General features: G+C 61.8%; 43 protein-coding genes (2 of these 43 running past the window's edge). 18 read left to right on the top strand and 25 right to left on the bottom strand.

From position 1 onward, the window contains the following. Together ACLH0H_RS27205 and ACLH0H_RS27200 are read left to right on the top strand one after the other, a co-directional pair. Positions 1-1,797: the 3' portion of a hypothetical protein gene (locus ACLH0H_RS27205; protein ID WP_411380431.1), read on the top strand. The gene continues 222 nt to the left of window position 1, outside the view; the window shows 1,797 of its 2,019 coding nt (coding positions 223-2,019); its start codon lies beyond the left edge, outside the window; its stop codon occupies positions 1,795-1,797. Between the two features lie 206 nt (positions 1,798-2,003). Then, positions 2,004-4,277 carry an autotransporter outer membrane beta-barrel domain-containing protein gene (locus ACLH0H_RS27200; RefSeq protein WP_411380430.1) on the top strand — a complete coding sequence of 758 codons (2,274 nt, stop codon included), beginning with the start codon at positions 2,004-2,006 and terminating at the stop codon, positions 4,275-4,277. A gap of 54 nt (positions 4,278-4,331) precedes the next feature. Here the strand turns inward: ACLH0H_RS27200 and ACLH0H_RS27195 are convergent, their stop codons facing one another. The 5 genes from ACLH0H_RS27195 to ACLH0H_RS27175 all read right to left on the bottom strand — a co-directional run bounded on the left by ACLH0H_RS27195 (position 4,332) and on the right by ACLH0H_RS27175 (position 11,173). Beyond that, positions 4,332-4,919, bottom strand: coding sequence for a LysE family translocator (locus tag ACLH0H_RS27195; protein ID WP_411380429.1), 588 nt, complete (start codon positions 4,917-4,919; stop codon positions 4,332-4,334). Positions 4,920-4,973: 54 nt separating this feature from the next. Further along, entirely contained in the window at positions 4,974-5,813 is an 840-nt protein-coding gene (locus ACLH0H_RS27190; RefSeq protein ID WP_169375768.1) for an AraC family transcriptional regulator, read from the bottom strand. Between the two features lie 73 nt (positions 5,814-5,886). Then, positions 5,887-6,528 carry a DUF1345 domain-containing protein gene (locus ACLH0H_RS27185; RefSeq protein WP_411380428.1) on the bottom strand — a complete coding sequence of 214 codons (642 nt, stop codon included), beginning with the start codon at positions 6,526-6,528 and terminating at the stop codon, positions 5,887-5,889. Between the two features lie 394 nt (positions 6,529-6,922). Continuing rightward, complete coding sequence (locus ACLH0H_RS27180; protein WP_411380427.1) at positions 6,923-10,024, bottom strand: multidrug efflux RND transporter permease subunit; 3,102 nt, start codon at positions 10,022-10,024, stop codon at positions 6,923-6,925. Between the two features lie 6 nt (positions 10,025-10,030). Beyond that, positions 10,031-11,173, bottom strand: coding sequence for an efflux RND transporter periplasmic adaptor subunit (locus ACLH0H_RS27175; protein ID WP_411380426.1), 1,143 nt, complete (start codon positions 11,171-11,173; stop codon positions 10,031-10,033). Between the two features lie 286 nt (positions 11,174-11,459). Between ACLH0H_RS27175 and ACLH0H_RS27170 the strand changes: the two genes are divergently transcribed. Together ACLH0H_RS27170 and ACLH0H_RS27165 are read left to right on the top strand one after the other, a co-directional pair. Beyond that, a complete protein-coding gene (locus tag ACLH0H_RS27170; protein ID WP_411380425.1) occupies positions 11,460-12,161 on the top strand; it encodes a response regulator in 702 nt (233 codons plus the stop codon). A gap of 3 nt (positions 12,162-12,164) precedes the next feature. After that, entirely contained in the window at positions 12,165-13,466 is a 1,302-nt protein-coding gene (locus tag ACLH0H_RS27165; RefSeq protein WP_411380424.1) for an ATP-binding protein, read from the top strand. On the opposite strand, the gene ACLH0H_RS27160 is transcribed toward ACLH0H_RS27165, so the two are convergent. From ACLH0H_RS27160 to ACLH0H_RS27150, 3 genes are all read right to left on the bottom strand, one after another. Next, the gene (locus ACLH0H_RS27160; RefSeq protein ID WP_411380423.1) at positions 13,467-14,135 is read right to left on the bottom strand and encodes an anti-sigma factor domain-containing protein; all 669 of its coding nucleotides are present in this window, start codon (positions 14,133-14,135) and stop codon (positions 13,467-13,469) included. It abuts the gene before it with no gap. Further along, complete coding sequence (locus ACLH0H_RS27155) at positions 14,132-14,647, bottom strand: sigma-70 family RNA polymerase sigma factor (RefSeq protein WP_411380422.1); 516 nt, start codon at positions 14,645-14,647, stop codon at positions 14,132-14,134. The genes ACLH0H_RS27160 and ACLH0H_RS27155 overlap by 4 nt, the downstream gene beginning before the upstream one ends. A gap of 63 nt (positions 14,648-14,710) precedes the next feature. After that, on the bottom strand, positions 14,711-15,232 hold the full coding sequence (locus ACLH0H_RS27150; protein ID WP_411380421.1) for a DUF3455 domain-containing protein: 522 nt from the start codon (positions 15,230-15,232) through the stop codon (positions 14,711-14,713). Between the two features lie 138 nt (positions 15,233-15,370). Here ACLH0H_RS27150 and ACLH0H_RS27145 point away from each other — a divergent pair, with 138 nt between their 5' ends. Then, positions 15,371-16,141, top strand: coding sequence for a class I SAM-dependent methyltransferase (locus tag ACLH0H_RS27145; protein ID WP_411380420.1), 771 nt, complete (start codon positions 15,371-15,373; stop codon positions 16,139-16,141). 92 nt (positions 16,142-16,233) lie between these two features. Then, entirely contained in the window at positions 16,234-17,019 is a 786-nt protein-coding gene (locus tag ACLH0H_RS27140) for a sulfite exporter TauE/SafE family protein (protein ID WP_411380419.1), read from the top strand. Positions 17,020-17,396: 377 nt separating this feature from the next. Here the strand turns inward: ACLH0H_RS27140 and ACLH0H_RS27135 are convergent, their stop codons facing one another. Continuing rightward, positions 17,397-18,635: an acyl-CoA dehydrogenase family protein gene (locus tag ACLH0H_RS27135; protein WP_411380418.1), complete on the bottom strand. Its 1,239-nt coding sequence runs from the start codon at positions 18,633-18,635 to the stop codon at positions 17,397-17,399. A gap of 254 nt (positions 18,636-18,889) precedes the next feature. On the opposite strand from ACLH0H_RS27135, the gene sfnG reads away from it, so the two are divergent. Together sfnG and ACLH0H_RS27125 are read left to right on the top strand one after the other, a co-directional pair. Then, entirely contained in the window at positions 18,890-19,975 is a 1,086-nt protein-coding gene (gene sfnG, locus ACLH0H_RS27130; protein ID WP_076952393.1) for a dimethylsulfone monooxygenase SfnG, read from the top strand. A 197-nt stretch (positions 19,976-20,172) separates the two neighbouring features. Further along, entirely contained in the window at positions 20,173-24,540 is a 4,368-nt protein-coding gene (locus ACLH0H_RS27125) for an SET domain-containing protein-lysine N-methyltransferase (RefSeq protein WP_411380417.1), read from the top strand. A gap of 48 nt (positions 24,541-24,588) precedes the next feature. Here ACLH0H_RS27125 and map read toward each other — a convergent pair whose 3' ends face one another. Beyond that, positions 24,589-25,344, bottom strand: a complete 756-nt coding sequence (gene map, locus ACLH0H_RS27120; RefSeq protein WP_411380416.1) for a type I methionyl aminopeptidase — start codon at positions 25,342-25,344, stop codon at positions 24,589-24,591. Then, positions 25,344-25,544 (bottom strand): ParD-like family protein, encoded by a 201-nt coding sequence (locus ACLH0H_RS27115; protein WP_003190946.1) that lies wholly within the window; start codon positions 25,542-25,544, stop codon positions 25,344-25,346. Before ACLH0H_RS27115 ends, map begins: the two co-directional genes overlap by 1 nt. Positions 25,545-25,955: 411 nt before the next feature. On the opposite strand from ACLH0H_RS27115, the gene ACLH0H_RS27110 reads away from it, so the two are divergent. Beyond that, positions 25,956-26,225 carry a DUF1652 domain-containing protein gene (locus ACLH0H_RS27110; protein WP_076952390.1) on the top strand — a complete coding sequence of 90 codons (270 nt, stop codon included), beginning with the start codon at positions 25,956-25,958 and terminating at the stop codon, positions 26,223-26,225. On the opposite strand, the gene ACLH0H_RS27105 is transcribed toward ACLH0H_RS27110, so the two are convergent. The 11 genes from ACLH0H_RS27105 to ACLH0H_RS27055 form a co-directional block, all read right to left on the bottom strand. Continuing rightward, complete coding sequence (locus tag ACLH0H_RS27105) at positions 26,222-26,620, bottom strand: hypothetical protein (RefSeq protein WP_411380415.1); 399 nt, start codon at positions 26,618-26,620, stop codon at positions 26,222-26,224. The genes ACLH0H_RS27110 and ACLH0H_RS27105 overlap by 4 nt on opposite strands. Before the next feature lie 80 nt (positions 26,621-26,700). Further along, positions 26,701-26,958 (bottom strand): DUF2790 domain-containing protein, encoded by a 258-nt coding sequence (locus ACLH0H_RS27100; RefSeq protein WP_411380414.1) that lies wholly within the window; start codon positions 26,956-26,958, stop codon positions 26,701-26,703. A 162-nt stretch (positions 26,959-27,120) separates the two neighbouring features. Then, the gene (locus ACLH0H_RS27095; protein ID WP_411380413.1) at positions 27,121-28,056 is read right to left on the bottom strand and encodes a carbohydrate kinase family protein; all 936 of its coding nucleotides are present in this window, start codon (positions 28,054-28,056) and stop codon (positions 27,121-27,123) included. A 12-nt stretch (positions 28,057-28,068) separates the two neighbouring features. Further along, positions 28,069-29,550, bottom strand: a complete 1,482-nt coding sequence (gene xylB / locus ACLH0H_RS27090; protein ID WP_411380412.1) for a xylulokinase — start codon at positions 29,548-29,550, stop codon at positions 28,069-28,071. A gap of 138 nt (positions 29,551-29,688) precedes the next feature. Next, complete coding sequence (locus tag ACLH0H_RS27085; protein WP_411380411.1) at positions 29,689-31,170, bottom strand: mannitol dehydrogenase family protein; 1,482 nt, start codon at positions 31,168-31,170, stop codon at positions 29,689-29,691. A gap of 18 nt (positions 31,171-31,188) precedes the next feature. Then, positions 31,189-32,292, bottom strand: a complete 1,104-nt coding sequence (locus tag ACLH0H_RS27080) for an ABC transporter ATP-binding protein (protein WP_411380410.1) — start codon at positions 32,290-32,292, stop codon at positions 31,189-31,191. A gap of 37 nt (positions 32,293-32,329) precedes the next feature. After that, positions 32,330-33,160 (bottom strand): carbohydrate ABC transporter permease, encoded by an 831-nt coding sequence (locus ACLH0H_RS27075; protein WP_010210759.1) that lies wholly within the window; start codon positions 33,158-33,160, stop codon positions 32,330-32,332. A gap of 10 nt (positions 33,161-33,170) precedes the next feature. Then, positions 33,171-34,061: a carbohydrate ABC transporter permease gene (locus ACLH0H_RS27070; RefSeq protein WP_411380409.1), complete on the bottom strand. Its 891-nt coding sequence runs from the start codon at positions 34,059-34,061 to the stop codon at positions 33,171-33,173. A gap of 155 nt (positions 34,062-34,216) precedes the next feature. Further along, positions 34,217-35,500, bottom strand: coding sequence for an ABC transporter substrate-binding protein (locus ACLH0H_RS27065; protein WP_411382471.1), 1,284 nt, complete (start codon positions 35,498-35,500; stop codon positions 34,217-34,219). A 350-nt stretch (positions 35,501-35,850) separates the two neighbouring features. Next, positions 35,851-36,756, bottom strand: a complete 906-nt coding sequence (locus ACLH0H_RS27060; protein ID WP_411380408.1) for a helix-turn-helix domain-containing protein — start codon at positions 36,754-36,756, stop codon at positions 35,851-35,853. A gap of 72 nt (positions 36,757-36,828) precedes the next feature. Then, positions 36,829-38,118, bottom strand: a complete 1,290-nt coding sequence (locus tag ACLH0H_RS27055) for a glycosyltransferase (protein WP_411380407.1) — start codon at positions 38,116-38,118, stop codon at positions 36,829-36,831. A gap of 157 nt (positions 38,119-38,275) precedes the next feature. Here ACLH0H_RS27055 and tpx point away from each other — a divergent pair, with 157 nt between their 5' ends. The 5 genes from tpx (at position 38,276) to ACLH0H_RS27030 (ending at position 47,974) form a co-directional block, all read left to right on the top strand. Further along, entirely contained in the window at positions 38,276-38,776 is a 501-nt protein-coding gene (gene tpx, locus ACLH0H_RS27050) for a thiol peroxidase (RefSeq protein WP_411380406.1), read from the top strand. 231 nt (positions 38,777-39,007) lie between these two features. After that, on the top strand, positions 39,008-40,306 hold the full coding sequence (locus ACLH0H_RS27045) for an MdtA/MuxA family multidrug efflux RND transporter periplasmic adaptor subunit (RefSeq protein ID WP_411380405.1): 1,299 nt from the start codon (positions 39,008-39,010) through the stop codon (positions 40,304-40,306). Next, a complete protein-coding gene (locus ACLH0H_RS27040; protein ID WP_411380404.1) occupies positions 40,303-43,404 on the top strand; it encodes an MdtB/MuxB family multidrug efflux RND transporter permease subunit in 3,102 nt (1,033 codons plus the stop codon). The genes ACLH0H_RS27045 and ACLH0H_RS27040 overlap by 4 nt, the downstream gene beginning before the upstream one ends. Next, complete coding sequence (locus tag ACLH0H_RS27035; RefSeq protein WP_411380403.1) at positions 43,401-46,508, top strand: efflux RND transporter permease subunit; 3,108 nt, start codon at positions 43,401-43,403, stop codon at positions 46,506-46,508. The genes ACLH0H_RS27040 and ACLH0H_RS27035 overlap by 4 nt, the downstream gene beginning before the upstream one ends. Next, positions 46,505-47,974: an efflux transporter outer membrane subunit gene (locus ACLH0H_RS27030; protein ID WP_411380402.1), complete on the top strand. Its 1,470-nt coding sequence runs from the start codon at positions 46,505-46,507 to the stop codon at positions 47,972-47,974. Before ACLH0H_RS27035 ends, ACLH0H_RS27030 begins: the two co-directional genes overlap by 4 nt. A 234-nt stretch (positions 47,975-48,208) precedes the next feature. Here the strand turns inward: ACLH0H_RS27030 and mapR are convergent, their stop codons facing one another. Together mapR and ACLH0H_RS27020 are read right to left on the bottom strand one after the other, a co-directional pair. Continuing rightward, positions 48,209-49,618, bottom strand: coding sequence for a GntR family transcriptional regulator MpaR (gene mapR, locus ACLH0H_RS27025; RefSeq protein WP_411380401.1), 1,410 nt, complete (start codon positions 49,616-49,618; stop codon positions 48,209-48,211). A 115-nt stretch (positions 49,619-49,733) separates the two neighbouring features. Further along, positions 49,734-49,973, bottom strand: a complete 240-nt coding sequence (locus ACLH0H_RS27020) for a DUF3203 family protein (RefSeq protein WP_411380400.1) — start codon at positions 49,971-49,973, stop codon at positions 49,734-49,736. Between the two features lie 120 nt (positions 49,974-50,093). Here ACLH0H_RS27020 and ACLH0H_RS27015 point away from each other — a divergent pair, with 120 nt between their 5' ends. Further along, positions 50,094-50,585, top strand: coding sequence for an MgtC/SapB family protein (locus ACLH0H_RS27015; RefSeq protein WP_076952372.1), 492 nt, complete (start codon positions 50,094-50,096; stop codon positions 50,583-50,585). Here ACLH0H_RS27015 and ACLH0H_RS27010 read toward each other — a convergent pair. Further along, positions 50,563-50,739 (bottom strand): hypothetical protein, encoded by a 177-nt coding sequence (locus ACLH0H_RS27010; RefSeq protein ID WP_186691357.1) that lies wholly within the window; start codon positions 50,737-50,739, stop codon positions 50,563-50,565. The two genes, ACLH0H_RS27015 and ACLH0H_RS27010, sit on opposite strands and share 23 nt — an antisense overlap. Positions 50,740-50,942: 203 nt before the next feature. Between ACLH0H_RS27010 and ACLH0H_RS27005 the strand changes: the two genes are divergently transcribed. The 3 genes from ACLH0H_RS27005 to glgB form a co-directional block, all read left to right on the top strand. Then, positions 50,943-52,931, top strand: a complete 1,989-nt coding sequence (locus ACLH0H_RS27005) for an alpha-1,4-glucan--maltose-1-phosphate maltosyltransferase (RefSeq protein ID WP_411380399.1) — start codon at positions 50,943-50,945, stop codon at positions 52,929-52,931. A gap of 151 nt (positions 52,932-53,082) precedes the next feature. Then, positions 53,083-56,430: a maltose alpha-D-glucosyltransferase gene (gene treS / locus ACLH0H_RS27000; RefSeq protein WP_411380398.1), complete on the top strand. Its 3,348-nt coding sequence runs from the start codon at positions 53,083-53,085 to the stop codon at positions 56,428-56,430. After that, positions 56,427-57,671: the 5' portion of a 1,4-alpha-glucan branching protein GlgB gene (gene glgB, locus ACLH0H_RS26995; RefSeq protein WP_411380397.1), read on the top strand. Its footprint extends 993 nt past the window's final position; 1,245 of the gene's 2,238 nt are visible here — the first part of the coding sequence; it begins with the start codon at positions 56,427-56,429; the stop codon falls past the right edge of the window. The genes treS and glgB overlap by 4 nt, the downstream gene beginning before the upstream one ends.

The following is a 57,671-nucleotide window of genomic DNA, read 5'->3' as shown; positions in this document are numbered from 1 at the left end:
TATCTCGACGACCCTGGTAACTTCGAAGGCGGACATTTTTTCAGTGAGCCCGTTTTTTTTCCGGTCGGTGCCATTCCGGCGACGCACCCTGTCCGAATCCCGCGAAGGCTCCTGACGGCGGGGCACCACGGGGTCTCTTACAAGATCACGTCGGGAGGCCCCGGAGGTAATGAATCCGGCTCCACAGTGGCGGATTTGGACATTGACCGTGATGCCCCTTTCGACAGCGTCCCTTACGTGCCGCCAGCGTTGACGCTGCCGCCGGGTTGGCCGGGTCGCCTCACGGAAACTTTCCTGGCTAGCTTCGATGCTGAGGGGGGCGTTCCGTTTGGAATACCTGATTACGTAGCAGAAGGGGCTGACCCAGGCGACCGCTGGCGCTTGTTCAAGGCCGGATCCAACGTGCCTATCGCGGAAGGCCCGGTGTTCCCTGATGAGGTCGTGCGGTATTCCCGCGCCTTGGCCGAGGAGGCTGATGGTCCGATACAGCTCGCGTACCGCCTTGTGGACGTCGCCGGAAGCGTCAGTGATCTGTCATTCGAATTACCTTTCTCTGTAGCGCTTGAGCCTCCTCCAACGCTGGCCGCCGCAGGCGTCAAGGATGCCGTGACCCCGGCCGGCGCGGGGGACCGGCTGCTTGATTATGAAGAGGCGGGTAGATCGAACGGTGCGTTTGTGATTATTCCCGGCTACGTCGCGGATCGCTCAACGGATCAATTTTTGGTGCGCCTGAGCACCACTCATGGCACACGCGATATTGGGCCGTATCCTCTGGGTGGATCGCCGTTCCCTTATAATTTTTATATTCCGTATGCGGTTCTCAAGGCGCTGTACGCGACCAGCATCGGCCGTATAAATCTGGGTGTGATTTACTCGGTGATCCGTCACGGTGTGCCTCATGTGGTGCCCACCGCCACGAACACCGACTATGATTTAAGCAAGGGCGGGCCGGACTATCCTGAGGAACCCGACCCGGTCAACAGCAATCTGCCGCGCCCTGTGCTCACCGGGGCCGGCTCGGGCAAGGTCAATGAACTTGATGAAGACGATGATGGGTTGAATGCTGACGTAGCGGTGACATTGTGGAGTGGCGCGCCGCCGCCTTCGTCCAGAGATTTCACAATCCACCTGTTCTACATGGGCGAGCTGGTGGACAGCAAGCCTGTGGTGGCCGCGACTGCCCTGCCCGGGGACATAATCGCCATGAAGGTCCCCTGGCTCTATATTAAACGCCACGCCAACAACCTTATTCCGTTGCACTATGAAATCGAAATTGCCGGTACAGCAAACCGCAGCAGATCACCGACCCAGGACATCAACGTCACTGCCAATGTCATTTCCTTCCTGAAACCCAGCGTCGTGGGCGCATTGCCCGAGGTGCCTGGAACATCGCCGCTGCCGGGAGAGATTCGCTGTGGTGCGGTGCCGGCACCGCAAAGGGTTGTACGTGTCTCGGTCCCACCCAATACCTTGTTGGCGCAGGGCATGACCATCACGGTGAACTGGAACGCCCGCAGCAATGATGATGGTACTGGCCCTCTCCCGGCGGCCTCGGGAACATTTCCCTATGGACCCATTTCGTCCACAGAGGCGTTACTCGGGTTTACGGTGCCCGTGGGACCTTTCCACACCTACGTTTCTCCGATCAATGCGGCCGACAACGCAAGAGGTTCGGTGATTATCTCCTATACGGTGCCGAATATCGGCACTTTACCCGTGCCCTCGGCCGAAGCCCTCTTCTTGGTACGTGTCGTCGCGGCAGGCCCGGTCTATTGCGATGGCGTGCCATGGCCTTGATAGCAGCCCTTGAGGTCGTTTGAGACGAGGAGCCAGAGGCTCCTCTTTTTTTTGACCGATTTTCCCGTTCACTCTCACGTCCAGATAAATCCTACATACCCGTACGCCTCCCATCCCTAATCTGCGGCCCGTCGAGGCTTGGTCCCATCTCGTTGGGTGCCGGTCAATTCGTTCCTCTGGGAAGTTTATTTACGGGTATGTACACAATGAGTATCAACGCACGTTTCAAAAAACATCCATTGGCGCTTGCACTGCAGGTACCTGCCGTCAGTTTTTTTATGCTGGCTGCCGCCGTGGTGGAAGCTCGCTCCGAGCTGCACCCTGGCATGGAACGCACCATTGAACAGGACCATCGCGTCGATGATTGGGTGATTGGAGAGAATGCCCATCTGACCTCCAATGGCGCCACATTGAAACAATCCCGGGTGACCGCGGGCAAGATGACACTGAACGCCGGGACCACGGCTCAGGATATTCATGCATCCAATGGCTCCCAAATTTCCCTGACCGGTACCACCGTCGTGGCAAGGAGTTCGGCCGCATCCGCCATCAACCTGCAGGGCAGTCAAGCGACTATCCATGGCAGTAGCATCACCCATGCCAGCGGAATCGGTCTTTCCGCCGCGCGTAACTTCCTCACGGACGAGGGCTCCACCGTTAACGTCTTCAACAGTGTGATCAATGGCGCTACCCGTGGCGCGTTCGCCACCGCGTTCAGCGAGTTGAACTTTACCGGTTCCGAGGTCATCGGTACGGGCGATACCAGCGAAGGCATCCTGCTGTGGGGCGCCACTGCGAATGCCACCGACAGCCATATCAGCGGCGGTGAAAGCGGCGTACGGCTGAGCTATGAAAGTGCAGACCTCAACACCAGCACGCTGGTTCTGGACCATACCAGTGTTGAAGGACGCAACGGCGCGGCGCTGTTGGTTGAGGGCGATGCGTATGGCAGCACCGTGGCCGATATCCAGGTACGCAATGGCTCGACCCTGACCGGCGGCAACGGCAATATCCTGGAAGTCACCGGCGGCTCGACCGCCAACATGAACGTCGACCACAGTGATTTGATCGGCGATGTCGTCGTCGAGGAGGGCAGCACCGCCAAACTGCAACTCAACAACGGCGCCTCGCTGACCGGTCAGTTGAAAAACGTGGCCGAGTTGAGCGTCAACGATGCTTCCCGTTGGGTCCTGGTGGGCGACAGCAATGTCACGGCCTTGAAAATGGGCGGCGGCGCCGTGCATTTCGGTGGTGCGGATGAGTTCTACCAGTTGGACGTGAAGAGCCTGGAAGGCAACGGTACGTTCGTCATGCACACCGACTTCTCGACCCACGAGACCGACTTCCTCAATGTGGAAGGTCGCGCCGAAGGCAACCACAGCCTGTTGCTGGCTGCCACCGGCTCGGAACTGGCCAGCGGCGCACCGATCAAGGTCGTGCATACCGAAGGCGGCGATGCGCACTTTTCCCTGGTAGGCGACACCGTTGACATCGGTGCCTATGCCTATGGTTTGCAGAAGGACGGCACCGACTGGCTGCTCGACCCGACGCGCCGTGGCACCAGTACCGGCGCCCACTCGATACTGGCGTTGTTCAACAGCGCGCCGACTGTGCTGTACGGCGAGATGAGCATCCTGCGCACGCGCATGGGTGAACTGCGCTTCAGTGAAGGTGCGAGCAACGGCTTGTGGATGCGCAGCTACGGCAACAAGTTCGACGTGGCCGCCAACAAGAACGGCGCAGGTTACGCGCAAACCCAGAAGGGCTTCACTATCGGTGCCGATGCACCCTTGTCCGGTGGCGACGGCCAGTGGCTGGCAGGCGTGATGGCCGGTCACAGCACCTCGGACCTGAGCCTGACGCGTGGCAGCAGCGGTGAGGTCAAGAGTTACTACCTGGGCGGTTATGCCACTTGGCTGGACGCCGAAAGCGGTCTGTACTTCGACGGCGTGGTCAAGCTCAACCGCTTGCATACTGAAAACGACGTCACTATGAGCGACGGCAAGAAAGCCAAGGGTAACTACGCGCAAAATGCCGTGGGCGCATCGGCGGAGTTCGGTCGCCATATCAAGCTGGACAATGATTTCTTCGTCGAACCGTATGGGCAGTTGTCGGCAACCATTACCCAGGCGCAAAGCTACGAGTTGTCCAATGGCCTGCAGGCCAAGGGTGATCGTTCCAGCTCCGTGGTAGGCAAGCTCGGCGTGACCGTTGGCAAGAACATCCAGTTGGAAAGCGGCGGTGTATTGCAACCTTACTTGCGTACTGCAGTGGCCCATGAGTTCGACCAGAGCAACAAGGTGTTCGTCAACGACCAGAGCTTCAACAATGACCTGTCGGGCTCGCGCATCGAGCTGGCGGCCGGTGTCGCGATGTCGGTATCGGAGAACGTCAAGTTGCACGCCGACTTTGAAACCAGCCAGGGCAAGAAGATCGATCAGCCGTGGGGTGTCAACTTCGGCGTACGTTACGACTTCTAAGGCACTTGCTCACTTGAACAGGGGGGACGCTTCGGCGTCCCCCTTTTTTTGCGTTCAGATCAGTACGCCCAACCAGGTCGAGCCCAGCAGGAGCAGCGCCATGCACCGGTTGAAACGTTGCATGGCGCTGGGTGAACGCAGAAACCGGCTCGACCCTGCGCCCAGCACAGCCCAGGCGCCGAGACACGGCAGAGAGATCAGGAAAAACACCAGGGACAGGCTCAGCACCTCGCTCTGGCGGTCTGCTCCGTTATCCGCAAACACGCTGACCACTGCGAGCGCCATCATCCAGGTTTTGGGGTTCACCAGTTGCAGGCCGGCGCCGCCGATCAAGCCCAGCCGTTTTTGTGTCGATTGCGCAGGCAGGACTTGGGCCGGCGCGCGGAAAATCTGCCACGCCAGGTAACTCAACCAAGCCACGCCGGCCCATTGCATCGCGACCTCAACCTTGGGCAACTGCGCCAGTGACTGGCCGACACCCGAACCCACCGCAAGCACAATCCCTGCTGCACCCAAGCATGCCCCGAGGATGATCGGCAGCGCGGCTTTGAAGCCATACCGTGCGCTGTTGCTCAGCACCAGAATATTGGTGGGCCCGGGGGTGATGGAGGCGACAAAGGCAAACACGATGAACGGCAACATGACAGGTGACTCCGAAGATCCAAACGATGGCGTCGATCTTCACAAGCCTGGGTGTCACCTGTCTGGAAGATTTGAGCAGCGCTTGCGGTAGGCGGCGGGCGTGAGGCCGTAGGCGCGTACGAACCAGCGGCCCAGGTGGCTCTGGTCGGCAAAGCCCAGGGCAATCGCCACATCCGCAGGTTGTTCACCTTTGGCTAGCAAGTACCGGGCGCGGGCCAGGCGCAGTTGCACCAGGTAGGCGTGGGGCGGCAGGCCGAACGCGCTCTTGAAGGCGCGACTCAGGCGGAAGCGGTCGACCCCGCAGGCCAGGGCCAGTTCGTCCATGCCGACATCGGCGTGCAGGTGGGCATGCAGGTATTCCCGGGCCTTGTGCGCCACTCGCGGCAATCGCGGGTCTTCGTGGTAGCGGGTGCGCCAGTAGAGGTGGCCGGTGAGGCGCTCCAGCAATTGGTCCACGGCGCGTTGCCGCACGATGCGCAGTTCCCCGCTGTGCAAGGTCTGGAAAGCCTGGCTGGTGGCCAGGGCCAGGCGCGGATCGCGGGTCAAGGTGCTGGCAAAACTCAACTGGCTACCCTGCGGTGCTTCTTCGAACACTGCGCTCACTTCGCGCGCCAACCAGTGCGGGTCGAGGTAGAGCATGTGATAGGTGAAGCCGTCTGCGGTGGGTGCATCGCCGTCGTGCAACTCGCCGGGCTCCACCAGGAACACCTGGCCGGGCACGCTGTTATGGCGGGTGCGGCGGCAGTTGAATTGCTGCACGCCTTGCTCGGTGACGCCGATCAGGTAGCTGTCGTGCCAGTGCGGGTCATAGGCGTGGCCCTCGAAATGCGCGCGCAGGGTCTCGATGCCGGTGTCGGCGTCCTGGGACAGGTCGATCCAGTTGTGCGCAGCCATAAAGCACCGAGGCGAAATTCGTGAGGCTATTGGCGCCCAGCCATCGAAGGGCGTCTAGAAGGTTTGTGCAGCCTCAGCCGAACAGCCCGGCGGCGATGTTGATCGAGAACCCGAGGATCGCCGTATTGAACAGAAAGCCGATCAGCGACTGCCCCAGTACCACCTTGCGCATGCCCCGGGTGGCGACGCCCACATCGGACGTCTGCACCGCCACGCCGATGGTGAAAGAAAAGTACAGAAAGTCCCAGTAGTTGGGGGTCAACAACCCTTCGGCAAAGCGAAGGGCCGGTTCCTTGCCGTCCCAGGTGTAATACAGGCGCGCGTAATGCACGCTGAAAATCACCCCGATCAGCAGCCATGAACCGATCACCGTCAGCCCGGTGAAACCGTAGTGCAGCAGGCGCTCGGAGGTGGCCAGGTCCTTGCTGCCGACCAGTTCGAAGGTAATGGTCGCCAGGCTGGCGATGGCGGCGATGCAAACCGTGAACAGCACCAGCCCGGCGTTTTCATCCTCGATTTCGGCGATGCGCTTCACGTCGTCGGCCTTGGCGCGGCGGGTCAGCCACAGCATCAGCACGAGGTAGGTCCAGACCCCGGCGTTCCAGCCGATGAGGATTTTGCTGACCAGCGTATCGGCCGGCGCCAGGATGCCCACGGCGATGCCGAGCATGGCGGCGGATGAGAGGCGAGGGTGGGTGCGGGCGAGGAAGGGCATAGATGCTCACGGCTGGCAGGGGTAAGCAGACTGTACCTGATCGTCAGCACAACAAATAACCCCTGTGGGAGCTGGCTTGCCTGTGAGGCGCATAGGCATCTACACAACGTTCAAAAGCTGGCCAGTTCCCTTGTGGCGAGCGGGCTTGCCCCGCGTTGGGCTGCGAAGCAGACCCAAACCAGCCTCTACGGGGTATCTGATACACCGCGTTCTGCTTACTGGGGCTGCTTCGCAGCCCAACGCGGGGCAAGCCCGCTCGCCACAACAGCCCACTCACTGGAGGGCAGCGTCGAACCAAAGTTGTGTAGACCTATGCTGCGATGCGGGCACCTCGGTACATCAGTCAGGCCGAGTTGATCCAATCGCAGGCAAGCCGGCTCCCACAGGGAACGGTTCAGGCTGGGCTAGCGCGGTTTTTTCCTACCAGCTTCATCACCACCACAAAGAACACCGGCACAAACACCACCGCCAATGTCGCGGTGATCATCCCGCCAATCACCCCGGTACCAATCGCCTGCTGGCTCGCCGAACTGGCGCCGGTGGCAATCGCCAGCGGCACCACGCCGAGGATGAACGCCAGCGAAGTCATGATTATCGGCCGCAAGCGCAACCGCGCGGCTTTCAAGGTCGCAGTGATCAGGTCTTCACCCTGGTCATACAGGTCCTTGGCGAACTCGATGATCAGGATCGCGTTTTTCGCCGACAGGCCGATGATGGTGATCAAGCCGACCTTGAAGAACACATCGTTCGGCATGCCGCGCAAGCTCACCGCCAGCACCGCACCGAGCACACCCAGGGGCACCACCAGCAATACCGACGTCGGGATCGACCAGCTTTCATACAGTGCCGCCAGGCACAGGAACACGATCAGCAGCGACAGGCCCAACAGGATCGGCGCCTGGGAGCCCGACAAACGCTCCTGCAACGATAAACCGGTCCATTCCTGGCCCAGGCCCGCCGGCAGTTGGTTGACCAGGCGCTGGATTTCATCCATCGCTTCACCGGTGCTGTGGCCCGGCGCCGCTTCGCCGGAAATCGCAATGGCCGGGTAGCCGTTGTAGCGCGTCAACTGCGTCGGGCCCTGGGTCCATCGGGCTTCGACGAACGACGAGAGCGGCACCATCTTGCCTTCCTTGTTGCGCACGTTGATCTTCATCAAATCCGCAACCTGGCTGCGCTGGTCGCCTTCGGCCTGTACCACCACCCGCTGCATGCGGCCCTGGTTGGGGAAGTCGTTGATGTAGGCCGATCCGATGGCCGAGGACAATACATTGCCCACATCCGCAAAGGACACGCCCAGTGCGTTGGCCTGCTTGCGGTCGACTTCCAGTTGCACCTGCGGTGCTTCGGCCAGGGCGCTTTCGCGCACATTGGCCAGCACCGGGCTTTTGCCGGCGGCGGCCAGCAACTCGGTACGCGCGGCCATCAACGCGGCATGCCCCACGCCGCCGCGGTCCTGCAGGCGGAACTCGAAGCCACTGGAGGTGCCCAGGCCATCCACCGGCGGTGGCAGGACCGCGTAGGCAATCGCGTCCTTGAGCCCGCTGAAGGCCATGTTGGCGCGCTCGGCAATCGAGGCGGCGGAGTCGTCGCTGCCGCGCTTGGACCAATCCTTGAGCGTGGTAAACGCCAGCGCCGCGTTCTGCCCGGAGCCTGAGAAACTGAAGCCCATGATCATGGTGGTATCGCCCACACCCGGCTCGCCGGCGTTGTGCGCCTCGATCTGCTCGGCCACCTGCACGGTGCGATTCTTGCTCGCGCCCGGTGGCAACTGGATGTCGGTGATGGTGTAGCCCTGGTCTTCCACCGGCAGGAACGAGGAGGGCAGGCGGGTGAACATCCACCCCAGGCCCACCAGCAACACCAGGTAGATCAGCAGGTAGCGGCCGCTGCGCTTGAGCGCGTAGGCCACCCAGCCTTCATAACGCTCGGTGAAGCTGTCAAAGCGTTTGTTGAACCCGCCGAAGAAACCGCCCTTGGCGTGGTGCTCATCCTGGGCGATCGGCTTGAGCAGGGTGGCGCACAGGGCCGGGGTCAAGGTCAGGGCCAGGAACGCCGAGAACAGGATTGAGGTGGCCATCGACAGCGAGAACTGCTGGTAGATCACCCCCACCGAACCTTTCATGAAGGCCATCGGCAAGAACACCGCCACCAGCACCAGGGTGATGCCGATAATGGCGCCGGTGATCTGGCCCATGGCCTTTTTCGTCGCCTCTTTGGGCGACAGGCCCTCGGTGGCCATGATGCGCTCGACGTTTTCCACCACCACAATCGCATCGTCTACCAGGATGCCGATGGCTAGCACCATGCCGAACATGGTCAACACGTTGATCGAAAAGCCCAGCAGCAACATGGTGGCAAAGGTGCCCATCAGCGCAATCGGCACCACCAGTGTCGGGATCAGCGTATAGCGCACGTTCTGCAGGAACAGGAACATCACCGCGAACACCAGCACCATGGCTTCGAGCAGGGTGTAGACCACTTTGGTGATCGAGACCTTGACGAACGGTGAGGTGTCGTAGGGGATCTTGTATTCCACATTGGCTGGGAAGTAGCGCGACAGCTCATGCATCTTCGCCCGCACTTGGGTTGCGGTATTCAGCGCGTTTGCACCGGGCGCCAATTGCACGCTGACCGCCGTTGAAGGCTTGCCGTTCAGGCGCGTGGAGAATTGGTACTCCTGGCTGCCGACTTCCACCCGCGCCACATCGGCGATGCGCACGGTGGAGCCGTCCGGGTTGGCCTTGAGCACGATGTCGGCGAACTCCGCAGGGGTCGACAACTGGCCCTTGACCAGGATCGCGGCGGTGATTTCCTGGGTCTTGGTGCCCGGCAAGTCACCGATGCTGCCGGGCGCAACCTGGGCGTTCTGCGCGGCGATTGCGGCATTCACGTCGGCCGGCGTCAGGTTGAAGCCAATCAGCTTCTGCGGGTCGATCCAGATGCGCATCGCGCGTTCGGCGCCATACAGTTGCGCCTTGCCCACGCCGTCCAGGCGTTTGAGTTCGTTCATCACGTTGCGCGCGAGGTAATCGCTGAGCGCCGTATCATCGAGCTTGCCGTCGTTGGAGGTCAGGGTGACCAGCAATAGGAAGCCCGCAGAGACTTTCTGCACCTGCAAGCCTTGCTGGGTGACCGCCTGCGGCAGGCGTGGCTCTACCGCTTTGAGGCGGTTCTGCACATCGACCTGGGCCATTTCCGGGTTAGTGCCCGGCTGGAAGGTCGCGGTGATGGTGGCCGAGCCCAGGCTGCTCTGGGATTCGAAATACAGCAGGTGATCGGTGCCGTTGAGTTCCTGCTCGATCAGGCTGACCACGCTCTGGTCCAGGGTCTGGGCCGAGGCGCCAGGGTACACCGCATAGATTTCGACTTTCGGTGGCGCGACATCAGGGTACTGCGCCACCGGCAACTGCGGGATGGCCAGCGCGCCCGCCAGCAGGATAAACAGGGCCACCACCCAGGCGAAAATCGGGCGGTCAATAAAGAACTGCGGCATGACGGGCTATTCCTTTACCAGCGGGCTGGCGTCCACTTCAACTTTTTCACCGGGGCGCGCGTGTTGCAGGCCTTCGACAATGATGCGGTCACCGGGCTTGAGGCCGTGGCTGACGATCCAGCGATCATTGATCACGGCGCCCAGCTCCACCGGCTGCTGGCTCACGGTCTGCTCGGCGTCCAGCAGCAGCACCATCGGGATGCCGGCGCTGTCACGGGTGATGGCGCGTTGCGGCACGCTGATGCCTTGCTTGTCGACCGCCTGTTCCACGCGCACCCGCACAAAACTGCCGGGCAGCAGGTCGAGGTCCGGGTTAGGGAACTCGCTGCGCAGGATAACTTGCCCGGTGCCGGGGTCGACGCTGATCTCGGCGAACAGCAATTTGCCCGGCAACGGGTAGAGGCTGCCGTCGTCCTCGATCAGCGTGGCCTTGGCCTGGTCCTGGCCGACCTGTTTCAAGCTGCCGGCGCGGAAGGCGCGGCGCAGGTCATTCAGCTCACGGGTCGACTGGGTCAGGTCGGCGTGGATCGGGTCCAGTTGCTGGATGATCGCCAATGGCGTGGCTTCGTTCTGGCCGACCAGCGCGCCCTCGGTGACCAGCGCGCGGCCGATGCGCCCGGAAATCGGCGCGGTCACGGTGGCATAGCCCAGGTTCAGCCTGGCCCGCTCGACGGCGGCCTTGTTGGCGGCCACTTCGGCGTTGGTCTGGCGCACGGCGGCGCGGGCGTTGTCGTAGTCCTGGCCGCTGATGGCGTTGCCTTCCACCAACTGGCTGTAACGCTGCTCTTGCAGGCGTGCCTGGAAGGCATTGGCCTCGGCCTTGCTCAGGTTGGCCTGGGCACTGTCGAGGTCGGCCTTGAACGGGGCCGGATCGATACGAAACAGCACATCGCCCTGTTTCACGTCATGGCCTTCCTTGAACACTCGTTGCATCACCACGCCCGCCACCCGTGCGCGCACCTCGGCGATCCGTGGCGCGGCAATGCGCCCGCTCAGTTCACTGGTGATGGCCAGGGGTTTGGCTTCAAGGGTTTCGATGCGCACTTTGGCCAGCGGCGGCTGTGACGCCGGCGCCGCGGAGTCGCCACACGCGCCCAGGGCAAGGGTGAGGGCCAACAGGCAAAACGGCGCAAACGGATTCTTCGACATGCTCTTATCCCAATATTGACTGGCGCATCCTAAGGGCACCTGCGCCGTGGTGCTGTGAAGCTGTGTAGGGCGTGTGTGAAGAAATGTAAGGTGCGGCGCGCGGGACGCCGGGGGCGTATATCCTTGCACAATCCTGCAGGCAACAACGATCCAATGTGGGAGCGGGCTTGCTCGCGAAGGCGGTGTGTCAGTTACTGAATATGTTGACTGATCCACCGCCTTCGCGAGCAAGCCCGCTCCCACAAGGGTCTTCGCAAGCCGACAAACCGCATTATTTGGAAACGCCATGCCCAACATCCTCCTGGTCGAAGACGACGCCGCGCTCTCCGAGCTGATTGCCAGCTACCTGGAACGCAATGGCTACCACGTCAGCGTGCTCAGCCGTGGCGACCAGGTCCGCGAACGCGCGCGCCTCAACCCGCCGGACCTGGTGATCCTCGACCTGATGCTGCCCGGTCTCGACGGCTTGCAAGTGTGCCGCCTGCTGCGCGCCGACTCGGCGGGCCTGCCGATCCTGATGCTCACCGCCCGCGATGACAGCCACGACCAGGTGTTGGGCCTGGAAATGGGCGCCGACGACTACGTGACCAAACCTTGCGAGCCGCGCGTGTTGCTCGCCCGTGTGCGCACCTTATTGCGCCGCAGCAGTTTGTCCGAACCCCAGGTCGCCAATGACCGCATCATCATGGGCAATCTGTGCATCGACCTGTCGGAGCGCACCGTGACCTGGCGCGAACAGGCGGTGGAGCTGTCCAGCGGCGAATACAACCTGCTGGTGGTACTGGCGCGGCACGCCGGCGAAGTGCTCAGCCGCGACCAGATCCTGCAGCGCCTGCGTGGTATCGAGTTCAACGGCACCGACCGTTCGGTGGACGTGGCCATTTCCAAGCTGCGCCGCAAATTCGACGACAACGCCGGTGAAGCGCGCAAGATCAAGACCGTGTGGGGCAAGGGCTACCTGTTCAGCCGTTCCGAGTGGGAATGCTGACCCATGTTCCGCGTCCTGCTGCGTCTCTACCTGATCACCATCGTCACCTACAGCGCGGCGATCTACCTGGTGCCGACCCTGGTGATCCAGCTGTTCGAGCACCGTTACATGAACTACAACATCGAGCAGACCCGTGGCCAGCAAAAGCTCATCGTCAAGCAATACCAGCGCGCGCCGGTGGAACGCTGGTCGCAGGTGACCGAGCAACTGGGCCGCGACTTCGCGCCACTGAAAGTCCAGTTGCTGCTGCGCCAGGATGCCCGCTACACGCCGGCCGAAGAACAGCTGCTGGAACAGGGCAAATCCGTGGTACGCCTGGGCGAATGGGGCTGGATGGAACAGATCAGCTCGCCGATCAACGATCAATTCGTGGTCAAGCTGACGATCCCGCCCGATCCGCTGGACATGAACGTGTTGTATTGGGCCATCAACGTGCTGATCATTGCTGCGCTGCTGGCCTGCCTGCTGGTGTGGCTGCGCCCGCACTGGCGTGACCTGGAACGCCTGAAAAGCACCGCCGGGCAACTGGGCCGGGGCAATATGGCGGAGCGCACGGGGATTGCGGCCAACTCCAGCATCGGCAGCCTGGCCTCGGTGTTCGACACCATGGCCGACGACATCGAGCACCTGCTCAACCAGCAGCGCGACTTGCTCAATGCCGTGTCCCATGAACTGCGCACGCCGCTCACGCGCCTGGACTTCGGCCTGGCCCTGGCGCTGTCCGAAGACTTGCCCGAGGCCAGCCGCGAACGCCTGCAAAGCCTGGTGGCGCATATCCGCGAGCTCGACGAACTGGTGCTGGAACTGCTGTCCTACAGCCGCCTGCAAAACCCGGCGCAGCTGCCGGAGCGGGTGAGCGTGGTGCTCGACGAATTTATCGACAGCGTGCTCGGCAGCGTCGACGACGAACTGGAAAACCCCGAGATCGTCATCGAGGTGGCGCTCGACTGCGCGGTGGAGCGCTTCAGCCTCGACCCGCGCCTCACCGCCCGTGCCTTGCAGAACCTGCTGCGCAACGCCACGCGTTACTGCGACAAACGCATTCAGGTCGGCGTGAAGGTGTGTGCCAAGGGCTGCGAAATCTGGGTGGACGACGACGGTATCGGCATTCCGGCGGACCAGCGCGAACGCATTTTCGAGCCGTTCTACCGCCTGGACCGCAGCCGTGACCGCACGACCGGCGGTTTCGGCCTGGGCCTGGCCATCAGTCGGCGCGCCCTGCAGGCCCAGGGCGGCACCTTGACGGCATTGGCGTCGCCGTTGGGCGGCGCGCGGTTTCGCATGTGGCTACCCAACGTGGCTTGATCAAAGCACCTTGACCGCGCGGCCGATGGCCTGGATCGGCCCGGTGGGTTTGCCGGATGGCGAGCCACGGGGGTCTTCCAGGGTCAGTTCGAACAGTTGGTTCTGCGTGAGCGGCGGCAGCTTGTCCAGCGGCACCGACAACGTTTGCCCTGGCTTGACCAAGCCCAGGGAAACCGGCCCCTGCCAGCCCTCGGCTTTGGTCCAGAATTGCAGGGCCTTATCGGCCGGCACTTCCATTACACCCAATGGGATCAGCTGGATCCGCTGGTCATTGCTCGCCTGGACCACCCAGCCCGGTGCCTGGCTTTGCGGCGCCACCAGCACCACCACAAAGCTTGGTTCGGCGTTGGGCGGGCGGGCCAGCAGCAGCGCAGCCAGCACCAGGGTCGTCAGCAGACCGGCCCCGGCCAGGCCGCGCCATAGCGCCAGCAGGTCCCACCAGTGTGTGCGTGCGCTGGCGATGTTGCGTTCGATACGCCGCCAAAGCTCGGTGGAAGGTGGCACGGGCTCCGCCAATGCGGTCAGGGGCAACAGGCGTTGCTCCCAGGCGTCCACCAATGCGCGCAGCTCGGGGTCGTGCGTGAGGCGTTGTTGCACCTCGGCGCGTTGTTCGCCGGGCAGGGTGCCCAGCACGTATTCGCTGGCCAGTTCGTCCAATGGGTTGCTCATGCCATGCACTCGCGCAGCGCAGCGAGGCTGCGTTTGATCCAGGCTTTGACGGTCCCCAGCGGGGTGTCCAGTCTCAAAGCGATTTCGCTGTGGGAATAACCGTCGACATAGGCATGCAGGATGCACGTGCGACGGGTCGGATCTAGCTGCTCCAGGCAGGTGTGGACCTTGCCGGTGCGCGCGCTGAATTCAATGCTACCGTGGGTCTCGACGGGTTCGTGCTCATCGTCCAACGGGACTTCACGGTAGTGGTTGCGCACGGCATTCAGCGCCAGGTGCCGGGTCACGCTGAAAACCCAGCCACGGGCCGAGCCGCGACCGGGGTCGAAGCTGCCGGCGCCGCGCCAGATCTTGATAAAAGCGTCATGCACGATGTCTTCGGCCAAGGCTTTGTCTCGGACGATCCGCAGGGCCACGCCGAGCAGGTGGCTGCTTTCCTGCGCATACAAGCCGCGCAAGGCCTTTTGATCGCCACGGGCACAGGCCAGTAGGCAGGCTTCATAATCAAACACCTATTGACCACCCTCCATCGCTCAACTCAACCGTGCGTGCCACAGCCAGCGTAGCCGACTTTGTCAGTTGGCCGTCCAGAAGATGTAATCGGCCTGGTACTTCACCACTGCCTGCGTGCCCTTGTTGGCCGCCGTGCACGCGCTGCTCGGTGCCACGCCACCCTTGAGGGCCACCCGCTGAACGTAACTCACGCCGCTCATCGCGCCCTTGCCTTCAGCCGGGTTGGCCTTGACCAACTGATAGGGCAGGTTGCCCGCGCCCGACGGTGCCACCGCCAACTGGGTACCGGTGATTTTCGAACCGTCATTGGCCTGCCAGGTAGCCGGCGGGCCGAAATAGGCGCCAACGGGCTTGCCGCTACGGTCATTCAATACGGCCTTGGGGCCGACGAAGGTCCATTCGGTCTGGCCGGCGGCGTTGGCCTTGTCGCGGCACTCGTAGGTGATTTCGCCGACGCCGGTGGTTTGCAGCGCGACCTTGTGGCCGTCCGGCACGTTGATGCTCTGCGGCACGCCGGTCTGGGCGAAGGCAGCGGGTGCAGCGGCCAGCAGGGTAGCGAGGCAAAACAGTGCTTTAGCGTTCATGGGTACTTCTCCATTTCGGTAAGACAGCGGGGTGACTGAAAGGACTACCCATGGCGCGCACGATTGGATGCAACGATTAGAAAATAAATGTGAGAGGGCGCACACTGTGCCCCCGCTTTACCCGAGGAGAGATTGGCAATGACTGGTGTTCACGCGTCTGCTCAACAAGGTTTCTCCACCCAGGCGATCACTTATGCCCAGGGCCGACCCAATTACCCCAGGCAACTCACCGGCTGGCTCACCGAAACCCTGCGGATTGACGCACAGTCGACGGTGATCGACCTGGGCGCCGGCACCGGCAAATTCACGCGCTTGCTCAGCACCCTGGCGCCGACGCTGATTGCGGTCGAACCGGTGGCCGCGATGGGCGCGCAGTTGACCAGGCTGCTGCCCGGCGTGCGCCTGGTGAACGGCACGGCCGAATCCATCCCGCTGGCGTCCGCCAGCGCCGATGCGGTGGTTTGTGCGCAGGCGTTCCACTGGTTCTCCACCCAGGCCGCACTGGCGGAAATTCATCGCGTGCTCAAGCCCGGCGGGCGACTGGGGCTGGTGTGGAATGTGCGAGACGAAACGGTGGGCTGGGTGGCGGCCATCACAGAAATCATTTCCCCGTACGAAGGCGATACCCCGCGCTTTCATACCGGGCGTTGGCGCGAAGCCTTCACGGGCGTGCATTTTTCCGATCCGGCACTCACCTGTTTCCCGTACAGCCATGTCGGCAGTCCTCAGGAGGTGATCATGGATCGCTTTTTGTCGGTGAGCTTTATCGCGGCGCTTCCAGCAGCACAGAAGGCTACCGTTACCGCGCAATTGCGCGCTTTGATCCAGACCCATCCCGACTTGCGCGGACGGGACACCGTCGCCTTTCCCTATCAGACCCAAGCCTATGTCTGCCAGCGACTAAGCTGAAATGGCATAAAGTCAGATCATATTGATATAAGTCGTTATAAGAAAAATCGCTATCCTGCGGCCAGAAATTTATAAGGCCGCAGGTAGTTGTAATGGATGTGGGTAATGTGGGGTTCGTGGTTGCCGGCCTGATCGTGGGTTTTATCGTGGGCATGACGGGTGTGGGTGGGGGCTCCTTGATGACCCCGATCCTGCTGTGGTTCGGCATCAACCCGGCCACGGCCGTGGGCACCGACCTGCTGTACGCCGCCATCACCAAATCCGGTGGGGTGCTGGTGCACAGCAAGAACAGGAACATCGATTGGAGCATCACTGGCTGGCTGACCCTGGGCAGCGTGCCCGCGGTGCTGCTGACCCTGTGGTTCCTGGCCAGCCTGCACACCGACCCCAGCGCGATGAACGCGGTGATCAAGCAGGCCCTTGGCGTGGTGTTGCTGTTGACGGCGCTGGCGATCCTGTTCAAGAAAAGCCTGTTGGCCTTCGCCCAGCGCCATGCCGGCGATGGCTACCACATGAACCCGCGCAACCTGAATGCCCTGACCGTCGTCACCGGCGCAGTGCTGGGCACCATGGTCGCCCTCACATCCATTGGCGCCGGCGCACTCGGCACGGTCGCGCTGTTTATCCTCTACCCGTTCCTGGCCACGCGCCGTCTGGTTGGCACCGAAATCGCCCATGCCGTGCCCCTGACCCTGGTGGCGGGCCTGGGCCACGCCGGCATGGGCAATATGGACTGGCATCTGCTGGGCTTTCTGTTGATGGGGTCTTTGCCGGGCATCTACCTCGGCAGCCACATGACCGGCAAAGTCCCGGACGGCGTGCTGCGCCCGTGTTTGGCGGTCATGCTCATGGGCATCGGCTATAAACTCGCCTTCTAATCTGTAATCGGTCCAAATGTGGGAGCTGGCTTGTGTGGGAGCTGGCTTGCCTGCGATGGCCATAGGTATCTACACAATTTTCAGAGGCTGACAAATCTCCCTGTAGTGAGCGGGCTTGTCCCGCGTTGGGTTGCGAAGCAGCCCTAAAACCAGCCTCTGCGGAATGTCTGACACACCGCATTCTGCTTACTGGGGCTGCTTCGCAGCCCAACGCGGGGCAAGCCCGCTCGCCACAACAGCCCGTTCGCTGGGTTTTCAGCGTCGAGCCAAAGTTGTGTAGATACCTATGCTGCGATGGCATCACCTCGGCGTGTCTGGATGACCGAGGTGCCTGCATCGCAGGCAAGCCAGCTCCCACAGGTTGACCACCCCTGGCGTCAGCTTCTGACCGGGCCATTCCCGATCTGCCACACAAACGGTGGCTCGGCCCCATTGATTACCCAATCCCCGACAATGCGCGCCTTGTAGATCACCGGGTTGTGCGACGACACCGTCCGCGCATTGCGCCAATGCCGGTCGAGGGCCTTGCCCTGGCGCACATCCGAAGCCCCCAGCGCATTGAACAATTGGCTGGTGGCGCGCTGGATCAGTTCAGACACCACCACTTGCGCGGTGGCCGATTCAATCTCGGCCGCCACATTGGCTTCGCGCTCCACCGCGTCATCCCCGCCAAAGCGCGCCACATAGGCCCGTTGCGCCGGCAGCGTCGCTTTGAGCGCGCTGGCCTCGGCGGCGTAGACCAAGGCAGCCACTTCGCCCACCACCTGTTGAACCTGCGCGTCCTGGCTGACATGGGATGCGTTGCCATGGCTGTAAATGCGCTTGCGGCTGCGCACCTGATGCGCCACGTCGCGCAGTGCGGCGCGGCCGATACCGGCCAAGGTGGCGAGCAGCACCAGTTGGTAGAACGCGGTCTGGTATTTGAAACGGCTGGCGAAGTCGATGACATTTTCAGCATCCACCCGCGCGTTAGTAAAGCGCGAGGTGCCGCTGCCGGTGGTGCGCTGGCCAAAGCCGTCCCAGTCGTCGCTGTGGACCACCCCAGGCTGGCGCGCACGGGTGGCCGCGATCACGTCTGCGCCGGTGTCGCTGCGCTGGGCGTATACGTCGATCCAGTCGGCGAAAATACTGCCGGTGCTGTAGTACTTTTCACCATTGAGCGCCCAGTTGTCGCCGTCGGGGCTGACCTGGGTGACCACATCGCCAATCGCCACGCTGCCGATCTCGGTCCAGGCGCAGCCGACGATATCGCCGTCCACGAACCGTTTGAACCACAGGTCGCGACCGGCGCCGGGCGGCGCGTTCAAGCGGTCTTCGGCAAAGGCAAAGTGCCCGCGCAGGGCCTGGGGCACGTTCGAGTCGGCTTCGGCCAGTTCGATCAGCAGTTCGAACAACTGCGGCAGGGAAGCGCCGCCGCCGCCGTATTCCACCGGCACCCGCACCGCGCCAAAGCCGGCCTCCTTGAGCCACTGGATAGTCTCGTGGGGCAGGGTGCGGGTGTGCTCGCGCGCCACGGCGCCGTCGGCGATGCGCTGGAAGATCGGCCGGAAGCGCGCGGCCAGTGTGGGGTAGTCGACGCCGATGGACAGCGGGTTGATGACATGATGTTCGGTCATGGGCAAGGTTCCTGGGCAGTGGTCATGCAGAGGGCGATTGCACAGTTCGTGCCGGGTCCTGGCGCCCGTATTTGCTGGGCAACGCAATGCGCTACTGTTGCGCTGGCAACAGCTGATCGACAAACCCGCACGATCCGGAACACTCATGCCGGCACTTGGTTTTCAGCGCGGCGCCCCTGGCCTGGGCATTTGCCCGGCCTGGCACGCTTGCTGCTCAAGGCCTGGGTACATCCCTTTGTGCGAGGTAACGTTCGATGAGTCAGCAAGCTGTGAAATTTGCCTATTGGGTGCCCAATGTCAGCGGTGGGTTGGTGGTCAGCAAGATCGAGCAACGCACCGACTGGGGCATCGACTACAACCGCAAGCTGGCGCAACTGGCGGAAGCCGCCGGCTTCGAGTACGGGCTGACCCAGATCCGCTTTACCGCCGGCTACGGCGCCGAGAACCAGCATGAGTCCGTGGCGTTCAGCCACGCCCTGCTGGCCGCGACCACCCGGCTCAAGGTGATCGCCGCGATCCTGCCCGGCCCGTGGCAACCGGCGCTGGCGGCCAAGCAACTGGCGACCATCGACCAGCTCACCAACGGCCGTATCGCGGTGAATATCGTCAGCGGTTGGTTCAAGGGCGAGTTCCAGGCCATTGGCGAACACTGGCTGGAGCATGATGAGCGCTATCGGCGTTCCGAAGAGTTCATCCGCGCCCTCAAAGGCATCTGGACCCAGGACGACTTTACCTTCAAGGGCGACTTCTACCGCTTCAACAACTACACCCTCAAGCCCAAGCCTGTCGGCCAGCCGGAAGTATTCCAGGGCGGCAGTTCGCGGGCCGCGCGGGACATGGCCGCGCGGGTCTCGGACTGGTACTTCACCAACGGCAACACGCCGCAAGGCATCAAGGCGCAAGTGGACGACATTCGCGCCAAGGCGGCGGCGAACAACCATTCGGTCAAGGTCGGCGTCAATGCTTTCATCATCGCCCGCGACACGGAGGCAGAAGCCCGCGCCGTGCTGGCGGAGATCATCGACAAGGCCGACCCGGAAGCGGTGAACGCATTTGGTGACGCCGCCAAACAGGCCGGCAAGGCTTCACCGGAAGGCGAGGGCAACTGGGCCAAGTCGAGTTTCGAAGACCTGGTGCAATACAACGATGGTTTCAAGACCAACCTGATTGGTACGCCCCAGCAGATCGCCGAGCGCATCGTCGCGCTCAAGGCGGTAGGGGTGGACCTGGTGCTGGCGGGTTTCCTGCACTTCCAGGAAGAAGTCGAGTACTTCGGCAAGCGGGTGTTGCCGTTGGTGCGGGAGTTGGAGGCCAAGGCCGCGATCAAGCAGGTGGCTTGACTGGGTTGTAAGCCGGTTCGACTTTGGGAGCAGGCTTACCTGCGATACTCACGCCCATCGGCCGCCTGCCGTTGACATGAGACCTGACAATCAAGCTGGAACCTCGTCCCTGGGTTTTAACACCCAGTGAACGCAGGGGGTGCGTTTAACGCGCGTCGCCTGCCGGACGAGTTTCCCAACTATGGACAGGTACCTGAATGACGGTCATCGCCCCTTCACGCGTTTCTATACCCTCGATCATCCGCGCCAACGACGCTGCTCCGGGTGTTCCATTTCCCGCCCAACAGCCCCGGCTGGCGCAAACTCCTGTGGCTTCCCTCGACAACCCTGGCGCCTTGAAAACCGCGTTTGGCGACCACTGCGACTGGCAAACACTGGCCAAACACCTTCAAGGTATCCTTCAAACCCTTGGGTCAGATCCTGACAAGACTGCTGCCGATCTGGCGGCGCGCCTGAACAACACCTCAATGCGGGTTTGTGAAGACTCTTCGTATCACCGCCAACAAGCCCTGAATCTGAACGACACGGTCAGCCTCCAGACCTTCATTCAGGGCCAGGGCTTGCCTGTTCCCAAGACCCTTGCCGAGGTGATCGAGCTGAACAAGGCTGTCGCCAGGAAGGCGCAGACGTCACCGCTGGGCAATTTCGCCGGTGCGCTGGCCTGGCCCATACCCATCTCCAGGCACGACCAGGATGCTATTGCCGCCCTGTTGCAGGACAGCCGCAGCGGGCTGGCCGGCGTGCCGCTGGCAAACGTGGATAAAGGTGTGTTGGGCTATTTGCTCAGTGGCAGTTCAGTATCAGACGCTGATCTGAAACTTCCGAACCAAGCCATGGAAAAACTGCTCGGCTCACCTAAGGCCCAGGCCCTGGGGCGGGCTATTCAGTCAAAACTGGATGGCCTGCCGACGGACACGAGTATCAATGATTACGTGATGGCAGCGATCCATCTTGGACTGGATTCTTCCTCCGATTTTGATCTGGCTCAACCGCTGCACTGGGGCGCGCCTGCGTCTGAAGTCATCGCCGGATTGAGTAATCATTTGGTTGCCAAGGGCCGTGCGACGGTGCAAACGGCGAAGCTGGCCGCCCGGTTATTGCTGGCCAGGACCGCCCCCGAATTTCTGGTCCGAGACATCCCACGCAGTGTGACCTATGGCAGCCTGACCTGGACGCAACTGGCGATCGCCAGTGCCAGGCTCGAAGCCGATTCGCCAGGTCGCACGCTCAACCTGAGCTATGCCGAAGTGCTGGCGTATGGCGAGCAGGTCAACACAAGCCCCACGGTGCTCCAGAGCATCCAGCGCAAAGCCTTGGCGGACTGGGGCCTGGCCAATGGCTTGCTGGCGAGCAACGCACCGACGGACATTGAGTACGAGGCGGTGCGTGTGGAGTACAACCGCCAGATGCAGGGGCTGGCCAGCGCCAGCGATTTGGCACAAACGCCGTTGCCCAGTCGGCGCGAGATGGCGCTGGCGGCGTTGAAAGCGGCGTTTCCGGGGCTTGACCCTGCGCTCTTCGACACCCCGAGCCTGGCGAGAGTGTTTCGCGTTCCCGGCAGGATGGGGCAGTTTCCGGGCATGCGTTCGATGCTGGACGTGGTGATGCACGGTGGCAAGCTCGGCGCGGACGAACACTGGGAGTCCCGCGACGCACGTATTCCGGCGGCGGCGTTTTGCCGCCTGTATGAAAGCGACAAACTGAATGTGGGCGCATCGTTCAAGGCCGGGTATGACCAGGCGATCACTTCGATAGAACAGGGCCAGCAGGGACTGGCGCAGTATCTGATCTCGACGTTACCGCCCGAAGACCGCAAAAACCTTGAGTACGGCCAGTTGGAGTTCTTCCACACCAACGACTACACGATGGCCATGGACCTGTTTACCAAGCCTGCGCTCAGGACCCGCGGGCACACATTGCGGGTGAAAACCACGCTTAATGGAGAAGTGAATATCTATGAGATCGATACGCGGCGCGCCACCATCGAAAAGCACAACTACCTGAAAACACGCTACACGCCGCCTTATACGGACAAAAACCTGCATCGAACGGACGCCAACGTCATCAGTAAAACCGTGCTGTTCGACCCGTTCAAGGACGAGGCCGACAAGGCCCGCGAGCAGTCGATACCCCACGTAGCCACACCTCCATTGAACTCACCGCGCAGAGACTACATAGGCCGGGTGTTTGCCAAGTCTCTGGATTTGCACAATGACGATTTATTGCAGGAGGCCAGGGGAGTCACTTCCTTTGATAAAAACGCGGCGACAAACCAGGCAATCGGCGAATTCTTCCTGAACCTCATTCCGCTGAGGTCCGCCATTGTCAATTTCAGCAACGGCAACATTGCCGATGGGGTGTTTGACCTGGCCCTTGACGTGATTGGCCTTGTCACTTTGGGCGCCGGCAAGATCGCGCAGGCAGCCAAAGCCTTTTCAAAGGGTGTCTCCAGTGTGCGCGGGCTAGCAAAGGCGGCGCGATTTATCGGTGCGCTGACCATCGAAGCCTTCAATCCAGTGGGCGGTGTCGGCGACGTGGCGCTTGGCGTTGCCGGCGTGGTCAAGACAGGCGCCGGCCGGCTGATCTCCAAGAGCCTTGAGGGGGTAAACCGGCTCAGAGGTGCCAGCGGTAGTTACGACCTGCTCAAAGCGGCGAGCCGGCAACACGGGTCGGCGGCAATTGGCACCTTCAAGGTTGCCGGGGAGATGGTGGAAGGCGCAGCGGTATTGAACAAGGGCCAGTGGTATGCGCTGGATGTAGATAAATTGCGCCCTTACGGCAGTCCTCTTGACTCATTTGCGCCCAACACTCAGGCACTGAACGGGGCGATCCAAGCGAAAGTGGTGCCTCAAGGTGCTCGGTTGAACAACGCCTTGCATGACGCATTCAAAGTCCCTGAGTCGACCCTCGCCGGGTTGTCACGCAACAGCCAGGGCGTTTATGTGGCAAGGAATGGGCACACGTCTTATATCCGCCACATGGATGACCTCGGGCAGCCAGCGGTGTATGAGGTTCGACAAGTCACACGCACGGAAGAAGGTGCGGTCCAGGCACGGATCTATCATAACAATCGCCAGACCGAGCTGCTGGTGCAGCATGTTCAGGGCGATCAATGGCAGCGCCTTGGGGCATTGGGCGGCGTGCACATAGACGCCAGTCATCTTCGCGCATGGGAGGCGCTTTCCATCACCGAGCAGCAGCACATCACGCTCAAAGGCTTCGCCGCGCAGCATCGATTAAACCTGCCGACCCTGAGGTATTACGTACAGCCTGACGGGCTTCTGAGTGCCGCAGGCTTGATCGTTCGCAACCGCACTGGCGGTGTGCCCTTGACCGCGTTGGCACCCCGTCACCTGCGCGACTGGCAGAGCATGACCCAACAAGCAAGGGATGCGACAACCCTGGAAGGTTTCGCCGGTCGCTATCATCTTGATGTGGTCGAGTTCAAAAGCCACGTCAAACAGGACGGCAGCCTGGCGGCGCGGGGCGAAGTGCTGTTGTTCAAGGCCGGCGGCGGTACCTACACCCGGTTGACGGATGAGCATTTGCTGAAGTGGCACCGCCTCTTCCGGCAACCGAGCAATCAAGTCACGCCAGAGGCGTTCCGGCAACACCACATGCTCAATCCGACGGATTGGCAGGCTTATGTGTATGTCGATGGTTCCTTCAACACGTCTGGCGCACGTCGATTGAGCAGGGCGCAGGAAAATCTGTCGACCTCCCCCGCAGCACGGCTGCCTGCCCCAGGCCCGTCGCGCAAGCGGCCGGCGCCGAGTGACGGGCCGCCGGTGCAGATTGCCCCGCTGGATTTATCCCAGCCCTCTGGCAGTAGCGCCGCGGCTGTAGCGCCGGTGGTCATCAAGCGCGAGCCAGGGGTGGTCACGCTGCGCACGCTGGCGCCACACTCGGTGGATAACACGCTGCCGATTCTGCAAGACCCGGTCAACCCCAGGCTGAGCTTGACCCAGGCGGTCGAAGGGCCGATCGATGAGATTCGCATCGCGCATTGGTCCGGTCTGTTGGACGGGTTGGAACCGGCGCAGAAAAAGCAGGTGGGCGACCGGATCAAAGAATCGATCAAGGGTTGGTTACGCAGCGAGGGCAATCACGGACCGCGCTTTGAGGAGATGTTGGAAGTGGTAACGCCTTTGGATGACGGTGGGCCGGCCCGCGGCGCCTCGGTGTGGGCGCGACGCGACATCGCTCAATTTGAAGTGCTCGGTCCTTACTCAGGCAAATACCACGCGAGCGATGCCTCTTTGTTTGAGGAGCAGCGCAAGCAAGGCTCGCGGGCAGTGCTGACGTACCTGTTCGGCACCCGCTCGGGCACCCGCTCGGTCAGTGCCTTGCACAGCGGCAATACCCTGAGCCTGGTCAATACTGCACAATTGAGAAATGGCCCTGCGTGGCAAAGCAATAACGTGATCTCGATTGCAGTGGGCAAGAACCTGTCGTTCTACGTCGCGCTGAAGGATATCAAGGCCGGCGACGAGTTGTTGCTCGATTACGGTCCGCTTTACGACGTGACACCGGGGCTGCTACCAAAACAGGAACCCGTCAACTGATCTTGGTATTGGGGCAAGCCCGACTCCCTGACAGGCCCCCAGGGACTGTCAGGGAGCGGTTTGCAACGTCAGCACTTCAAAGCCATCCGCCGTCACCGCCACGGTGTGCTCCCACTGCGCCGACAGGCTGTTGTCCTTGGTCACCACGGTCCAGCCATCTTTCAGGCTGCGCACCTTCGAGCTGCCCTGGTTGAGCATCGGCTCAATGGTAAACACCATGCCTTCGCGCAGTTCCAGCCCGGTGCCGGGGCGGCCGAAGTGCAGCACTTGCGGTTCTTCATGCATCTGCCGGCCAATGCCATGGCCGCAGTACTCGCGCACCACGCTGTAGCCGTTGGCTTGCGCGTGGCTTTGGATCGCATGGCCGATATCGCCCAGGCGGGCGCCCGGCTTGACCTGGCGGATGCCGGCCCACATCGCTTCGAAGGTCATCTCGACCAGGCGCCGGGCTTTGGGGGCGACGGTGCCGATCATGTACATTTTGCTGGAATCGGCAATGAAGCCGCCTTTTTCCAGGGTGATGTCGATATTCACGATGTCGCCGTCCTTGAGCACCTCCTTGGCGCTGGGCATGCCATGGCACACCACCTCGTTGATCGAAGTATTGATGGAGAAAGGGTAGTCATACTGGCCCAGGCTCGCCGGACGGGCCTTGAGGTCTTCGCGGATGTAGGCTTCGACGGCGGCGTCCAGCTCCAGGGTGGAGCGGCCGGCGCCGACAAAGCCGTCGAGCATGTCGAAGACCTGGGCCAGCAGGCGCCCGGATTCGCGCATCACGGCAAGTTGTGCGGCGGTCTTGATCATCAACTGCGCCCCCGGATCAGGTCGGGCTTGTCCAGCAACAGCTTGTTGATCAGCTCGTTGTAGGGCAGGTGTGGATTGAGTTCGGCGAGCAGGCCGATCTTTATCCAGAACTCGGCCTGGGCGTTGATGGATCGGTCCATCGCGGCGCTGGCCAGGCGCAGTTGTTCGTGCAGTTGGTCGGTGATCTTGACGATGCCCATGCTGTTCACTGTAAGGTTTGAATATACAAAGCGTATATGTTCTGCATGGTTTTAGTAAGTCCCGACCGGCAAAGCGGCTGCTTGCGCGGACTAGGTGGCGGTCGATTCCGAGCGGATACCCCCGTTGAAAGTTTGCGATATGTTGCAGAGCGCATGGTGGCGCAATGTGTCGTTTAATTTAAAGCTCAGGGTTAAACGTTTAATCGCAGGAATTCGACGATGATTAAACCAACGCTGTTTAACTTATATAACCCAGCGCGCGGCTTATGAGGAAAAGTTACTACAAAACCCGGTTTTGCCGAGTAGGCTTGGGTGTTGTAAGCGTCTGCCAGGGTTGGCAAGGCGCGGCGGGCGAGCACTCGCCAAAATCACAACAATCTGTTGGCAGTCTCAATAAAGGAGAGGTTGACCATGCTTTCGGAACTGGAACTACGCAGCATTATTGAAGGAAGTTTCCTGCCCAAACGGTGCGAATGCACCAAAGCCGAAGATGCTTCGCTGACGATCAAGGTCTACGACGACCGCGACCGTGACCGTGTGGATTTGGAAGTCAAAGGCATCAACGCCGACAAACTCGACAGCAGTCGAGCCATTTGCAATCTGATTACCGGGTTGCGTGAAGACCTCAAGCAGGCCCATGTACCCACTCTGAAAAGAGCGGGAGGGCGAGGCTTCTACTAAGTAGACGCCTGGGTTTGAGTGACCGAAGACCTGTGGGCCTGGATGAACGCCAGGCCCAGTACGGTTTCCGTTGCCACGGCCAGCAGAATGCCGGGCCCGGCATTGCCGTTTATCCATTCACTGAACCCCAATACCGCCAATATCAGGCATCCGGCGATAAAACCGCTGGTCATGGCGCGTCGGGTAGCGGACGGCGGCGCATGGCGCGCGCGATAGAACATCACGCCAATGGCCAGCAACAGCGCGGCGTTACGCCGGGCAACCAGGCCCGTGGCGCTGGAATATTCCACGCTCCACAGCCACAACATCCATTCGGGGCGCACGCCCCACGTCAGGGCCAGGGCGAAGCAGAGCCAGGCGGTAAGCAGGGCGAGCGTTTTAAAGCGCAGTTGCATGGCGAATCCTTTCGGCCGTTTCACGAGCGCGCAAGGATACCGCGTGGTGGCGCATTACGCCGCCCTTTATCAGCAGTGGTTCAGTTCTGGAACAGGCAAGCTTCGGATAACTTTTTATAGCTGACCTGTTGCACCTCACCAGCCGTGTCCACGAACTTGATCTGGGCCTCGATGACTTTGCAGTCTCGGGTCTGGGGTTCGGTCATGGAAATCACCTTCTGAATGTCCATGGGCATGCCGTAGTGGTACGGCACGGGCTTTGTTTCAGCCTGTGCCGTTACCGCTGCAGCAGTGAACGCCAGAGTGCAGCCGAGCAGGAATACGCTGTGCGGATTCATGAGGGTTCTCCGTCAGTGGTCCGGTTCATCGACGTGACGAACCGGTGGCCGCACCTTCAGCCGATGGCTAAAGAAATGCGGTCGAGCCCACTGTCATCTCCTCACCTTAACTATTGATTAAATAGAGGTTTCTGGGAAATTTCCTACATGCTTGCAAGACCATCAGAGCTGCCGGCGGTAGGGCAGGTCAGGTCCGGTCTTGGTGCAGGTCAAGGCGGCTGCGCGAATCGCAAAGCCGAGCATGGCGTCGATCTGCGCGCGGGTGAGCTGTTGCAGGCCCTCTACCGAGTCCAATTGCTGTTCGGTCAGCCAGGCAATCAGCGCGGCCTGGAAGGTGTCCCCGGCGCCGACTGTGTCGGCCATCACCACCTCGACTGCCGGTGCGGACCAGTTGCCATGTTGGCGGCTGAATACGCTGGCGCCATCGCCGCCACGGGTCAGGAACACCAGTTGGCAGCGGTGTTGCAGCCAACCCTGCAGCACGCTTTCCGGCGACTGGTCGGGGTAGAGCAGGTGCAGGTCTTCATCGCTGACCTTGATCAGGTCGGCATGCTTGACCAGCTCGGCGACGCGGTCACGCCACAGCTGGATATCCGGCTGCGGGTTGAGCCGCACGTTGGGGTCGAGGCTGATCAGGCGCTTGCCGCTTTCGCGCTTGACCAGGCTCAGCAGGGTATCGCCAATCGGCTGCACCACCAGGGAAAACGAGCCGACATGCAGGCCACGGATGTCATCGCCCAGCGCGGGCAGATGGGCAGTCTCCAAAAGTCGATCGGCACAGCCCTCGCCGCGAAAGTTGTACTGCGGCGAACCATCGGCGCCCACGGCGACCATTGACAACGTGGTTGGCGCATTGAACTCCACCAGGAACCGCTCGCTGACGCCTTCATCCTTGAGCACCTGCAACAAGCGCCGGCCAAGAAAATCCTTGGACACGCCGCCAAACAGCCCGGCCTCGATGCCCAGGCGACGCAACCCGACCGCGACGTTGAACGGCGAACCGCCGGCAATCGCCTTGTAGTTGACCTTGGACGCCTGCCCGCCGGCATCTTCCTCGCTGAAAAAATCAAACAGCGCTTCACCACACACCAGATACATAATCGTTCGCTCTTAAAGGGTTGCCACTAACTGTTGATAGCGCTCGTAAGCCTGTTGATAGGCGCTGACGCTGGACGCCACCGGCAGGGTACGGCTGGCCGGGTCGACGCTCACGCATTTTTCGCACAGGCTGGCCAGGCTTTCGCCGGACTGGCACCACGCCGCCTGGATCGCCGCGCCCAGGGCGGCGGCTTCGCTTTGTTCGGTGCAGATCACTTCGGTGTTCATGATATCGGCGACCATCTGCCGCCATACCGGGCTTTTCGATCCGCCGCCGATCAAGCGGATGCTGTGGCTTTGCAAGCCGGTCTGGCGCAGCAGGTCCAGGCCGTAACGCAGGCCGAAGGTGGTGCCCTCGACCACCGCGCGGCACAGGTTGGCGCGGGTCAGGTTGGTCATGGTCAGGCCGTGCAGGCTGCCGGTGGCGTGGGGCAGGGCGGGCACGCGTTCGCCGTTGAGGAAGGGCAGCATGCTCACGCCGTCGGCCCCGATGGGCGCTTGTTCGACCAGCGCGTTGAAGCCGGCCAGGTCGAGGTCGAACAGCTCGCGGATCACACCGGTTGCATTGGTCAGGTTCATGGTGCAGATCAACGGCAACCAGCCGCCGCTCGACGAACAGAACGTGGCGACCGCCGCTTGCGGGCTCACGCTGGGCTGGTCGGCAAATGCATACACGGTGCCCGACGAGCCCAGGCTCATGGTGATCACGCCGGGGGCAATGTTGCCGGTGCCGATGGCGCCCATCATGTTATCGCCGCCGCCGCTGGAGACCATGGCCTTGGGGTTGATGCCCAGGCGCTCGGCGATGGCCGGCAGGACGGTGCCTACTGCCTGGTTGGCCTCGATCAGTGGCGGCAAGGCCTGTTCCAGGCGGCCGCTCGGATCGATGTGCCGCAGCAGTGCCACATCCCATTCGCGGCTGCGCACGTTGAAATAGCCGGTGCCCGACGCATCGCCGTATTCCGCGATCGCGCGGCCGGTGAGCCAGTAGTTGAGGTAGTCATGGGGCAGCAGGATATGCGCGATGCGCGCGAAAATCTCCGGGTGCTGCTCGCGGGTCCAGAGCAGCTTTGACACGGTATAACCCGGTGCGATCGCCACGCCGAGGCGTTCCAGGGAGCCAGTCTCGCCGCCCAGGTGGTGAAGCAGGCGGTCGTTTTCCGGCGTCGTCTCGGTGTCGCACCACAGCTTGGCCGGGCGCAATACCTGGCCCTGGTCATCCAGCAGAACCAGCCCGTGCTGCTGGCCGGAAACGCCGATGCCAAGGATGTCCTGGCCGTCCACACCGGCCTGTTGCAGGGCGCGGTGAGTGGCTTGGGTAAACGCGTCAAGCCATTCCTGGGTGTGCTGCTCGCGACGGCCATTGGCGCCGCTGATCAGGGTGTGCGCCGCGGCGCCCAAGCCCAGCACCTTGCCGCTGGAGGCGTCGAGGACGATGGCCTTGGTGCCTTGGGTGCCGCAGTCGATGCCGAGGAACAGGTTTTGCTGGGTCATGATGATTTGCTCAGCAGTATTATTGTTGGATTGAAAATACGATCAATGTGGGAGCTGGCTTGCCTGCGATAGCGGTCTGTCAGTCACTTCATGGCTAACTGGGCCACCGCTATCGCAGGCAAGCCAGCTCCCACATTATTAAGCCGGTTTCTTCAGCAAGTGTTGTAGGGTTTCGGTGACGCCCTTGTCACGCAAGCTGGCATAACACCGCTCGAAAGCTGCCACAAACCCAGGCGAGTTGGGAATAGCCGTACCAAAAATCTCTTCCACCCCCAACAGGCGTTTGCTGATCAGCGCGTCATCGCTCACCAGCGCCTGGCAAAACTCGGCACGCGGATCCGGGATCTTGTAGCTCACGCCGTTCTCATCCACACCCTTCAAATACAAGGCCCACGCCGCCACGACCAGTGCGGCGCGTTCAGTCTCGCGGCCATCGGCAATCAACCGGTTGATCGTCGGCACGGTGAACTTGGGAAACTTCGACGAGCCATCCGAACATACCCGTTCTAACTGATCGGCAATCGCCTGGTTGGAAAAGCGATCCACCAGGGTCTGTTTGTAGTCCGTGAGGTCGATGCCCGGCACCGGCGCCAGGTTTGGCGTGACGTCCAGGTCCATATAGGCGCGCATGTAGGCGACAAAGACCGGGTCGTTCATGGTGTCGTGCACAAACCGATAGCCCTTCAAAAAGCCCAGGTAGGTCAGTGCCAGGTGGCTGCCATTGAGCAGGCCGATCTTCATTTCTTCATAGGGGGTGACGTCATGGGTGAACTGCACGCCGACTTTTTCCCAGGCCGGTCGACCGTTGACGAATTTGTCTTCCAGCACCCATTGCACAAAGGGTTCGCACACCACCGGCCAGGCGTCGTCGATGCCGTGCTCATCATGCAATTGCAGGCGGTGGGCGGTGCTGGTCATGGGGGTGATGCGGTCGACCATGGCGTTGGGGAAGCTTACGTTGGCCTTGATCCAGTCATGCAACTGCGCGTTGTGCAGGGCGGCGAAGGCCAGCAGCGCCTTGCGCGTCACGGCGCCATTGTGCGGCAGGTTATCGCAGGACATCACGGTGAATGCCGGGGTGCCGGCGGCGCGGCGTTGGGTCAGCGCAGCGCAGATAAAGCCGAACACGGTCTTTGGCGCTGTGGGGTGCGCCAGGTCATGCTGGATCTGCGGCAGGTGGGCCATGAACTCGCCGTTGCTGTCGTCGATGCAGTAGCCGCCTTCGGTGATGGTCAGCGAGACGATGCGAATCTCGGGGCTGGCCAATTTGTCGATCAGCGCCTGCGCGCCATCTTCGGCCAGCAGCATGTCGCTGATCGCGCCGATCACGCGCACTTCGGTGTCGTCGGTATCGCCCAGTTCGTACAGCGTGAACAGATAATCCTGGCCGGCGAGGTCGTCGCGGGCCTTGCGGTCCTCGGCGCGCAGGCCGACGCCGCAGATGCGCCAGTCCAGGCCTTCGCCCAGGTTCATCAGTGCGTCGGTGTAATAAGCCTGGTGCGCGCGGTGGAACCCGCCGACGCCGATGTGCGCGATGCCTTGGGATGTGCTGGCAATCGCGTAGGTGGGCAGTTTCACCTGGGGTGCCAACTGGGTGAGGTTCTGTTTATTCAGCTTCATGGCGTAATACTCGCGAAATCAGGCGGCGGCGCGCAGTGGGCGGGCCACGGCGACACCGTTGGTGTCGAACAGGTGGCAGTGCGCCGGGTCCAGGTGCAGGTGCAGCGTCTCGCCGTATTGGCTGGCCATGTCGCCGCGAATCCGCATGGTCAGCGGCTCGCCGTTGGCGGTGATGACGTGGCAGAACGTGTCGCTGCCCAGGCGCTCGCCGACGTCGGCGGTAACGGTCAGCGTGGTCTGGCCCAGGGTGGCGATTTCCAGGTGCTCGGGTCGAATACCCAGGGTCACTGCGCTGCCCACGCTCAAGGTCGGGCCGCTGAGCGGCAGGCTGATCAGGGTGCCGGCATCCAGTTGCACCTCGCAGCCCTGGCCTTCAACCCGCGTGACATTGCCCTTGAGAAAGCCCATCTTCGGCGTGCCGAGAAAGCCGGCCACGAACAGGTTGGCCGGTTGGTGGTACAGCTCCAGGGGCGAGCCGACTTGCTCGATACGACCGCTGTTGAGTACCACCACCTTGTCGGCCAGGGTCATGGCTTCCACCTGGTCGTGGGTTACATAGATCATGGTGGCCTGCAGTTCTTTATGCAGGCGTGCCAGTTCCAGGCGCATCTGCACGCGCAAGGCGGCGTCGAGGTTGGACAGCGGTTCGTCGAACAGGAAGATCTTCGGGTTACGCACGATGGCGCGGCCGATTGCCACGCGTTGGCGCTGGCCACCGGAAAGCTGCTTGGGCTTGCGCTCCAGCAACGGGCCCAGTTCGAGGATGCGTGCCGCTTCGTTGACTTTGTTCTCGACGATTTTCTTGTCGACGCCGGCCAGGTCCAGGGCAAACGACATGTTCTTGCGCACGCTCATGTGCGGGTACAGCGCGTAGGTCTGGAACACCATCGCCAGGTCGCGCTTGGCCGGCGTCACTTCGGTGATGTCGCGGCCGTCCAGTTCGATGGTGCCTTCGCTGACCTCTTCAAGGCCGGCGATCAGGCGCAGCAGGGTGGATTTACCGCAGCCCGACGGGCCGACGAACACCACGAATTCCTTGTCGTTCACTTCCAGGTCAATGCCCTTGATGATGGAAAAGCCTTCGAAGCCTTTTTGCAGATTCTTGATTTTCAGGTTGGCCATGATGGGCCTCCGCTTACACAATTTTTATAAGAAGCCGTTATTTCACGGCGCCGAAGGACAAACCGCGCACCAGCTGTTTCTGGCTGATCCAGCCAAAAATCAGGATCGGCGCGCAGGCCAGGGTCGACACGGCGGACAATTTGGCCCAGAACAAGCCTTCGGGGCTGGAGTAGGAGGCGATCAGTGCAGTCAGCGGCGCGGCGCTGGACGAGGTCAGGTTCAGCGACCAGAACGCCTCGTTCCAGCACAGGATCAGCGACAACAACACCGTGGACGCCAGGCCGCCCTTGGCGATTGGCAGCAGCACGCGGACCATTTCCTGCCACAGGGTCGCGCCATCCAGACGCGCGGCTTCGAGGATGTCCTTGGGAATGTCCTTGAAATAGGTGTAAACCATCCAGACCACGATCGGCAGGTTGATCAGGGTGTAGATGATGATCAGCGCGATGCGCGTATCCAGCAGGCCAAAGCTCTTGGCCAATAGATAGATCGGCATCAGCACGCCCACTGGCGGCAGCATCTTGGTCGACAGCATCCACAGCAGCGTGCCCTTGGTGCGCTGGGTTTCGTAGAACGCCATGGAGTAGGCGGCCGGCACCGAGATCAGCAGGCAAAGCGCCGTGGCGCTGAAGGAAATCAGTACCGAGTTCCACGCATAGCTGAAGTAGTTGCTGCGCTCGTTGATGTGCAGGTAGTTCTCCAGCGTCGGCGTGAAGATGAACTGCGGCGGCGTGGCGAACGCGTCGATTTCGGTCTTGAAGCTGGTCAGCACCATCCAGAAGATCGGAAAGAAGATCAGGATCGCGATGGCCCAGGCCAACGTGCCGAGCAACAGGCTTTGCAGGCGGCGGGATTGTTGAAGCGTCATGGCGCGGCCCTCAAGGCTTGTCAGTCAGGTTTTTGCCGATCATCCGCACCAGGATGATCGCCGCGATATTGGCGATGACCACGGCAATCAAGCCGCCGGCCGAGGCCATGCCTACGTCGAACTGCACCAGCGCCTGGTTGTAGATCAGGTAGGCGAGGTTGGTCGAGGCGTAGCCGGGCCCGCCGTTGGTGGTGGTGAAGATTTCGGCGAACACCGAGAGCAGGAAGATCGTCTCGATCATCACCACCACCGCAATCGGGCGCGCCAGGTGGGGCAGGGTGAGGTGCCAGAAGATCGCGATGGCGCCAGCACCGTCCAGGCGCGCGGCTTCCTTTTGTTCCTGGTCGAGGGACTGCATGGCGGTCATCAGCAGCAGGATCGCGAAGGGCAGCCATTGCCACGACACAATGATGATGATCGACAGCAGCGGGTAATGCGCCAGCCAGTCCACCGGTTCGGCGCCGAAGAACTTCCACACGGCCGCGAGAATCCCCGACACCGGGTGGAAAATCAGGTTCTTCCAGATCAGCGCACCGACGGTGGGCATGATGAAGAACGGCGAGATCAACAACACCCGCACCAGGCCGCGGCCGAAGAACTCACTGGCCTCCAGCAGCGCACTGATCAACACGCCGAAGACCACGCTGATCAGCAGCACGCTGCCCACCAGCAACAGGGTGTTGGTGGCGCCGGGCAGGAAACCCGAGTCGGTGACGAAGTAGGTGAAGTTTTCCAGCCCGACGAACTGGTTTTCACCGGGGTAGAGCAGGTTGTAGCGGATCAGCGAAAAGTACAGGGTCATGCCCAGCGGCACGATCATCCACAGCAGCAGCAAGGCCACCGAGGGGCTGACGAGGAACCAGCCGGGGTTGGCCAGGCGGTTTTTGGGTGTTGTTTTCATGGTATTCAAGGCCAGTGCAGAGCAAGCATCGGAGTGCGGTCAATGTGGGAGCGGGCTTGCTCGCGAATGCGGTCTTCCAGTTGATGCATCCGTGGCTGATAGATTGCATTCGCGAGCAAGCCCGCTCCCACATTTACTACAGCGGTGTACCCACTTTATTTGGGATAACCCGCCCGCTTCATTTCCCGCTCGGTAGTGGTCTGCGCAGCCGTCAATGCCGCATCCACCGTCTGCTGTCCGGTCAGCGCACCCGAGAAGAACTTGCCGACCTGGGTCCCGATCGCCTGGAATTCAGGAATGGTCACCAACTGGATACCGATATACGGCACCGGCTTGAGCGTCGGTTGGGTCGGGTCCGCCACTTTCAGCGATTCCAGGGTCACCTTGGCAAACGGCGCGGCCTTCATGTACTCGTCGCTGTAGGTCGACTTGCGCGTGCCCGGCGGTACGTTGGCGACGCCGTCGGTCTTGGCGACCAATGCGCCGTATTCCTTGGAAGTCGCCCAACTGGTGAACACCTTGGCGGCGTCCTTGGCCTTGGAACTGGTCGGAATCGCCAGGCTCCAGGAGTACAGCCACGAGGTGCCCTTGTCGGTCTTCTCGTGCGGGGCGAAGGTAAAGCCGACATGGTCAGCCACCTTGCTTTGGGTCTTGTCGGTGACAAACGAGCCGGCGACGCTGGCATCCACCCAGATCGCGCACTTGCCGCTGTTGAACAGCGCCAGGTTTTCGTTGAAACCGTTGCTGGACGCACCCGGCGGGCCGGATTTCTTCATGTTGTCCACGTAGAAGTTCAGCGCGTCCTTCCATTCAGGGCCGTTGAATTCCGGCTGCCACTTCTCATCGAACCAGCGCGCACCGTAGCCGTTGGCCAGAGTGGTGATCAGCGCCATGTTCTCGCCCCAACCCGCTTTGCCGCGCAGGCACAGGCCGTATTGCTCCTTGCTCTTGTCGGTGAGTTTGGCCGCGAATTCGCCGATCTGGCTCCAGGTCGGGTGCTCGGGCATGTTCAGCCCGGCATTCTTGAACAGGTCGGTGCGGTAATAGGTGATCGAGCTTTCGGCGTAGAACGGCAGGGCATACAGCGAGCCTTTGACAGACAAACCGTCACGTACCGAAGGGAATACATCGTCGAAGTCGTAGGACGCCGGCAGATCCTTCATCGGCTCCAGCCAACCCTTGGCGCCCCACAGTGCAGCTTCGTACATGCCGATGGTCAACACGTCGAACTGCCCGCCCTGGGTGGCGATGTCGGTGGTCAGGCGTTGGCGCAGCACGTTTTCTTCCAGCACCACCCAGTTCAGCTTGATCTCCGGATGCTCGGCCTCGAAGGTTTTCGAGAGCTTTTGCATGCGGATCATGTCGCTGTTGTTGACGGTGGCAATGGTCAGGGTTTGCGCGCCAAGGCTGACGGCGCTGAGGGTCATGCAGGTCATCATGCAGGTGGAGACAAGCAGAGCTTTTGCTGTGAACTTCATCGCGCACTCCATTTCCGCGCCCAGGGGCTACGAAAGGACAGTTATTGTTGTTGTGTCTTCCTACAGGGAGTCAGGAAGAGTGTGCGTTGATTACAGCCTTCAAACGCCACGGTGACAAATCCTTGGGCGCACTGGGACTGATACTTTTTTGCACTCGATTGATCGTTCCCACGCAGAGCGTATGATCGTTCCCACGCTCTGCGTGGGAATACATCCCGTGACGCTCCGCGTCACCATTGCGCATTCAGCGGGGACGCGGAGCGTCCCAGGCGGCGTTCCCACGCAGAGCGTGGGAACGATCTCAGACGATCTCAGGCCAGGTTCTGTTCGGTCAGCCGCTGCACCGCCAGCCGTCGATAGTGGGAAGGGGTCATGCCTTTAAGCTGCTGAAAGCGCCGATTGAAGTTGGAAATATTGTTAAACCCCGACTCAAAGCACACATCCGTCACGGCCTTGTCGCCATCGGCCAGCAACTCGCAGGACTTGCTGATCCGCAGCCGATTGACGAACTCGATAAAGGTGCGCCCCGTGGCCTGCTTGAACACCCGCGAAAAGTACGTGGGCTTCATCCCCAGATACTCCGCCACTTCTTCCAGCGGCAGCTCGCGTGCGTAATGCGCAAAAATGTAGTCCACCGCGCGGTTGGTGCGGTCGATGCTGTGTTCGTCCGCCACCTGTGGCGTGTTAACCCCGGACAAGAGCTGATAGTCCTCACAGGCGCTCAGCACTTCCAGCAAGATAAAGAAGTGCCCGAGGCGCGCCATGCCCCCGGCATCCTCGATGCGCTGCATCAAGGTCATCGCTTGGGCAATCGTGTGTTTGCAGCGAAACTCGATACCGTACTGCGCCCGGTCCAGCATCGGCGCCAGGCTCTTGAGTTCGGTGAAGATGTGACTGCCGCTCTCCAGCAGGTCATCAGTGAAATTCACCAGCATGTCGCGCTTGGGCACCACCTCGTCTTCCTCCACCTGGCTGATCCAGTTGTGGGGCAGGTTGGGGCCGGTGAGAAACAGGCTTTCCGGGTAGAAGTTGCCGATGTAGTCGCCGATGAACACCTTGCCGGAGCTGGCGACGATCAAGTGCAGCTCGTATTCCTTGTGAAAGTGCCAGCGTACCAGCGGGCAGGGGAAACCGTGCTGGCGATAGATGATGGACAGACCGTTGTGATCGTCCATCAGTTCGTAGGAAGGGTCGGTGACTCGCGTTGCTCGGGTCATGCTGCCGTCGCTTTATTGTGGTTGCTGCGTAGGATAATGCCCCGTCGCGCGCGCCCTCGCCAGCGTTGGTGTCTATAGGCTGCGGTTTTTCGCCTCGATCCACTGGGACATGTATTGCGTACTTTTATGGGCGTGGTGGCGCAGCATGCTGCCGGTGAAATTGTCGCGGCGGTGGGCATCAAGATTGCTGCGGCACTGTTCCAGGCAGGCTACCAGCGCGGGGCCATGGATATTCCGGTCATAGCGGCGGGTCAACAGTTGGCGCCCGTTTTCCTGGGCCTCGGTCCAGCGCTCGCGATCCTGATAAAGCGCCACGGCGGCGGCGGCGAGCGCCGGTGCGCTGTGTTCGATCATGCCGGGCCACGGTTGCTCATCGCCCATGGCCTCGGCGCCGATGGGTGTGGTGATATTCGGCGTGCCACAGAGCATGGCATCCGCCAGCTTGCCCTTGATGCCGGCGCCGAAACGCAGGGGCGCCAGGCAGATACGCGCGTCGGTCATCACCTGCAACGCATCTTCAGCCCAGTTCATTACATGGAAACCCTGGGCCGGGTTATGCAACGCGGTGGCCTTGGGCGGGGTGTAGGCGCCGTAGACGTGCAATTGGGCGCCCGGCAGTTGCTGGCGAATCAACGGCCACAGGCTGTTTTTCATCCAGAGCACCGCATCCCAGTTGGGCGCGTGGCGAAAGTTGCCGATGCTGAGGAAGTGCGCGCGGTATTCAAACGGCGCGAACGCCTCGGCCGGCGGCTCCAGCATCAGCGGGCACCAGTGGAGCAGGGCGGCGGGCACGTTGAATTGCTCGGTGAGCAGGCGGATTTCCACGTCGGAGATCATCAGGCTGATATCGCAACGGTAAATCGCCGCGATTTCGCGCTTGGCCAGGTCCGTGTCGGCCATCAGCTTGAATTCTGCGGGCAGCTGCGGGGAAAACAGCGCAATGAAATCGTCGCTGTCGGGGTGCGCCTTCAGGTGATCCTTGAGGCGCTGATGACGGGCGTCGCGCAGGCTTTGCAGGTCGGAAGTTTCCAGCACGCGCAGGGCGTTGGGGCAGCATTTCTCTACACGCCAGCCGAACTGTTCTTCCATCATAAAGCGGTCGAACAACACGATATCCGGGGCGAGTTCGCGGATAAAATCATCGAAGCTGCTGTTATTGAGCTCGATGGCGCATTCGGTAATGCCCAGCGCAGGCAGATCGGCCTTGTGCTCGCCGATGGTCGCCGGGCTGCTGAAGGTAATGTCCCAACCTTGCGTAAGAAAACTCTCAAGAATCTTCATCATATGTCCGCCTGCGGCTGAAGAGCGCGGCTCCGGCCAAACATAACCAATGACCAGGACTTTGGTGGCAGGCTGATTCATTCAGAACGAGTTCCTTGGGGGGAGGGGACAAAAGGCGCGCAATTAAACCATAACCGGTCATGACAATTTATCGCTGGCGGTAGGTAGCCACCGCGCTTTGTGGTTAACTTCGACCTCTCGAATTCGTTTAACCAAAACCAGCATAAGGATTCTGTTCATGGCTCAAGTCACCCTCAAAGGCAACCCGGTCCAGGTTGAAGGCCAACTGCCGCAAGTCGGCGCCCAGGCTGCTGACTTCACCCTGACCGCCGGCGATCTGTCGAACGCGACCCTCGCCACGTTCGCCGGCAAGCGCAAAGTGCTGAATATCTTCCCAAGCGTCGACACCCCGACCTGCGCCACTTCGGTACGCAAGTTCAATGCCCAGGCCAACGATGTGGAAAACACCGTGGTGCTGTGCATCTCCTCCGACCTGCCGTTCGCCCAGGCACGTTTCTGCGGCTCCGAAGGGCTGGACAACGTGAAGAACCTGTCGGACTTCCGCAACGCCGACTTCGCGGTCGATTACGGCGTTTCCATCGCTGATGGCCCGCTGCAAGGCCTGACGGCGCGTGCGGTCGTGGTGCTGGACGAACATGACAAGGTGCTGCACAGCGAACTGGTCAGCGAAATCGGCCAGGAGCCAAACTACGAAGCCGCCCTGTCTGTTCTGAAGTAACTGTTTCGGTACGTTACTGCGGTTGTGCAGTAACACGCTTGATGCATGATTGCGGCCTGGCCTAGTCCAGGCCGTTTTCATTTGTGCTTCAGGCGCTTAGCGAAATAGGCGATGGACTAAGCTCATCCGTTAAAAGTTGTAAGCCCAAGGTAAATAGCCGGTAAAGGCGCTTTTCTTAATGCGCCCCAGTGCTTATCTTTCAGCCTCCCAAAGTAGAAGCGCTCGCGCCCAATGGTTGATCACTCCATGCAATCCTCCCCCCGCCACTCCCGCCGCTGGTTGTTCGGCCTGCTCGTGCTGCTGGTCATCGCCGGCCTGTGCTGGAAATTCTGGCCCAGCAGTGCCGCCCACAAAGACGCGCCGGCCGGCCATGCGAGCAAGACCGGCATGGCGCGCCCCGGTTTTGGCGGCGCCACCGGCCCGGTGCCCGTGCGCGTGGCGCCTGCGGTGCTTGGCGAGTTCCCGGTGTACTACAAGGCGTTGGGCACGGTCACTGCACTGAACACCATCAATGTGCGCAGCCGGGTGGGCGGCGAGCTGGTGAAGATCGCCTTTGAAGAAGGGCAGATGGTCAAGGCTGGTGACCTGCTGGCCGAGATCGACCCGCGCAGCTACCAGAACGCCTTGCTCCAGGCCCAGGGCACGTTGCTGCAGAACCAGGCGCAGTTGAAAAACGCCCAGGTCGATGTGGAGCGTTATCGCGGCCTGTATGCCCAGGACAGCATCGCCAAACAGACCCTGGACACCGCCGAAGCGCTGGTCCTGCAATACCAGGGCACGGTCAAGACCAACCAGGGCGCGGTCGACGATGCCAAGCTCAACCTGGAGTTCACCAAGATCCGTGCGCCGATCAGTGGCCGCGTCGGCCTGCGCCAGGTCGATGTCGGCAACCTGGTGACGGCCAACGACACCACGTTCCTCGCCGTGATCACCCAGACCCAACCGATCAGCGTGGTTTTCACCCTGCCGGAAAACACCCTGGAAACCGTACTGGCCCGCTACCACGCCGGCAACAAGCTGCCCGTGGAAGCCTGGGACCGTGGCGACGTCAAGCAAACGGCAGCCGGCGTGCTGCAAAGCCTGGACAACCAGATCGACGTGACCACCGGCACCCTCAAATTCAAGGCGCGCTTCGATAACAAGGACCAGGCGCTGTTCCCGAACCAGTTCGTCAATGTGCACCTGCTCGCCGATACCCTGCACAACGTGGTGCTGGCGCCCTCGGCGGCGATCCAGTTCGGCAATGCCGGCACCTTTGTCTACATGCTTGACGGTGACAAGAAGGTCAAGGTGCAGCCGCTGGTGGTGGGGGATACCGACGGTGAGAACACCGTGATCAAAGAGGGCTTGAAGGCCGGCGACCGCGTGGTGCTGGAAGGCACCGACCGGTTGAAGGACGGCAGCGAGATCGAAGTGGTCAATGACAGCAGCGAAGTACCGACCACGCCGACCGAGCACCTGCAAGGCAAGCCCGCCGCGAAAGGGGAGACCGGCACCACCGCTGGCAAGGCGCAAAAGGTCGGTTCATGAACCTGTCGCGTCTGTTCATCCTTCGCCCGGTTGCCACCACGCTGAGCATGCTGGCCATTGTCTTGGCCGGCATCATTGCGTACCGCCTGTTGCCGGTATCGGCCTTGCCCCAGGTGGATTACCCGACGATCCGGGTGATGACCCTGTACCCCGGCGCCAGCCCGGACGTGATGACCAGCGCGGTCACCGCGCCGCTCGAGCGCCAGTTCGGGCAAATGCCCGGCCTTACACAAATGGCGTCCACCAGTTCCGGCGGTGCGTCGGTACTGACCCTGCGCTTCAACCTCGACATCAATATGGACGTTGCCGAGCAACAGGTGCAGGCCGCGATCAACGCCGCCACCAACCTGCTGCCCAAGGACTTGCCGGCGCCGCCGGTGTACAACAAGGTCAACCCGGCGGATACCCCGGTGCTGACCCTGGCCATCACCTCCAAGACCATGCTGCTGCCCAAGCTCAATGACCTGGTCGACACGCGCATGGCGCAGAAAATCGCGCAGATCAGCGGCGTCGGCATGGTCAGCATCGCCGGCGGCCAGCGCCAGGCCGTGCGCATCAAGGTCAACCCCGAGGCCCTGGCGGCCAACGGGCTGAACCTGTCGGATGTGCGCACCCTGATCGCCGCGTCCAACGTGAACCAGCCCAAGGGCAACTTCGACGGCCCCACGCGGGTGTCGATGCTCGACGCCAACGATCAGTTGGTCTCGCCCGCGCAATACGCTGAGCTGATCCTGGCCTACAACAACGGCGCGCCGCTGCGCCTCAAGGACGTGGCGCAGATCGTCGACGGCGCCGAGAACGAGCGCCTTGCCGCCTGGGCCAATGAAAACCAGGCCGTGCTGCTGAACATCCAGCGCCAGCCGGGGGCCAACGTGATCGAGGTGGTCGACCGCATCAAGGCGCTGCTGCCGAGCATCACCGATAACCTGCCGGCCGGCCTCGACGTGACCGTGCTCACCGACCGCACCCAGACCATCCGCGCCTCGGTCACCGACGTGCAGCACGAATTGCTGATCGCCATTGCCCTGGTGGTGATGGTGACGTTCCTGTTCCTGCGCCGTTTCAGCGCCACGATCATTCCGTCAATCGCCGTGCCGCTGTCGCTGGTGGGCACTTTTGGCGTGATGTACCTGGCGGGATTCTCCATCAACAACCTGACGCTGATGGCCCTGACCATCGCTACTGGCTTTGTGGTGGACGATGCCATCGTGATGCTGGAAAACATCTCGCGCTATATCGAAGAAGGCGAAACGCCCCTGGCCGCCGCGCTCAAGGGCGCCAAGCAGATCGGCTTCACCCTGATTTCCCTGACCCTGTCGCTGATCGCGGTGTTGATCCCGCTGCTGTTCATGGCCGACGTGGTGGGGCGGCTGTTCCGTGAATTCGCGATCACCCTGGCGGTGGCGATCCTGATTTCCCTGGTAGTGTCGCTGACGCTGACGCCGATGATGTGCGCGCGGCTGCTCAAGCGTGAACCCAAGGAGGAGGACCAAAGCCGCTTCTACAAGGCCAGCGGCGCCTGGATCGACTGGCTGATCGCACGCTACGGCAGCCTGCTGCAGTGGGTGCTCAGGCACCAGCCTTTGACGTTGCTGGCGGCCATCGCCACCCTGGGCTTGACCGTGGTGCTGTACCTGGTGGTGCCCAAGGGCTTTTTCCCGGTGCAGGACACCGGCGTGATCCAGGGCATTTCCGAAGCGCCGCAGTCGATTTCATTCGCCGCCATGAGCCAGCGCCAGCAGGAATTGGCAAAGATCATCCTGGCCGATCCGGCAGTGCAAAGCCTGTCTTCGTACATTGGTGTGGACGGCGATAACGCCACCCTCAACAGCGGCCGCTTGCTGATCAACCTCAAGCCCCACGGCCAGCGTGACTTGAGCGCCGCCCAGGTGATCACCCGCCTGCAGCCGGAAATCGACAAACTGGTGGGCATCCGCCTGTTCATGCAGCCGGTGCAGGACCTGACCATTGAAGACCGCGTGAGCCGTACCCAGTACCAGTTCAGCATGTCTTCGCCGGACGCCGAGTTGCTGGCGCTGTGGAGCGAAAAACTGGTCCACGCGTTGAGCCAGTTGCCCGAGCTCACCGACGTTGCCAGCGACCTGCAGGACAAGGGCCTGCAGGTGTACCTGGTGATCGACCGCGACGCGGCTTCACGCCTGGGTGTCAGCGTGTCGACCATTACCGACGCACTCTACGACGCCTTCGGCCAGCGGCAGATTTCCACCATCTACACCCAGGCCAGCCAGTACCGCGTGGTATTGCAGGCCCAGTCCGGCGAAACCCTCGGCCCGGATGCATTGAACCAGATCCATGTGAAGACCACCGACGGTGGCCAGGTGCGCCTGTCCAGCCTGGCCCACGTGGAGCAGCGCCAGGCCCAGTTGGCGATCGCGCATATCGGCCAGTTCCCGGCGGTGATGATGTCGTTCAACCTGGCCCCCGGCGTTGCCCTGGGCAAAGGCGTGGAGCTGATCAACCAGACCCAGAAGGACATCGGCATGCCGGTGGGCGTGCAAACCCAGTTCCAGGGTGCGGCCCAGGCGTTCGAAGCTTCGCTGTCGAGCACCTTGCTGCTGATTTTGGCGGCGGTGGTCACCATGTACATCGTGCTCGGCGTGCTCTACGAGAGCTATATCCACCCGATCACCATTCTCTCGACCTTGCCGTCGGCGGCGGTGGGGGCGTTGCTGGCGTTGCTGCTCAGCGGCAATGACCTGGGCATGATCGCGATCATCGGCATCATCTTGCTGATCGGTATCGTCAAGAAGAACGCGATCATGATGATCGACTTTGCCCTCGACGCCGAACGCAACCAGGGCCTCGACCCGCAGACCGCGATCTACCAGGCCGCGCTGCTGCGCTTCCGACCGATCCTGATGACAACCCTGGCAGCGCTGTTCGGCGCGGTGCCGCTGATGTTGGCCACCGGCTCCGGTGCGGAGTTGCGCCAACCGTTGGGCCTGGTGATGGTCGGCGGTTTGCTGGTGAGCCAGGTACTGACCCTGTTCACCACTCCGGTGATCTACCTGTACTTCGACCGCCTCGGCCGACGCTGGCGCAAAGAGCCGCAAAGCCTGGAGCCGGTTGAGCCATGAACCTGTCCGGACCTTTCATTCGGCGCCCGGTAGCGACCATGCTGCTGAGCCTGGCGATCATGTTGCTGGGCGGCGTCAGCTTCAACCTGCTGCCGGTGTCGCCACTGCCGCAGATCGACTTCCCCGTGATCGTGGTGTCGGCCAGCCTGCCCGGCGCCAGCCCCGAGGTGATGGCGTCCACCGTGGCGACGCCGCTGGAGCGCTCGTTCGGTGCGATTGCCGGCATCACCACCATGAGCAGTTCGTCGAGCCAGGGCTCCACCCGGGTGATCCTGGCGTTTGACGCAGGCCGTGATATCAACGGCGCGGCGCGGGAAGTGCAGGCGGCCATCAATGCCTCGCGCAACCTGCTGCCCAGCGGCATGCGCAGCATGCCCACCTACAAGAAGATCAACCCGTCCCAGGCGCCGATCATGGTGCTGTCGTTGACCTCGGACGTGCTACAGAAGGGCCAGCTGTACGACCTGGCCTCGACCATCCTCTCGCAAAGCCTGTCCCAGGTGCCGGGCGTCGGCGAAGTGCAGATCGGCGGCAGTTCGTTGCCGGCGGTGCGTATCGAGCTGGAACCCAAGGCCCTCGACCAGTACGGTGTGGCCCTCGACGACGTGCGTAACACCATCGCCAATGCCAACCAGCGCCGGCCCAAGGGTTCCCTGGAAGACAGCCAGCGCAACTGGCAGATCCAGGCCAATGACCAGCTGGAGAAGGCCAAGGACTACGAGCCGCTGTTGATCCGCTACCAGAATGGCGCCGCCTTGCGTCTGAAGGATGTGGCGAAAATCAGCGACGGCGTGGAAGACCGCTACAACAGCGGCTTTTTCAACAACGAGCCGGCGGTGCTGCTGGTGATCAACCGTCAATCCGGCGCCAACATCATCGAGACCGTGCGGCAGATCAAGGCGCAGTTGCCGGCGTTGCAGGCGGTGCTGCCGTCCAGCGTCAAGCTGAGCCTGGCCATGGACCGCTCGCCGGTGATCACCGCCACGTTGCACGAAGCCGAGATGACCTTGTTGATCGCCGTCGGGCTGGTGATCCTGGTGGTGTACCTGTTCCTGGGCAACTTCCGCGCTTCGCTGATCCCGACCCTGGCGGTGCCGGTGTCGCTGGTGGGCACCTTTGCGGTGATGTACCTCTACGGGTTCTCGCTGAACAACTTTTCGCTGATGGCGTTGATCCTGGCCACCGGTCTGGTGGTGGACGATGCCATCGTGGTGCTGGAGAACATCTCACGGCATATCGACGAAGGCGTGCCGCCGATGAAAGCGGCGTACCTGGGCGCCCAGGAAGTCGGTTTTACCTTGCTGTCGATGAACGTGTCGCTGGTGGCGGTGTTCCTGTCGATCCTGTTCATGGGCGGGATCGTCACCAATTTATTCCGCGAGTTTTCCATCACCCTGTCGGCGGCGATCATTGTGTCGCTGATTGTCTCGCTGACCCTGACGCCGATGCTCTGCGCCCGTTGGCTCAAGCCCCATGTAAAAGACCGGATGAGCGGTTTGCAGCGCTGGAGCCAAAAGATCAACGACCGCATGGTCGCCGGCTACGCCACCAGCCTGGACTGGGTGCTGCGCCATCGTCGCCTGACCCTGTTCAGCCTGTTCCTGACCATCGGGGTCAACGTGGCGTTGTATGTGGTGGTACCGAAAACCTTCATGCCGCAGCAGGACACCGGCCAGTTGATCGGTTTCGTGCGCGGTGACGATGGGCTGTCGTTCGGCGTGATGCAGCCGAAGATGGAGACCTTTCGCAAGGCGGTGCTCAAGGACCCGGCGGTGCTCAGCGTGGCCGGCTTTATCGGTGGCAACAACGGCACCAACAACGCGGTGATGCTGGTGCGCCTCAAACCGATCAGCGAGCGCAGGATTTCCGCCCAGGCGGTGATCGAGCGACTGCGTAAGGAGGTACCGCCGGTACCGGGCGGGCGCCTGTTCCTGATGGCTGACCAGGACCTGCAATTCGGCGGCAGCCGCGACCAGACCAGTGCGCAGTATTCCTACATCCTGCAAAGCGGTGACCTGGCGGCCCTGCGCCTGTGGTATCCGAAGGTCGTGGCCGCCATGCGCGAGCTGCCGGAACTCACCGCCATCGACGCGCGCGAAGGGCGCGGCGCGGCGCAGGTCACGCTGATTGTCGATCGCGACCAGGCCAAGCGCCTGGGAATCGACATGGACATGGTGACGGCGGTGCTGAACAACGCCTACAGCCAGCGGCAGATTTCCACCATCTATGACAGCCTCAACCAATACCAGGTGGTGATGGAGGTCAACCCCAGGTACGCCCAGGACCCAATCACCCTCAACCAGATGCAGGTGATCACGTCCACCGGCGCGCGCGTGCCGCTGTCGACCATCGCCCATTACGAAAATAGCCTGGCGGATGACCGCGTCAGCCACGAAGGCCAGTTCGCCTCGGAAAACATTGCCTTCGACATGGCGCCCGGCGTGACGGTGGAGCAGGGCACGGCCGCCATCGAGCGGGCGATCGCCAAGGTCGGGCTGCCGGAAGGCGTGATCGCCAAGATGGCCGGCACTGCCGACGCCTTCGCGGCGACGCAGAAAGGCCAGCCCTTCATGATCCTCGGCGCGCTGGTGGCGGTGTACCTAGTGCTGGGCATCTTGTATGAAAGCTATATTCACCCGTTGACGATTCTCTCGACCCTGCCGTCGGCAGGGGTGGGCGCGATGCTCGCGATTTACCTGACGGGTGGCGAGTTCAGCCTGATTTCCCTGTTGGGCCTGTTCCTGCTGATCGGCGTGGTGAAGAAAAACGCGATCCTGATGATCGACCTGGCTCTGCAGCTTGAGCGCAATGACCGCCTGGGCCCGCTGGAGTCGATTCGCAGTGCCTGTCTGCTGCGTTTGCGGCCGATCCTGATGACCACCCTGGCTGCCATTCTCGGCGCCTTGCCCTTGCTGCTGGGCAGCGGTGATGGCGCGGAAATGCGTCGTCCGCTGGGCCTCACCATCATTGGCGGCCTGGTGTTCAGCCAGGTCCTGACTCTTTACACCACTCCGGTGGTTTACCTTTATCTCGACCGCGCGCGCCATCGCTTCAATGCCTGGCGCGGCGTGCGTACCGATGCTGCCCTGGACACTGCGCTATGACCGATTCAACCTTTGCCCGATTGGCCATGTTCCGTGGTTGCCGCGTGGCGAGCCTGGTGCTCAGTGGCGTGCTGCTCAGCGCCTGCGCCATAGGCCCCGACTACACGCGCCCGGAAGTCGTGGAACCTGCGCAATTCAAGGAGGCCCAGGGCTGGCGCCAGGCGACGCCCAGCGATTCACTGGCCCGTGGCGCCTGGTGGGAGCTGTACGGCGACCGCCAGCTCAACGACCTGGTGCAGCGCCTGAACACCTCCAACCAGACCGTGGCCCAGGCCGAAGCGCGTTTTCGCCAGGCCCAGGCGCTGGTGCGCAGTTCCCGTGGCGCGTTTTACCCCACCGTCGACCTGAGCGCCGGCAAGACCCGCGCCAGCCAAGGCACCGGCAGCAGCAGTGCGAGCCTCAGCAGTTCCAGCAGCGGTATCCGCGACACCCTCAACGCACAGTTGGGCGTGAGCTGGGAGGCGGACATCTGGGGCAAATTGCGCCGTGGCCTGGAGGCCAACGAAGCGAGTGCCGAAGCCAGCTCGGCGGACCTGGCGGCGATGCGCCTGAGCCAACAGTCGGAGCTGGTGCAAAGCTACCTGCAGTTGCGCGTCATGGACGAGCAGACCCGCTTGCTGCAAGCCACGCTGGAGACCTATCAACGCTCCCTGCAAATGACCCAGAACCAATACCGCGCCGGTATCTCCGGCAAGGACGCGGTGGCCCAGGCGCAAACCCAGCTCAAGACCACCCAGGCCAGCCTGATCGACCTGATCTGGCAGCGCGCCCAGCTGGAAAATGCGATTGCGGTGTTGATCGGTGAAGCCCCGGCCAACTTCAACCTGGCGGTCAGCAAAGACATCCCGGCGCTGCCGCGGATTCCGCTGAGCCTGCCGTCGCAATTGCTTGAACGCCGCCCGGATATCGCCTCGGCCGAACGCTCGGTGATCGCCGCCAACGCCAATATCGGCGTGGCCAAGGCGGCTTATTACCCGGACCTGAGCCTGAGCCTGACCGGCGGCTATTCCAGCAGCACCTATTCGGACTGGATCAGCCTGCCGAACCGCTTCTGGTCGGTGGGACCGAAGCTGGCCATGACCCTGTTCGACGGAGGCCAGCGTTCGGCCGAAGTCGACCGCACCGTGGCCAGCTATGACGAGACCGTCGCCAAATACCGCCAGACCGTCCTGGATGGTTTCCGCGAAGTGGAAAACTACATGGTGCAGCTCAAGGTGCTGGAGGACGAGGCGGTGGTCAGCAATGAAGCGCTCGAGGCGGCCCGTGAGTCCTTGCGCCTGACCCAGAACCAGTACAAGGCCGGGCTGATCGGCTACCTGGACGTGGTCACCGTGCAAGCCACGGCCTTGAGTAACGAGCGCAGCGTATTGACCTTGTTGCAGTCGCGCCTGGTGGCCAGTGTGCAACTGATCGCCGCATTGGGTGGTGGCTGGGATGGGCAGACACCGATCGGCGACAAGGACTAAGGGGGAACTCGGAACCAATGTGGGAGCGGGCTTGCCCGCAATGGTCATGGGCATCTACAGATCTTTTGAGGCCGAATGCGCAATTTGTAGTGAGCGGGCTTGTCCCGCGCTGGGGGGCGAAGCCGCCCCAAACCAGACGAGTTGGATTTATCTGGAACTCGGCGGTGCCTTTATTGGGGCGGCTTCGCCACCCAGCGCGGGGCAAGCCCGCTCACTACAATTGTATGGCGTCTGTCAAAACGACTTTACAATCCGCCCCAGCATTTCCATCGCCTTTTCCGACGCCTCAGTCCAGGGGCTACCGTAGTTCAGGCGGATACAATTGCGAAAGCGCTGGGTGGCCGAGAAAATCGGCCCCGGCGCGATGCTGATGCCCTGTGCCAGCGCCATTTGGAACAGCTTTAACGAATCGGTCTGCTCCGGCAGTTCCAGCCACAGGAAGTACCCCCCGGTAGGCTGGCTCACCCGCGTCTGCGCCGGAAAATAGCTTGCGATGGCGGCGAGCATGGCGCTTTGCTGTTCCTCCAGCGCGTAGCGCAGTTTGCGCAGGTGTCGGTCGTAGCCGCCGTGTTGCAGGTAGTCGGCAATGGCCGCCTGGGCCGGCATCGAGGGGCACAGCGAGGTCATTAGTTTCAAGCGTTCGACTTTCTGCGCAAAGCGCCCGGCCGCCACCCAGCCCACGCGATAACCGGGGGCCAGGCTCTTGGCGAAGGAGCCGCAGTGCATCACCAGGCCTTCGGTATCAAAGGCTTTGGCGGGTTTCGGCGCTTGTTGGCCGTAATACAGCTCGGCATACACATCGTCTTCGATCAGCGGCACCTGGTGGCCACGCAACAGTTCCACCAATGCTTGTTTCTTGGCTTGCGGTAGGGTTGCGCCCATGGGGTTCTGGAAGCTGGTCATGGTCCAGCAGGCTTTGATCGGGTAGCGCGCCAGGGTTTGTGCGAGCGCGCCCAGGTCGATGCCGTCGCGCGGGTGCACGGGAATCTCCACGGCTTTGAGTTTCAAGCGCTCCAGCACTTGCAGGCAGGCGTAGAACGCCGGGGCTTCGATGGCGACCAGGTCGCCCGGTTCGGTGACGGCCTGCAGGCACAGGTTCAAGGCTTCCAGCGCACCGTTGGTGATCAGCAGTTCTTCCATCGGCAACATCAGGCCGCCGACCATGTAGCGCAGGGCGATTTGCCGGCGCAGCTGGGGGTTACCCGGCGACATGTCGGTGACCACCAGACGCGGGTCCATCTCGCGGCTGGCGCTGGCCAGGGAGCGAGCCAGGCGCGGCAGCGGGAAGAGCATGGGGCTGGGGAACGCCGAGCCGAAGGGCACGGTGTTGGGGTCCTTGATCGAGTCGAGCACCGAGAACACCAGCTCGCTCACATCCACTTCGGTGGACTCATGCACATGCTCGCTCACGGCCGGTTCGGAGAACGGACTGGGTGCGTGGGTGTTGACGAAATAGCCGGAGCGCGGCCGCGCGCGGATCAGGCCACGCCGCTCCAGCAGATAGTAAGCCTGGAACACCGTGGACGGACTGACGCCGTAGGTCTGGCTGGCATAGCGCACCGACGGCACCCGCTGGCCGGGACCGAGCACGCCGCAGCGGATCAGTTCAGCGATGTCGTCGGCGAATTTTTCGTAGCGTTTCATGGATGGGCTGATTGCTTTCTTGAATACCACACACAGATGTCGTGCAGTGTGCATGACAGACTCAGGCAGGGCGATAAAAAAGCGGATCAGAGCGAGGGCGCCTTACAGGCACCTGTCAGATCAACGAATCAGGCACATCTGCCTTTACATGTTGACGCCCGTCGTGCGCGCCAGCGACGGTCAAGGCATCCGCCTCGGCTTCGGTGATATAGATCCGCTCACCAGCCAATTCCACGTAAGACATGGATTTGTCGGTGTCGGTGACGATATTGACCCGGGTCGCCGGCATGCTGTGTTCCTGATCATTGTCATTGAGCACGAAGTAGCACAGTTGGTTTTCGATACGCAGTGGCATGCTGATCTCCAGATTTATGGACCATCAACCGTAGGAAATCAGTAATGCGCAGCGGTTCCAGGCAACTGACTGGCGGTCGCGATTGTCCATTCATTACCTATTGATGACAGAGGAACGTTGATGGAAGCCTGGTTGCATGAAGCGTGGATAACCCTGCAGGCCGAATTTGCCGATATCGGCGACGCCAAGCAGCTCACCCAGGTCACCGTGCGCCTGTTGATGGCCGCGATCCTGGGCGGCATTCTCGGCTTTGAACGCGAGAGCAAGGGCAAGGCCGCCGGGGTACGCACCCATATGTTGGTGGCGCTGGGCGCGGCACTGTTCGTGCTGGTGCCGCAGATGTCCGGTAACCAGGCGGATGCCATGAGCCGGGTGATGCAGGGCGTGATTGCCGGAATCGGCTTTTTGGGCGCGGGCACTATCATCAAGGGCAAGGATGATGACGAAGGCCATGTCAAAGGCCTGACCACCGCGGCGGGCTTGTGGATGACCGCTGCGATTGGGGTCTCGGCCGGGTTGGGCCGGGAATCGACAGCGGTACTGAGTACGTTGCTGGCGTTGGCGGTGTTCAGCGTGATGCCGAAAATCGTCAAGCGTTTCGAGAAGGACTGACGATCACCGGTGGCATCGTCGTCGGTGGTTCTTCGACGGGTGGCGGTTCGTTTCCAGGCGGTTCTTTTTCCGGAACCGGCGCCGGCTCGGTGGGCGGCAGGGTTGGTTCGTCGATATTCGGGTCCGGGGTTTCAGCCGGGATCGGGATATTCATTAGTGTGGCCTCCTTTGTGCTTTGCTCTGTGGGTGGACATCCGCCTGGGCCAATTGATTCCCGCCCAATGGCCACACATCCGCCTGAACTTTTAGCCGCGGCGCAAGCTCGGACCTATAAGCGGCCCCGCTCTGGGAGAGTGCGGCGTACCAGAATTCGGATCAAGCAAAGAGCGTCCATAGGGCGTAAGGGGAAGATGCTCGATGACTGCGCAGACACAGGTTCCAGAAAACTCCATATTGCCGCTGTCCCAGGCCTTGTTGCTGCCACGGATTGCGATCGAGAGCACCTCACCCGTGATCGACGGCGGCGAGTTTGCGGTCAAGGCCGTGGTCGGCCAGCGCGTTACCGTTACCAGCAAAGTGTTTGCCGACGGGCACGACAAGCTTGCCGTGTTGATTCGCTGGCGTGCGCGCCAGGATGAAAGCTGGCACAGCGTGGTCATGAGCGATGTGGGCAACAATGGCTGGGAGGGTTCGTTTACCGTCACCCAGCAAGGCCCCCATGAATATTGCATCGAGGCCTGGATCGATACCTTCGCCAGCTTCTGCTACGAACTGCGCAAGAAGCATGAAGCCGGCGTGCCGGTCAGCCTGGAACTGCAGGAAGGCCGCAGCCTGGTGCTGCAGGCGGCCGAGCGCAGCGACAATGAACTGCGCGACCGCCTGATGTTGCTGCACCACGAACTGTCCGGCCTGCTGGAAACCGAGCAGGTTGCGCAGTTCCTGCACGAAGACAGTGCGCACCTGATGACCCAGGCCGACCACCGTGCCTATCTGAGCGTGAGCCCCGCCTACCCAATCGATGTGGAGCGCGAGGCTGCGTTGTTTGCCAGCTGGTATGAGCTGTTTCCACGCTCGATCACTGATGATCCTGCGCGCCACGGCACCTTCAACGACGTGCACTCACGGCTGTCGATGATCCACGACATGGGTTTTGACGTGCTGTACTTTCCGCCGATCCATCCGATCGGACGCAGCCACCGCAAGGGCAAGAACAACTCACTGACCGCCGGCCCCGATGATCCGGGCAGCCCGTATGCGATTGGCAGCGAGGAGGGCGGCCATGAGGCCATCCATCCGCAGTTGGGCAGCCGCGATGACTTCCGCCGCCTGGTCCAGGCCGCCGCCGAGCATGGCCTGGAAATAGCCCTGGATTTTGCCATCCAGTGTTCCCAGGACCACCCATGGCTCAAGGAGCATCCGGGCTGGTTCAACTGGCGCCCGGACGGCACGATCAAATACGCCGAGAACCCGCCGAAAAAGTACCAGGACATCGTCAACGTCGATTTTTACGCGGCGGACGCGATTCCCGGCCTGTGGACCGAACTGCGCGATATTGTGGTGGGCTGGGTCGAGGAGGGCGTGAAGACCTTCCGCGTGGATAACCCCCACACCAAGCCGCTGCCCTTCTGGCAATGGCTGATCAGCGATGTGCGCGCCAAATACCCTGAGGTGATCTTCCTCGCTGAGGCGTTCACCACGCCGGCGATGATGGCGCGCCTGGGCAAGGTCGGCTATTCCCAGAGCTACACCTATTTCACCTGGCGCAATACCAAAGCCGAGTTGAGCGAATACCTGACGCAGTTGAACGAGTCGCCGTGGCGTGAATGCTACCGGCCGAATTTCTTCGTCAATACGCCGGACATCAACCCGGCGTTCCTGCACGAATCCGGGCGCCCCGGCTTCCTGATCCGTGCCGCGCTGGCCACCATGGGCTCGGGCCTGTGGGGCATGTATTCGGGGTTCGAGCTGTGCGAGGCCGCGCCGGTGCCGGGCAAAGAGGAATACCTCGACTCGGAGAAGTATGAGATCCGCCCACGGGACTTCACCGCGCCTGGCAACATCATTGCCGAGATCGCCCAGCTCAACCGTATCCGTCGGCAAAACCCGGCGCTGCAGACGCACCTGGGGTTGAAGCTCTACAACGCCTGGAACGACAACATCCTGTACTTCGGCAAGCGCAGCGAGGATGGCGGCAACTTCATTCTGGTGGCGGTGAACCTTGATCCGTTCAATGCCCAGGAAGCGCATTTCGAGCTGCCGCTGTGGGAAATGGGCTTGCCGGATGATGCGCAGACCCAGGGCGAGGATTTGATGAACGGCCATCGCTGGACCTGGTATGGCAAGACCCAGTGGACCCGCCTGGAGCCGCAGATGCCGTTTGGGATCTGGCGTATTACCACCTCTTAAGCTCACTGGAGATCAAAACTGTGGGAGCGGGCTTGCTCGCGAAGGCGGTGAATCAATCAATGAATTCGCTGGCTGGCACACCGCTTTCGCGAGCAAGCCCGCTCCCACATTGACCGTGTTTCTTCAGTTCCAGTATTCCAGGAGTTTTCCAATGGCGAAGAAGCCTAACGCTGCCACCTTTATCAAAGACCCGCTCTGGTACAAGGACGCGGTGATCTATCAGGTTCACGTCAAATCCTATTTCGACTCCAACAACGACGGTATCGGTGACTTTCCCGGCCTGATCGCCAAACTCGACTACATCGCCGACCTGGGCGTGAACACCATCTGGCTGCTGCCGTTCTACCCTTCACCACGCCGCGACGACGGCTATGACATCGCCGAATACCGCGGCGTGCACAGCGACTACGGGACCATGGCCGACGCCAAGCGTTTTATCGCCGAGGCGCACAGACGCGGGTTGCGGGTGATCACCGAACTGGTCATCAACCATACCTCCGACCAGCATCCCTGGTTCCAGCGTGCGCGCAAGGCCAAGCCCGGCTCGGCGGCGCGGGATTTTTATGTGTGGTCGGATGACGACCAAAAGTACGACGGCACCCGCATCATCTTCCTCGACACCGAAAAGTCCAACTGGACCTGGGACCCGGTCGCCGGCCAGTACTTCTGGCACCGGTTCTATTCGCACCAGCCCGACCTCAATTTTGACAATCCGCAGGTGATGAAGGCGGTGCTGAGCGTGATGCGTTATTGGTTGGACATGGGCATCGACGGCCTGCGCCTGGACGCCATCCCCTACCTGATCGAGCGCGACGGCACCAACAACGAAAACCTCGCCGAAACCCACGACGTTCTCAAGCAAATCCGCGCCGAGATCGACGCCAACTACCCGGACCGCATGTTGCTGGCCGAAGCCAACCAGTGGCCGGAAGACACCCAGATGTACTTCGGTGACAAAAAGGGCGACGACGGCGACGAGTGCCACATGGCGTTCCACTTCCCGTTGATGCCGCGCATGTACATGGCGCTGGCCCAGGAAGACCGTTTCCCGATCACCGACATCCTGCGCCAGACCCCGGAGATTCCCGCCAATTGCCAATGGGCGATCTTCCTGCGCAACCACGATGAACTGACCCTGGAAATGGTCACCGACAAGGAACGTGACTACCTGTGGAACTACTACGCCGCCGACCGCCGCGCGCGCATCAACCTGGGCATTCGCCGACGCCTGGCCCCGTTGATGGAGCGTGACCGCCGGCGTGTCGAACTGCTCAACAGCCTGCTGCTGTCGATGCCTGGCACGCCGACCCTGTACTACGGCGATGAAATCGGTATGGGCGATAACATTTACCTCGGCGACCGCGATGGCGTGCGCACGCCAATGCAGTGGTCCATCGACCGCAACGGCGGCTTCTCGCGCGCCGACCCGGCCAGCCTGGTGCTGCCGCCGATCATGGACCCGTTGTACGGCTACCTGTCGGTCAACGTCGAGACCCAGACCCAGGACCCGCACTCGCTGCTCAACTGGACGCGCCGCATGTTGGCGGTGCGCAAGCAGTCCAAGGCGTTTGGCCGCGGCAGCCTGAAGATGCTCTCGCCGAGCAACCGGCGCATCCTGGCGTATACCCGCGAGTACACCGCGCCGGATGGCCGCACTGAAATCATCCTGTGCGTGGCCAACGTATCACGCAGTGCCCAGGCGGCCGAGCTGGACCTGTCGGCGTTCGCCGGCATGGTGCCGGTGGAGATGCTGGGGGGCAACGCCTTCCCCCCGATCGGTCAGTTGAATTTCCTGCTGACCCTGGCGCCCTATGGTTTTTATTGGTTTGTATTGGCGGCGGAGAATCAAATGCCCAGCTGGCACGTGGAACCTGTTCAAGGCATGCCCGACTTCACCACTCTGGTGCTGAAAAAGCGCCTCGAAGAGTTGCTGGACGAGCCGTGCCGCACCACCCTGCAATCGACTTCATTGCCCACCTGGCTGCCCAACCGACGCTGGTTTGCCGGTAAGGACACGGTCATCGACAGCGTGCATATCGCCTATGGCGTGCGCTTTGGCGATGCCCAGCACCCGGTATTGCTCAGCGAACTGGAGGTGACAGCGGGTGGCCAGGTCAGCCGTTATCAGTTGCCGTTCGGCTTCCTCGCCGAAGACCAGTTTACCAGCGCCTTGCCGCAGCAATTGGCCATGGCCCGGGTGCGCAGAGCGCGGGAAGTGGGGTTGGTCACCGATGCGTTCAGCCTTGAGTCGTTTATCCGTTCGGTGATCCAGGGTTTGCTGGCAGGCACCGTGCTCAGCACCAGCGATGGGGATATCCGCTTTGAAGCGACGTCGCACTTGACTGATCTGCAATTGAAGGATGACTTCGCGGTGCGCTACCTGTCCGCCGAACAGTCCAACAGCTCGGTGGTGGTGGGCGAGAGCCTGGTGCTCAAGTTGATCCGTAAAGTCAGCGCCGGTGTGCACCCGGAGCTGGAAATGAGCGCCTACCTGACCGCCGCCGATTACCCGAACATTTCGCCGTTGATGGGGGCTGTGGTTCGCCGCGACGCCGAAGGCCAGGACAACCTGCTGATGATCGCCCAGGGTTACCTGAGCAATCAGGGCGACGCCTGGACCTGGACCCAGAACAACCTGGAGCGCGCCATCCGCGATGAATTGGCTGAAGCGCTTTCCGAGCAGGAACAGCACTACAACGCCTTGGGCGAACTGAAGGATTTTGCCGGATTGCTCGGCCAGCGCCTGGGCGAAATGCACCTGGTACTCGGCGCGCAGACCGCAAACGCGGACTTCAAACCCGAGGTCACTACTGCCAAAGACACTCAGGCATGGGCCAAGGATGTCGGCGCGCAACTCGACCGTGCCTTGCAACTGCTCAAACTTAACCAAGCGCAATTGAACGCAGCCGATCAAGCACTGGTCAGTGACTTACTGGCACAGAAAAAGGCGATTGCCGCGCATGTGCAGGCGTTGGCCAAAGCCACCGCGGGCGGGCTGCGCATCCGCGTCCACGGTGATTTGCACCTGGGCCAGGTGCTGGTGGTGAAGGGTGATGCCTACCTGATCGACTTTGAAGGCGAGCCGGCGCGGCCACTGCATGAACGACGGGGCAAGCACAGCCCGTACAAGGATGTGAGCGGTGTGCTGCGTTCGTTTGATTACGCAGCGGCCATGGCCCTGAACCTGCAAGGCGTGGATCACTCGCCCGAAGCGGACCAGGCACGCAGACGCGTCACCGATCGCTACCTGAAAGAAGCACGCCAGGCTTTTACCCAGGCTTATCAGGCCGCTACGTCTACACTGGCGCATGACTGGCAGGATGCCAACGGCCAGGACGCGGCGCTGACCTTGTTCAGCCTGGAGAAGGCCGCGTATGAAGTGGCTTACGAAGCGGAAAACCGCCCGACCTGGTTGCCGGTGCCCCTGCAAGGGTTGCACGGACTGTTGAGCGGGCTTGCACCTATATCGAAAACTGCACGCGGTGGGGAAACGTCATGAGCTTTACACATAAAGAACCGCTGCAACCGAAGTTGACAGCATTGCCGGCGTCCAAGGACGTCGAAGCACTGGTACGCGCCGAACACCACGACCCATTCTCGATCCTCGGGCCGCACGATGATGAACACGGCGGCCAATTCATCCGCGCGTTTCTGCCGGAGGCTTTGAGCGTCCAGGTGTTGGCGCGTGACGGCAGCGAGCAGCTCGGCGCCCTGGACGCGAGCCAGGTGCCAGGTTTGTTCGTCGGGCACTTCAATACCCGTCAGCCGTACCTGCTGAAGATCCAGTGGGCCGGCGGCGAGCAGATCACCGAAGACCCTTACAGCTTCACTCAATTGTTGCTGGGTGAGATGGACCTGTACCTGTTTGCCGAAGGCAATCACCGCGACCTCAGCAGTTGCCTGGGCGCTCAAGTGACCAGCGTCGACGGCGTGCAGGGCGTGAGGTTCGCCGTGTGGGCACCGAATGCGCGGCGGGTGTCGGTGGTCGGCGACTTCAATATCTGGGATGGGCGCCGGCATCCGATGCGCCTGCGCCATCCTTCCGGCGTCTGGGAGATCTTTATCCCACGCCTGCAACCGGGCGCGGCCTACAAATACGAGATTCTCGGTGCCCACGGGATCCTGCCGCTCAAGGCCGACCCGATGGCGCTCGCCACCCAGATGCCGCCGGACACTGCGTCTAAGGTCGCCGCACCGTTGCAGGTGGACTGGCAAGACCATGAATGGATGCAGGCACGGGTTGAAAAGCAAAAGGCCACGGCGCCGCTGTCGATCTACGAGTTGCATGTGGGTTCGTGGCAATGCGAGCTGGACGAGGCGGGCGAAGTGGCCCGGCAATACAATTGGCGCGAACTGGCTGAACGTCTGGTTCCCTATGTGCAGCAACTGGGTTTCACCCACGTCGAGCTGATGCCGATCATGGAACACCCGTTCGGCGGTTCCTGGGGTTACCAGGCGCTGTCGCAATTCGCGCCCACGGCGCGGTTCGGGTCGCCGGAAGATTTCGCGTACTTCATCAATGCCCTGCACCAAGCCGACATCGGTGTGATCCTCGATTGGGTACCGGCGCATTTCCCCACCGATACCCACGGCCTGGCGCAATTCGACGGCACCGCGCTGTACGAATATGCCAACCCGCTGGAAGGCTTCCATCAGGACTGGGACACGCTGATCTACAACCTGGGCCGCACCGAAGTGCATGGCTTCATGCTGGCCTCGGCGCTGCATTGGCTCAAGCAC

Source organism: Pseudomonas sp. MPB26 (assembly GCF_046605355.1).
Taxonomy (GTDB): domain Bacteria; phylum Pseudomonadota; class Gammaproteobacteria; order Pseudomonadales; family Pseudomonadaceae; genus Aquipseudomonas; species Aquipseudomonas cedrina.
Note: the sequence above shows the minus strand (reverse complement) of the source record. Positions and strands in the feature narration are given on the sequence as shown.

Excerpts from the sequence above, each read along its gene's own strand:
- ACLH0H_RS27105 (WP_411380415.1), bottom strand. The coding sequence starts at position 26,620 with ATGCAACTGCGCTTTAAAACGCTCGCCCTGCTTACCGCCTGGCTCTGC.
- ACLH0H_RS27200 (WP_411380430.1), top strand. The coding sequence starts at position 2,004 with ATGAGTATCAACGCACGTTTCAAAAAACATCCATTGGCGCTTGCACTG.
- ACLH0H_RS27195 (WP_411380429.1), bottom strand. The coding sequence starts at position 4,919 with ATGTTGCCGTTCATCGTGTTTGCCTTTGTCGCCTCCATCACCCCCGGG.
- ACLH0H_RS27180 (WP_411380427.1), bottom strand. The coding sequence starts at position 10,024 with ATGCCGCAGTTCTTTATTGACCGCCCGATTTTCGCCTGGGTGGTGGCC.
- ACLH0H_RS27165 (WP_411380424.1), top strand. The coding sequence starts at position 12,165 with ATGTTCCGCGTCCTGCTGCGTCTCTACCTGATCACCATCGTCACCTAC.
- ACLH0H_RS27135 (WP_411380418.1), bottom strand. The coding sequence starts at position 18,635 with ATGACCGAACATCATGTCATCAACCCGCTGTCCATCGGCGTCGACTAC.
- ACLH0H_RS27185 (WP_411380428.1), bottom strand. The coding sequence starts at position 6,528 with ATGCCCTTCCTCGCCCGCACCCACCCTCGCCTCTCATCCGCCGCCATG.
- treS (WP_411380398.1), top strand. The coding sequence starts at position 53,083 with ATGGCGAAGAAGCCTAACGCTGCCACCTTTATCAAAGACCCGCTCTGG.
- ACLH0H_RS27035 (WP_411380403.1), top strand. The coding sequence starts at position 43,401 with ATGAACCTGTCCGGACCTTTCATTCGGCGCCCGGTAGCGACCATGCTG.
- ACLH0H_RS27005 (WP_411380399.1), top strand. The coding sequence starts at position 50,943 with ATGACTGCGCAGACACAGGTTCCAGAAAACTCCATATTGCCGCTGTCC.
- ACLH0H_RS27060 (WP_411380408.1), bottom strand. The coding sequence starts at position 36,756 with ATGACCCGAGCAACGCGAGTCACCGACCCTTCCTACGAACTGATGGAC.
- ACLH0H_RS27145 (WP_411380420.1), top strand. The coding sequence starts at position 15,371 with ATGACTGGTGTTCACGCGTCTGCTCAACAAGGTTTCTCCACCCAGGCG.
- ACLH0H_RS27010 (WP_186691357.1), bottom strand. The coding sequence starts at position 50,739 with ATGAATATCCCGATCCCGGCTGAAACCCCGGACCCGAATATCGACGAA.
- ACLH0H_RS27085 (WP_411380411.1), bottom strand. The coding sequence starts at position 31,170 with ATGAAGCTGAATAAACAGAACCTCACCCAGTTGGCACCCCAGGTGAAA.
- ACLH0H_RS27070 (WP_411380409.1), bottom strand. The coding sequence starts at position 34,061 with ATGAAAACAACACCCAAAAACCGCCTGGCCAACCCCGGCTGGTTCCTC.
- ACLH0H_RS27045 (WP_411380405.1), top strand. The coding sequence starts at position 39,008 with ATGGTTGATCACTCCATGCAATCCTCCCCCCGCCACTCCCGCCGCTGG.
- ACLH0H_RS27055 (WP_411380407.1), bottom strand. The coding sequence starts at position 38,118 with ATGAATCAGCCTGCCACCAAAGTCCTGGTCATTGGTTATGTTTGGCCG.
- ACLH0H_RS27030 (WP_411380402.1), top strand. The coding sequence starts at position 46,505 with ATGACCGATTCAACCTTTGCCCGATTGGCCATGTTCCGTGGTTGCCGC.
- ACLH0H_RS27080 (WP_411380410.1), bottom strand. The coding sequence starts at position 32,292 with ATGGCCAACCTGAAAATCAAGAATCTGCAAAAAGGCTTCGAAGGCTTT.
- map (WP_411380416.1), bottom strand. The coding sequence starts at position 25,344 with ATGATCAAGACCGCCGCACAACTTGCCGTGATGCGCGAATCCGGGCGC.
- ACLH0H_RS27095 (WP_411380413.1), bottom strand. The coding sequence starts at position 28,056 with ATGTATCTGGTGTGTGGTGAAGCGCTGTTTGATTTTTTCAGCGAGGAA.
- ACLH0H_RS27020 (WP_411380400.1), bottom strand. The coding sequence starts at position 49,973 with ATGCCACTGCGTATCGAAAACCAACTGTGCTACTTCGTGCTCAATGAC.
- ACLH0H_RS27175 (WP_411380426.1), bottom strand. The coding sequence starts at position 11,173 with ATGTCGAAGAATCCGTTTGCGCCGTTTTGCCTGTTGGCCCTCACCCTT.
- ACLH0H_RS27170 (WP_411380425.1), top strand. The coding sequence starts at position 11,460 with ATGCCCAACATCCTCCTGGTCGAAGACGACGCCGCGCTCTCCGAGCTG.
- sfnG (WP_076952393.1), top strand. The coding sequence starts at position 18,890 with ATGAGTCAGCAAGCTGTGAAATTTGCCTATTGGGTGCCCAATGTCAGC.
- ACLH0H_RS27110 (WP_076952390.1), top strand. The coding sequence starts at position 25,956 with ATGCTTTCGGAACTGGAACTACGCAGCATTATTGAAGGAAGTTTCCTG.
- mapR (WP_411380401.1), bottom strand. The coding sequence starts at position 49,618 with ATGAAACGCTACGAAAAATTCGCCGACGACATCGCTGAACTGATCCGC.
- ACLH0H_RS27075 (WP_010210759.1), bottom strand. The coding sequence starts at position 33,160 with ATGACGCTTCAACAATCCCGCCGCCTGCAAAGCCTGTTGCTCGGCACG.
- ACLH0H_RS27160 (WP_411380423.1), bottom strand. The coding sequence starts at position 14,135 with ATGAGCAACCCATTGGACGAACTGGCCAGCGAATACGTGCTGGGCACC.
- ACLH0H_RS27015 (WP_076952372.1), top strand. The coding sequence starts at position 50,094 with ATGGAAGCCTGGTTGCATGAAGCGTGGATAACCCTGCAGGCCGAATTT.
- ACLH0H_RS27150 (WP_411380421.1), bottom strand. The coding sequence starts at position 15,232 with ATGAACGCTAAAGCACTGTTTTGCCTCGCTACCCTGCTGGCCGCTGCA.
- ACLH0H_RS27140 (WP_411380419.1), top strand. The coding sequence starts at position 16,234 with ATGGATGTGGGTAATGTGGGGTTCGTGGTTGCCGGCCTGATCGTGGGT.
- ACLH0H_RS27100 (WP_411380414.1), bottom strand. The coding sequence starts at position 26,958 with ATGAATCCGCACAGCGTATTCCTGCTCGGCTGCACTCTGGCGTTCACT.
- ACLH0H_RS27115 (WP_003190946.1), bottom strand. The coding sequence starts at position 25,544 with ATGGGCATCGTCAAGATCACCGACCAACTGCACGAACAACTGCGCCTG.
- tpx (WP_411380406.1), top strand. The coding sequence starts at position 38,276 with ATGGCTCAAGTCACCCTCAAAGGCAACCCGGTCCAGGTTGAAGGCCAA.
- ACLH0H_RS27125 (WP_411380417.1), top strand. The coding sequence starts at position 20,173 with ATGACGGTCATCGCCCCTTCACGCGTTTCTATACCCTCGATCATCCGC.
- xylB (WP_411380412.1), bottom strand. The coding sequence starts at position 29,550 with ATGACCCAGCAAAACCTGTTCCTCGGCATCGACTGCGGCACCCAAGGC.
- ACLH0H_RS27065 (WP_411382471.1), bottom strand. The coding sequence starts at position 35,500 with ATGATGACCTGCATGACCCTCAGCGCCGTCAGCCTTGGCGCGCAAACC.
- ACLH0H_RS27040 (WP_411380404.1), top strand. The coding sequence starts at position 40,303 with ATGAACCTGTCGCGTCTGTTCATCCTTCGCCCGGTTGCCACCACGCTG.
- ACLH0H_RS27190 (WP_169375768.1), bottom strand. The coding sequence starts at position 5,813 with ATGGCTGCGCACAACTGGATCGACCTGTCCCAGGACGCCGACACCGGC.